This is a genomic window from Streptomyces sp. NPDC002403 (assembly GCF_053593015.1).
Genome location: NZ_JBSFBQ010000009.1, coordinates 112950 through 170620 on the forward strand (window position 1 = coordinate 112950; position 57671 = coordinate 170620).

Annotated in this window: 50 protein-coding genes and 1 riboswitch (2 of these 51 cut by a window edge); of the genes, 26 read left to right on the forward strand and 24 right to left on the reverse strand. The window is 71.1% G+C overall.

What is annotated here, in order from left to right; genetic code table 11:
- The 8 genes from ACWCPY_RS13605 to ACWCPY_RS13640 all read left to right on the forward strand — a co-directional run.
- Positions 1–1010: the 3' portion of a mandelate racemase/muconate lactonizing enzyme family protein gene (locus tag ACWCPY_RS13605; protein WP_451264457.1), read on the forward strand. The gene continues 232 nt to the left of window position 1, outside the view; only the last 1010 of its 1242 coding nucleotides appear in the window; its start codon lies beyond the left edge, outside the window; its stop codon occupies positions 1008–1010.
- Positions 1011–1097: 87 nt separating this feature from the next.
- Entirely contained in the window at positions 1098–2168 is a 1071-nt protein-coding gene (locus tag ACWCPY_RS13610; RefSeq protein WP_451264458.1) for a LacI family DNA-binding transcriptional regulator, read from the forward strand.
- Positions 2169–2344: 176 nt separating this feature from the next.
- Positions 2345–3517 (forward strand): LacI family DNA-binding transcriptional regulator, encoded by a 1173-nt coding sequence (locus ACWCPY_RS13615; protein ID WP_451264459.1) that lies wholly within the window; start codon positions 2345–2347, stop codon positions 3515–3517.
- Positions 3518–3531: 14 nt separating this feature from the next.
- Positions 3532–5166, forward strand: a complete 1635-nt coding sequence (locus ACWCPY_RS13620) for an FAD-dependent oxidoreductase (RefSeq protein ID WP_451264460.1) — start codon at positions 3532–3534, stop codon at positions 5164–5166.
- Positions 5167–5272: 106 nt separating this feature from the next.
- On the forward strand, positions 5273–6376 hold the full coding sequence (locus tag ACWCPY_RS13625) for a Gfo/Idh/MocA family protein (RefSeq protein WP_451264461.1): 1104 nt from the start codon (positions 5273–5275) through the stop codon (positions 6374–6376).
- Positions 6373–7110 carry a polysaccharide deacetylase family protein gene (locus tag ACWCPY_RS13630; RefSeq protein ID WP_451264462.1) on the forward strand — a complete coding sequence of 246 codons (738 nt, stop codon included), beginning with the start codon at positions 6373–6375 and terminating at the stop codon, positions 7108–7110. Before ACWCPY_RS13625 ends, ACWCPY_RS13630 begins: the two co-directional genes overlap by 4 nt.
- 46 nt (positions 7111–7156) lie before the next feature.
- Positions 7157–10168, forward strand: a complete 3012-nt coding sequence (locus ACWCPY_RS13635; protein WP_451264463.1) for an alpha-mannosidase — start codon at positions 7157–7159, stop codon at positions 10166–10168.
- Positions 10169–10221: 53 nt separating this feature from the next.
- A complete protein-coding gene (locus ACWCPY_RS13640; RefSeq protein WP_451264464.1) occupies positions 10222–11928 on the forward strand; it encodes a protein kinase domain-containing protein in 1707 nt (568 codons plus the stop codon).
- 34 nt (positions 11929–11962) lie between these two features.
- On the opposite strand, the gene ACWCPY_RS13645 is transcribed toward ACWCPY_RS13640, so the two are convergent.
- The 7 genes from ACWCPY_RS13645 to ACWCPY_RS13675 form a co-directional block, all read right to left on the reverse strand.
- Complete coding sequence (locus tag ACWCPY_RS13645; RefSeq protein ID WP_451264465.1) at positions 11963–12604, reverse strand: hypothetical protein; 642 nt, start codon at positions 12602–12604, stop codon at positions 11963–11965.
- Positions 12601–13311: a hypothetical protein gene (locus ACWCPY_RS13650; RefSeq protein ID WP_451264466.1), complete on the reverse strand. Its 711-nt coding sequence runs from the start codon at positions 13309–13311 to the stop codon at positions 12601–12603. The genes ACWCPY_RS13645 and ACWCPY_RS13650 overlap by 4 nt, the downstream gene beginning before the upstream one ends.
- 115 nt (positions 13312–13426) lie before the next feature.
- A complete protein-coding gene (locus ACWCPY_RS13655) occupies positions 13427–14401 on the reverse strand; it encodes an acetylxylan esterase (RefSeq protein WP_451264467.1) in 975 nt (324 codons plus the stop codon).
- A 115-nt stretch (positions 14402–14516) separates the two neighbouring features.
- Positions 14517–17258 (reverse strand): hypothetical protein, encoded by a 2742-nt coding sequence (locus ACWCPY_RS13660; RefSeq protein ID WP_451264468.1) that lies wholly within the window; start codon positions 17256–17258, stop codon positions 14517–14519.
- 223 nt (positions 17259–17481) lie between these two features.
- Positions 17482–18408, reverse strand: coding sequence for a carbohydrate ABC transporter permease (locus tag ACWCPY_RS13665; protein WP_451264469.1), 927 nt, complete (start codon positions 18406–18408; stop codon positions 17482–17484).
- Positions 18408–19439, reverse strand: coding sequence for a carbohydrate ABC transporter permease (locus ACWCPY_RS13670; RefSeq protein ID WP_451264470.1), 1032 nt, complete (start codon positions 19437–19439; stop codon positions 18408–18410). Before ACWCPY_RS13670 ends, ACWCPY_RS13665 begins: the two co-directional genes overlap by 1 nt.
- 77 nt (positions 19440–19516) lie before the next feature.
- Positions 19517–20899, reverse strand: coding sequence for an extracellular solute-binding protein (locus ACWCPY_RS13675; protein ID WP_451264471.1), 1383 nt, complete (start codon positions 20897–20899; stop codon positions 19517–19519).
- Positions 20900–21128: 229 nt separating this feature from the next.
- On the opposite strand from ACWCPY_RS13675, the gene ACWCPY_RS13680 reads away from it, so the two are divergent.
- Positions 21129–22940 carry a hypothetical protein gene (locus ACWCPY_RS13680; RefSeq protein ID WP_451264472.1) on the forward strand — a complete coding sequence of 604 codons (1812 nt, stop codon included), beginning with the start codon at positions 21129–21131 and terminating at the stop codon, positions 22938–22940.
- 134 nt (positions 22941–23074) lie between these two features.
- A complete protein-coding gene (locus ACWCPY_RS13685; RefSeq protein WP_451264473.1) occupies positions 23075–24214 on the forward strand; it encodes a PP2C family protein-serine/threonine phosphatase in 1140 nt (379 codons plus the stop codon).
- Positions 24215–24258: 44 nt separating this feature from the next.
- Here the strand turns inward: ACWCPY_RS13685 and ACWCPY_RS13690 are convergent, their stop codons facing one another.
- From ACWCPY_RS13690 to ACWCPY_RS13710, 5 genes are all read right to left on the reverse strand, one after another.
- Complete coding sequence (locus tag ACWCPY_RS13690) at positions 24259–25464, reverse strand: FUSC family protein (protein ID WP_451264474.1); 1206 nt, start codon at positions 25462–25464, stop codon at positions 24259–24261.
- A 97-nt stretch (positions 25465–25561) separates the two neighbouring features.
- Entirely contained in the window at positions 25562–26707 is a 1146-nt protein-coding gene (locus tag ACWCPY_RS13695; RefSeq protein ID WP_451264475.1) for a glycosyltransferase, read from the reverse strand.
- Between the two features lie 131 nt (positions 26708–26838).
- Complete coding sequence (locus ACWCPY_RS13700) at positions 26839–28269, reverse strand: MFS transporter (protein WP_451264636.1); 1431 nt, start codon at positions 28267–28269, stop codon at positions 26839–26841.
- Between the two features lie 81 nt (positions 28270–28350).
- Positions 28351–29442, reverse strand: coding sequence for an ACR3 family arsenite efflux transporter (gene arsB, locus ACWCPY_RS13705; RefSeq protein ID WP_451264476.1), 1092 nt, complete (start codon positions 29440–29442; stop codon positions 28351–28353).
- A complete protein-coding gene (locus tag ACWCPY_RS13710; protein WP_451264477.1) occupies positions 29439–29747 on the reverse strand; it encodes an ArsR/SmtB family transcription factor in 309 nt (102 codons plus the stop codon). The genes arsB and ACWCPY_RS13710 overlap by 4 nt, the downstream gene beginning before the upstream one ends.
- Before the next feature lie 94 nt (positions 29748–29841).
- On the opposite strand from ACWCPY_RS13710, the gene ACWCPY_RS13715 reads away from it, so the two are divergent.
- Positions 29842–30264 carry an arsenate reductase ArsC gene (locus ACWCPY_RS13715; RefSeq protein ID WP_451264478.1) on the forward strand — a complete coding sequence of 141 codons (423 nt, stop codon included), beginning with the start codon at positions 29842–29844 and terminating at the stop codon, positions 30262–30264.
- Positions 30265–30549: 285 nt separating this feature from the next.
- Here the strand turns inward: ACWCPY_RS13715 and htpG are convergent, their stop codons facing one another.
- From htpG to ACWCPY_RS13740, 5 genes are read right to left on the reverse strand one after another with little or no spacing between them, the layout of a single operon-like run.
- A complete protein-coding gene (htpG, locus tag ACWCPY_RS13720; RefSeq protein WP_451264480.1) occupies positions 30550–32481 on the reverse strand; it encodes a molecular chaperone HtpG in 1932 nt (643 codons plus the stop codon).
- 55 nt (positions 32482–32536) lie between these two features.
- Positions 32537–33376, reverse strand: coding sequence for an SDR family NAD(P)-dependent oxidoreductase (locus ACWCPY_RS13725; RefSeq protein WP_451264482.1), 840 nt, complete (start codon positions 33374–33376; stop codon positions 32537–32539).
- Positions 33377–33434: 58 nt separating this feature from the next.
- The gene (locus ACWCPY_RS13730; protein WP_451264484.1) at positions 33435–34199 is read right to left on the reverse strand and encodes an SDR family NAD(P)-dependent oxidoreductase; all 765 of its coding nucleotides are present in this window, start codon (positions 34197–34199) and stop codon (positions 33435–33437) included.
- Positions 34174–34905, reverse strand: coding sequence for a GntR family transcriptional regulator (locus tag ACWCPY_RS13735; protein ID WP_451264486.1), 732 nt, complete (start codon positions 34903–34905; stop codon positions 34174–34176). Before ACWCPY_RS13735 ends, ACWCPY_RS13730 begins: the two co-directional genes overlap by 26 nt.
- 32 nt (positions 34906–34937) lie before the next feature.
- Positions 34938–35492, reverse strand: a complete 555-nt coding sequence (locus ACWCPY_RS13740) for a VOC family protein (protein WP_451264488.1) — start codon at positions 35490–35492, stop codon at positions 34938–34940.
- Positions 35493–35630: 138 nt separating this feature from the next.
- On the opposite strand from ACWCPY_RS13740, the gene ACWCPY_RS13745 reads away from it, so the two are divergent.
- From ACWCPY_RS13745 to ACWCPY_RS13770, 6 genes are all read left to right on the forward strand, one after another.
- On the forward strand, positions 35631–37841 hold the full coding sequence (locus ACWCPY_RS13745; RefSeq protein ID WP_451264490.1) for an alpha-ketoacid dehydrogenase subunit alpha/beta: 2211 nt from the start codon (positions 35631–35633) through the stop codon (positions 37839–37841).
- 37 nt (positions 37842–37878) lie between these two features.
- Entirely contained in the window at positions 37879–39150 is a 1272-nt protein-coding gene (locus ACWCPY_RS13750; RefSeq protein ID WP_451264492.1) for a 2-oxo acid dehydrogenase subunit E2, read from the forward strand.
- Between the two features lie 117 nt (positions 39151–39267).
- Positions 39268–40605, forward strand: a complete 1338-nt coding sequence (locus ACWCPY_RS13755; protein WP_451264494.1) for an MFS transporter — start codon at positions 39268–39270, stop codon at positions 40603–40605.
- A 149-nt stretch (positions 40606–40754) separates the two neighbouring features.
- Positions 40755–40970: riboswitch (cobalamin riboswitch) on the forward strand.
- Positions 40971–41133: 163 nt separating this feature from the next.
- Positions 41134–43446, forward strand: a complete 2313-nt coding sequence (gene metE / locus ACWCPY_RS13760; protein WP_451264496.1) for a 5-methyltetrahydropteroyltriglutamate--homocysteine S-methyltransferase — start codon at positions 41134–41136, stop codon at positions 43444–43446.
- A 172-nt stretch (positions 43447–43618) separates the two neighbouring features.
- Positions 43619–44266, forward strand: coding sequence for a TetR/AcrR family transcriptional regulator (locus ACWCPY_RS13765; protein ID WP_451264498.1), 648 nt, complete (start codon positions 43619–43621; stop codon positions 44264–44266).
- 53 nt (positions 44267–44319) lie between these two features.
- Positions 44320–44829, forward strand: a complete 510-nt coding sequence (locus ACWCPY_RS13770) for an NAD(P)-binding domain-containing protein (protein WP_451264500.1) — start codon at positions 44320–44322, stop codon at positions 44827–44829.
- Positions 44830–44880: 51 nt separating this feature from the next.
- On the opposite strand, the gene ACWCPY_RS13775 is transcribed toward ACWCPY_RS13770, so the two are convergent.
- Positions 44881–45663: an HAD hydrolase family protein gene (locus ACWCPY_RS13775; RefSeq protein WP_451264502.1), complete on the reverse strand. Its 783-nt coding sequence runs from the start codon at positions 45661–45663 to the stop codon at positions 44881–44883.
- Between the two features lie 110 nt (positions 45664–45773).
- Here ACWCPY_RS13775 and ACWCPY_RS13780 point away from each other — a divergent pair, with 110 nt between their 5' ends.
- On the forward strand, positions 45774–46169 hold the full coding sequence (locus ACWCPY_RS13780; RefSeq protein WP_451264504.1) for a TOBE domain-containing protein: 396 nt from the start codon (positions 45774–45776) through the stop codon (positions 46167–46169).
- Between the two features lie 26 nt (positions 46170–46195).
- On the opposite strand, the gene ACWCPY_RS13785 is transcribed toward ACWCPY_RS13780, so the two are convergent.
- Positions 46196–46885, reverse strand: a complete 690-nt coding sequence (locus ACWCPY_RS13785; RefSeq protein WP_451264506.1) for a M24 family metallopeptidase — start codon at positions 46883–46885, stop codon at positions 46196–46198.
- A 111-nt stretch (positions 46886–46996) separates the two neighbouring features.
- Positions 46997–47467 carry a molybdopterin-dependent oxidoreductase gene (locus ACWCPY_RS13790; protein ID WP_451264508.1) on the reverse strand — a complete coding sequence of 157 codons (471 nt, stop codon included), beginning with the start codon at positions 47465–47467 and terminating at the stop codon, positions 46997–46999.
- A gap of 138 nt (positions 47468–47605) precedes the next feature.
- Between ACWCPY_RS13790 and ACWCPY_RS13795 the strand changes: the two genes are divergently transcribed.
- The 7 genes from ACWCPY_RS13795 to ACWCPY_RS13825 all read left to right on the forward strand — a co-directional run bounded on the left by ACWCPY_RS13795 (position 47606) and on the right by ACWCPY_RS13825 (position 52948).
- Positions 47606–47998 carry a TOBE domain-containing protein gene (locus ACWCPY_RS13795; RefSeq protein ID WP_451264510.1) on the forward strand — a complete coding sequence of 131 codons (393 nt, stop codon included), beginning with the start codon at positions 47606–47608 and terminating at the stop codon, positions 47996–47998.
- Positions 47999–48029: 31 nt separating this feature from the next.
- A complete protein-coding gene (gene modA / locus ACWCPY_RS13800; protein ID WP_451264512.1) occupies positions 48030–48860 on the forward strand; it encodes a molybdate ABC transporter substrate-binding protein in 831 nt (276 codons plus the stop codon).
- The gene (modB, locus tag ACWCPY_RS13805) at positions 48857–49717 is read left to right on the forward strand and encodes a molybdate ABC transporter permease subunit (RefSeq protein WP_451264514.1); all 861 of its coding nucleotides are present in this window, start codon (positions 48857–48859) and stop codon (positions 49715–49717) included. The genes modA and modB overlap by 4 nt, the downstream gene beginning before the upstream one ends.
- A gap of 31 nt (positions 49718–49748) precedes the next feature.
- Entirely contained in the window at positions 49749–50825 is a 1077-nt protein-coding gene (locus tag ACWCPY_RS13810) for an ABC transporter ATP-binding protein (RefSeq protein WP_451264516.1), read from the forward strand.
- A 60-nt stretch (positions 50826–50885) separates the two neighbouring features.
- Entirely contained in the window at positions 50886–51515 is a 630-nt protein-coding gene (locus ACWCPY_RS13815; RefSeq protein ID WP_451264518.1) for a hypothetical protein, read from the forward strand.
- A 25-nt stretch (positions 51516–51540) separates the two neighbouring features.
- A complete protein-coding gene (locus ACWCPY_RS13820; protein ID WP_451264637.1) occupies positions 51541–52428 on the forward strand; it encodes a hypothetical protein in 888 nt (295 codons plus the stop codon).
- Between the two features lie 109 nt (positions 52429–52537).
- Positions 52538–52948 carry a hypothetical protein gene (locus tag ACWCPY_RS13825; RefSeq protein WP_451264520.1) on the forward strand — a complete coding sequence of 137 codons (411 nt, stop codon included), beginning with the start codon at positions 52538–52540 and terminating at the stop codon, positions 52946–52948.
- Positions 52949–53253: 305 nt separating this feature from the next.
- Here ACWCPY_RS13825 and ACWCPY_RS13830 read toward each other — a convergent pair whose 3' ends face one another.
- Entirely contained in the window at positions 53254–53400 is a 147-nt protein-coding gene (locus ACWCPY_RS13830; RefSeq protein WP_451264522.1) for a hypothetical protein, read from the reverse strand.
- A 255-nt stretch (positions 53401–53655) separates the two neighbouring features.
- On the opposite strand from ACWCPY_RS13830, the gene ACWCPY_RS13835 reads away from it, so the two are divergent.
- Positions 53656–55041, forward strand: coding sequence for an MFS transporter (locus ACWCPY_RS13835; RefSeq protein ID WP_451264524.1), 1386 nt, complete (start codon positions 53656–53658; stop codon positions 55039–55041).
- Positions 55042–55093: 52 nt separating this feature from the next.
- Here ACWCPY_RS13835 and ACWCPY_RS13840 read toward each other — a convergent pair whose 3' ends face one another.
- From ACWCPY_RS13840 to ACWCPY_RS13850, 3 genes are all read right to left on the reverse strand, one after another.
- Positions 55094–55573: an NUDIX hydrolase gene (locus tag ACWCPY_RS13840; RefSeq protein ID WP_451264526.1), complete on the reverse strand. Its 480-nt coding sequence runs from the start codon at positions 55571–55573 to the stop codon at positions 55094–55096.
- Between the two features lie 30 nt (positions 55574–55603).
- Positions 55604–57190, reverse strand: coding sequence for an apolipoprotein N-acyltransferase (gene lnt / locus ACWCPY_RS13845; protein ID WP_451264528.1), 1587 nt, complete (start codon positions 57188–57190; stop codon positions 55604–55606).
- A 104-nt stretch (positions 57191–57294) separates the two neighbouring features.
- Positions 57295–57671, reverse strand: the 3' portion of a protein-coding gene (locus tag ACWCPY_RS13850; protein WP_451264530.1) for a hypothetical protein. Its footprint extends 187 nt past the window's final position; 377 of the gene's 564 nt are visible here — the last part of the coding sequence; its start codon lies beyond the right edge, outside the window; the stop codon is at positions 57295–57297.

The window sequence follows — 57671 nt, forward strand, 5'->3', positions numbered from 1 at the left end:
TGTCGACGGTCGATCTGATCGCTCCCTACCTGATCGGCCGTCCGGCCGGGGACCTGGCGGGGCGGTACCGGGACATGGTCCTCGTGACGGGCTACTGGAGTCTTCAGGGAGCTGCCCGCCATGTCGTCTCCGCCGTGGAGGCGGCCCTGGTCGACGCCCTCGGGAAGCGGGCGGGCGTGCCCGCGTACGAGGTGCTGGGCGGCCTGCGAACGGACCGGATCCGGCTTTACGCCAGCGGGGGCGACTCGACCTCCCCGTCGGCGATGAGCGCAGAGATCGCCGCCGTCGCGGCCCTGGGCATCGACACCTTCAAGATCAGGGCGCGGGGCCACGAGGCGGACAAGGCCGTGTGGACACTGGAGCACGCGGCAGCGCATGGCATCGGCGTCGCCGTGGACATGGCGCAGAATCTTGAGGACCCTGGCCAGTCGGTGGCGGACACGACGGCGTTCCTCGACGCGGTGAGGACCGGCACCCGGCGGCCGGTGCGCTTCCTGGAAGAGCCGCTCGGGCCTGCGCGGGCCGCCGCGTACCCCGTTCTGCGGCAGTCGGCCGGCTGTCCGGTGGCGGGCGGGGAGACCGTCACCACCGCGCAGGAGCTGCTGGCGCGCATGGCATCGGGGTACTACGACATGGTGCAGCCGGACGCCACGGTCGTCGGAGGCCTGCGCCAGACGCTGGCGGTCTTCGCGGGCGCTGCGGAGCACGGCGTCGAAGCGGTCGTGCACTGCTGGGGCAGCGCCGTGTGCCAGGCGGCCAACTACCACGCCGCCTTCTCCGGGGGCGGTCGGCTGGCCGAGTGGCCGATGCCCCGGTATCCGCTGCGTTCGGAGCTGCTGGTCGAGCCGTTCCGCCTGGAGGACGGTTGCCTGCTCGCTCCGCGGGCCCCGGGGCTCGGTGTCCGGCTCACTCCGGAGACCGAACGGCGGTACGCCTTCCGGGAGGATGCCGTCTACCGCTGTGCGACCACGGTGCCGCCGGCCGTGCCGGAGCGGTGGCGCACGGGCTGACCCCGCGGGCGGGAGGGCGGTCCCGCTGGCGGGTTTCCTATGGCGTGCGCAATGGGAAAACGCTTTCAGTGCGGCTATCGTAGCCCTATGCAGAGCCAGGTCAATCGACGTTCCGCCCGTCCCCGCCCGTCGTCCGCCGTGACGCTCCAGCAGGTCGCGCAGGACGCCGGGGTCTCTCTCGCCACGGCTTCGCGCGTCCTCAGCGACAGCGACCGCAACGTCACCCAGGAGCTGCAGGAGCGTGTCCTGGAGGCGGCCGCCCGGCTCCGCTATGTCTCCAACGCGCCGGCCCGCGCGCTCGTGCAGTCCACCACCTCGATCGTCGGCCTGGTCGTGCACGATGTGAACGACGCCTACTACTCCGCCATCGCGGCCGGTGTCATGGAGGTCGCCCGCGACCACAAGCTCCTGGTGATGCTGGCCGGCACCTTCCACGAACCCGGACTCCAGGCCGAGTACGTGGCCCGGCTGCGCGCGCAGCGGGCCCGCGCCGTGATCCTCGCCGGATCGGGCTTCACCGGTGGGAGTCCCGCGCTCACCCAGGAGCTGGAGGCCTTCGCGGCACAGGGCGGCCGGGTGACCGCGGTCGCGCACCAGGGTCTCGCGGTGGACACGATCGTGCCGGGCAACCGCGAGGGCGGCCGGGCCGTCGCCGAGCACCTCGCCGGACTGGGACACACCGAGATCGGCGTCATCTGCGGACCGCTGGGACTGGTCTCCGTGCAGGACCGCCTGAACGGCTTCCTGGAGCGCGCCGCCGAGCTGGGCGTCGTGGTGACGGAACACCACCGGGTCGAGGCCGACTTCACCCGGGACGGCGGGCGGGCCGCGGCGGTACGGCTGTTCCGCAGGTCGCCGGGGATCACCGCGCTGTTCGCGCTCAACGACGCCATGGCGCTGGGTGCGCTCGCGGCGCTCCGGGACGATCTCGGCAGGAGCGTCCCCTCCGATGTCTCCGTCGTCGGCTTCGACGATCTGCCGGTGGCCTGTGACGTCACACCCGCGCTGACCACCGTACGGCTGCCGCTGGAGGAGATCGGCCGCCGGGCACTGCTGCTGGCGCTCGGTGATGCCACGGCTTCGCCGCGCTCGCTCGATGTGCCGTCGCGTCTGGTGGTCCGGGCCAGCACCACACCGCCGCCCCGCGCGACCGGCTGAATCCCCGGGGTCCTTCGTCGGGAGCACCGAATTGACGCATCAAGGTGACACATCCGTTGCTTGACGCGCTAATTCGACGATCCTTTCCCTGCAACCCTCTTGAAATAATGCATTAACCCCCACCACACTGACATCAGCGTCGATTGACGCGTCAAATCCGAGGGGGTGATGGCTGGATGGGTACGTCGGGGCCCAAGTACCAGCGCATCAAGGACGAGTTGCGGGCCGAGGTCGCGCGCGACGAGTACGAGGCCGGTGCTCCGTTCATCACGCAGAACCAGTTGCGCGAGCGCTTCGGGGTCAGCTCGACCACCGCCGTCCGGGCGCTCAACGACCTCGTCACGGAAGGGCTGTTGGTGCGCCGCCGGGGCCGGGGCACCTTTGTCGCCGACCCCGGTGACCGGACCGCGGAGCCGGTCGCGGCCCACCGGTCCGGCGTGATCGCCTGCATCATCAGCGGGCAGGGGCCGTACCAGTCGGAGGTGCTGCGCGGGATCGAGTCCGGCTGTTCGGAGCGCGGGCTGCGGCTGTTCTTCTCGGACTCCGCCGTCCATATGACCGACACCGGGCACGCCGACCACGGTGCGTCGCTGGCCCGCCAGGACCAGGCGCTGCGCCAGGCCGTCGCCGACCGCGTCGACGGCATCATCCTGTACCCCGTCGAGGGCCCGCCGGACCCCGATGTCCTCGACGAGCTCAGGCGTCTGCGCATCCCGATGGTCCTGGTCGACCGGTATTTCCCGGATCACGCCATCGACTCGGTCACCGCCGACAACTACAACGTCGGCTACCGGCTCACCGAACATCTGCTGGCCGACGGGCACGAGCGGATAGCGACGCTCTGGGGCGAGACGCGGTGCACCAGCGTCCACGACCGGATGACCGGGCACAAGCAGGCGTTGCGCGCCCATGACCAGCCCCTGCTCCCCCAGTTGACCGCGCTGCGCTCGTACACCGCACTGCCCGAGGACGAGCGCAGGCAGCTGCTGACCGAGCTGCTCGGCTCGCCCGAGCCGCCGACCGCCCTGCTCTGCGCCCACGGCTTCGCGGTCGCCACCGCCGCCGCCGATCTGGCCTCGCTCGGCATCGCCGTGCCCGACGAGATCGTGCTGGCGGGCATGGACGACGCCGGCCCCTACGATCTGCTGCCGCTCACCAGCTTCGCCGCGCGGCTGCCCGCCAGGGAGATCGGCGGCCGGGCGGTCGAGCAGCTGGTCACCCGGATCGCCGAGCGCACGGCGGGCGAGGACCCGTACCGCAGCGCCGAGCAGATCGTGCTCCCCGTCCGGATCAGGACCCGCGAGTCCGTTCCGGTCCGGCTCCGTACCGTCGCCGCCCGCCGGCCCTGAGGGAGGAGACTCCTGTGTTCGCCGCCCCCACCCCCCGTACCCGCGAACTCGGGACCGATGTCCTGGTGGTCGGTGCCGGTCTCGGTGGCCTCGCCACCGCGCTGACCGCCGCCCGGTTCGGACACCGCGTCGTTCTCACCGAGGCGACCGACTGGCCCGGTGGCCTGTTCACCGCGCAGGCCGTGCCGCTCGCCGACGGCCACCGCATCGAACTGGACCCCGTCTCCCCCGGCTACCGCGATCTGCGTGAGCGGATACGCGACTTCTACCGGCGCAACTACCCGCTGTGCCCCGAGCCGTTCGCCGATCCGCTGCTCGACCCCGGCCTCAGTACCACCGGCCATCTCAGCCACGAGCCGCGCGCCGCGCTCGCGGTCGTCCAGGAGCTCCTCACGCCGCACCTCGCCTCCGGCCGGCTCACCCTGCTGCTCCGCCACCGCCCGGTCGCGGCCCTGACGGACGGGGACCGGGTCACCGCGGTCACCCTGGAGGCGGCGGACGGCGAACCGCTGACGGTCAGCGCCCCCTATGTCGTCGACGCGACGGATCTGGGCGAGCTGCTCGGCCTCGCGGGCGTCGAGCACGTCACCGGCGCCGAGTCCCGCGAGGAGACCGGTGAGCCGCACGCGCCCGCCGTCGCCGATCCGCTGGACCAGCAGCCGGTCTCCTGGGTCTTCGCCCTGGACCACCGCCCCGGCGAGGACCACACCGTCGACCGGCCGGCGGGTTACGACCGGTGGTCCGAGGCCTTCTCCTGGGACACCGCGGAACCGGGCGGCGGCCCGGCCCGCTCCGTGCCGCTGTTCCTGCACGAGCCGGACGACGTACCGTACTGGGCCGCACCGCCCAACGACCGCTGGCACCAGCTGCGGGCGCTCGCCCGGAGCCGGTATCTGCCCGGTACGTTCGACAGCGACATCACCCTGGTCGACTGGGAGCAGACCGCCTACGCGCGGCTGCCGCTCGTCGGTTCCGGCGAGGAGGTACGGGCGGAGGCCGAGCGGGAGGCGCGCGAGCAGGCCCTGTCGTTCCTGTACTGGATGCAGACGAACGCGCCACGGCACGACGGCGGTCAGGGCTATCCCGAGCTGCGGCTGCGGCCCGATGCCACGGGAACCGACGACGGCTTCGCCAAAGCCGTGCACGTACGCGAATCCCGGCGCATCCGGGCAGAGTTCACCGTGCTGGAGCACCATCTGACCGTCGCGGCACGGGCCGGTGCGCCGGGTGCCGAGGCCTTCACCGACAGTGTGGGCACGCTGCGCTCCCGGATCACCCTGCACCCGGGGACGGGGGGCGGTGCCGGGCTGGATCTGGAGTGCCTGCCGTTCCAGCTGCCGCTGGGCTCGCTGCTGCCCGTGCGGGTGGAGAATCTGCTCCCGGCCGGGCGGAACATCGGCGCCACACATCTCAGCGCACCCGCGCTCGGCGGGCACGCGGGCCAGTGGAGCATCGGTGAGGCCGTCGGCGCACTGGTCTCCTACTGCCTGGAGCACCGGCTGCCGCCGCGTGCGGTCCGCGGGAGCGAGCAGCGGCTCGCCTCCTTCCAGGACCGGCTCAGCACCTCGCTCGGCCTCGCCCTCGACTGGCCGGACCGGCTCCGCACCGGGCCCGTGACCAGTGCCGGGGCGCTCTACGCCACCCTCTGACCCGACCCACCGCCCTTCCTTCGGGAAGGGCACCTTCCCGACGTGCTGGAAAACGCTTACCAATCCCGGCGGCTCACGCCCTCAGCCTGGACGGCCCCCTGTGACTGTGACTCCCTATCGTGTACTGCTCGTCGGCGCGGGCAACATCGCCCGCGCCGTCCACATGCCGGCGTTCCTCGAACTCCCCGCGGACTTCGTGGTGGTGGGCGCCGTCGACGCCGATCCCGCGGCCGCCCGCTCCTTCGCCGCCGACTTCGCGCTCCCCCACCACTCCACCGATCTCGCCGCCTCGCTGGGCGGGATCCGTCCCGATCTCGTCGTCATCGCCTCGCCGCCCGTCGCCCACCGGGAACAGGTCGTCGCGGCGCTGACGGCCGGGGCCTGGGTGTGGTGCGAGAAGCCGCCCGCGCTCAGTCTGGCGGAGTACGACGCCATGACCGCCGCCGAGGGCGAGCACGGTCCGTACGCGCCGATCGTCTTCCAGCACCGGTTCGGCTCGGGGGCCGAGCACGCCAAGGCACTCATCGCCTCCGGGGAGCTGGGGGCGCCCCTGGTCGCCCACTGCCAGACCACCTGGTACCGCGACGACGCCTACTACGCGGTTCCCTGGCGCGGGAAGTGGGCGACCGAGGGCGCGGGCCCCGCCATGGGGCTCGGCATCCACCAGATCGACCTGCTGCTCGAACTGCTCGGCGACTGGGCGGAGGTCCGGGCCATGGCGGGCCGGCTGGCCCGTGACGTCGAGACCGACGATGTCACCACCGCCACCGTGCGCTTCGCCTCGGGGGCGCTGGCCACCGTGGTCAACAGCGCACTCTCGCCGCGCCAGCTGAGCCATCTGCGGATCGATCTGCGGGACGCCACCATCGAGCTGAACCATCTCTACGGCTACGGGAACGGCGACTGGACCTACACTCCGGCCCCCGGCGTCGACCCCGGCCGGGCGGAGGCCTGGAACCCCCCGGCCGAGGACGTCCCGAGCTCGCACAGCGCCCAGCTCCGCTCCCTGCTGGCCGACATGCGGGCGGGTCGGAGGCCCAGGGCGAGCGCCGGGGACGGCCGCCGCTCGCTGGAGCTGATCACCGCGATGTACAAGGCGGCGCTCACCGGTCATCCGGTGTCGGCCGGCGGGATCGTCCCGGGCGACCCCTTCTATTCGGCACTGCACGGCTCCGTCCCCGGCTGGGCGCCGCAGGGGTCCGGGCGATGAACGACCGTCCCGGGGCCCGTCCGGACGGTGGTGCCGACCGTGCTCTGCTGCTCACCTTCGACGACCGGCACGTACGCGAGTGGGCGGCGGCCGCGCCGCTGTTCACCTCGTACGGCGCGCGTGTCACCTTCTTCGTCTGCGAGCCGGACCGGCTCGACCGGGACGAGGTGCGGCTGCTGCGCGGGCTCGCGGACGACGGCCACACCATCGGCTGCCACGGCCTGCGGCACGAGCGCGCACCCGGGTTCGTCGCCGCGCACGGCGCGGGCGCCTATCTCGACCGGGAGGTGGTGCCCGCCCTCGACGGACTGCGCAGCCTCGGCTTCCCGTCGCGCAGCTTCGCCTACCCGTGCAGCGCCCGCGACGAGCACACCGACCGGCTGCTCCTCACGCTCTTCGAGCGGCTGCGCGGCGGAGTGCCCGTCGCCCGTCGCGCCGATCCCTCCCTCGCGGCCGAACTGCACGTCCCGGCCGGGGACATCCCGGCCCGGCGGGTCCTGCTGGGCTGCTCGGTGGATTCCGGGCGCGGGCCCGTCGCGTACGGGGACGACCTGACCGGCGTCGAGGCGGCACTGCGCCGGACCGCCGAGCACGGCGGTGCGACCACGCTCTACGCCCACGCGGTCGCCGACTCCCACGAGGCCAACCATGTGACCCCGGCCCGGCTGGAGAAGCTGCTGGCCCTGGCCGACGGGATGTCGCTGCCCTGCGTGGGCTTCGACGAACTCCCGTGAACCACTTCCGCTTCGCACACAATTCGTTCAGAGGGGCCCTTCACCCATGCATGACGACCGCACACTGACCGAGGAACGCCTCGACCGCGCCCTGCGCGAGCGCATCCGCCCCGCCGTCCATCCCCGTTCGGTACCCCTGGAGTTCGAGGTCTGGCACGCCCCCGGCGAACCGGTGCCCTTCGCCGAGGCGGTGGCCGCCCCCTTCGGGCCCGGTGCCGTCGGCGACGACTGGGGGCCGGCCTGGGGCACCAGCTGGTTCCGGGTGACCGGCCGGGTCCCGGACCAGTGGGCCGGTGAGACCGTCGAAGCGGTCATCGACCTCGGCTTCGCCAAGGACCGGCCCGGGTTCTCCGCGGAGGCGCTGGCGCACCGGCCGGACGGCAGCGTCGTCAAGGCGCTCAATCCACGCAACACCTGGCTGCGGGTGGGCGAACCGGTCGCGGGCGGCGAGGAGTTCACGTACCTCCTGGAAGCCGCCGCCAATCCGGAGATCCTGGACGGCGTCAGCGCGCTGGGCGACCGGGGGACGGCGGGCGGCGAGCCGCTGTACCGGGTCGAGCGGATGGACCTCGCGGTCTTCGACCGGCAGGTGTGGGAGCTGGTCCAGGACCTGGAGGTGCTCGACCAGCTGATGCGGCAGCTGCCGCTCGGCTCGGCGCGCCGCTGGGAGATCCTGCGCGCGGTGGAACGCTGTCTGGACGCCCTGGACCTGGACGCGGTGGGGGCGAGCGCGCCAGCCGCCCGGGAGCAGCTGCGCGCCGTGCTCTCCTCCCCCGCGCACGCCTCCGCCCACCGGCTGTCGGCGGTGGGTCACGCGCACATCGACTCGGCGTGGCTGTGGCCGCTGCGGGAGACGGTGCGCAAGGTCGCCCGCACCACCTCCAACGTGGTGGCGCTGATGGACGACTGCCCGGAGTTCGTCTTCGCGATGTCGCAGGCGCAGCAGCTGGACTGGCTGCGGGAGCACCAGCCCGCGCTGTACGCCCGGGTCAAGGAGAAGGCCGCCGCCGGGCAGTTCGTGCCGGTGGGCGGGATGTGGGTGGAGTCGGACACCAACATGCCCGGATCGGAGGCGCTGGCCCGGCAGTTCGTGTACGGCAAGCGGTTCTTCCTGGAGGAGTTCGGGGTGGAGACCGAGGAGGTGTGGCTGCCCGACTCGTTCGGCTACTCGGCGGCGCTGCCGCAGCTGGTGAAGCTCTCCGGTTCGCGCTGGTTCCTCACCCAGAAGATCTCGTGGAACACGACGAACCCGTTCCCGCACCATTCGTTCCTGTGGGAGGGGCTGGACGGCACCCGGGTGTTCACGCACTTCCCGCCGGTGGACACCTATGTGGCCGAGCTGTCCGGCGAGGAACTCGCGCACGCCGAGGCGAACTTCCGGGAGAAGGGCCGTGCCACGCGCTCGCTGGTGCCGTTCGGCTGGGGCGACGGCGGTGGCGGCCCCACCCGCGAGATGCTGGCACGCGCCGAGCGGCTCGCGGATCTGGAGGGTTCGCCCCGGGTGACGATCGAGCGGCCCTCGGAGTTCTTCGCCGCCGCCGAGGCGGAGTACGACCGGCCGCCGGTGTGGCTGGGCGAGCTGTATCTGGAGCTGCACCGCGGTACGTACACCTCGCAGGCACGGACCAAGCAGGGCAACCGGCGCAGCGAGCATCTGCTGCGGGAGGCGGAGCTGTGGGCGGCGACCGCCGCCGTGCGGACCGGGTTCCCTTATCCGCACGAGGAGTTGGACCGGATCTGGAAGAGTGTGCTGCTGCACCAGTTCCACGACATCCTGCCGGGTTCGTCGATCGCCTGGGTGCACCGGGAGGCCGAGGCCACGTACACCCGGATCGCCGCGGAGCTCGAAGCGGTGATCGGGGCGGCGCAGCGGGCCCTGGCCGGCGCTCCGGAGGGTGGCTCCGCGGTGGTGTTCAACGCCGCTCCGCACGAGCGGGCCGGTGTCGCGGCGGGCGGCTCCGCGCTCGCGCCGCAGGACCCTGAGCCTGTGGTGGAGGTCGAGGAGCTCGGCTCCGGCTTCCGGCTGGACAACGGACTGCTGCGGGTGACCGTGGACGAGCGGGGGCTCGTGGTCTCGGTCCTCGACCTGGTGGCGGGGCGCGAGACGGTCGCCCCGGACTGCGCTGCGAATCTGCTCCAGGTCCACCCGGATCTGCCCAACCGCTGGGACGCGTGGGACGTCGATGCCTTCTACCGCAACACGGTGACCGATCTGACCGGGGCGGACGTGGTGCGCCGCAAGGGTGACGGCGTCGAGGTGGTGCGCACCTTCGGCTCGTCCCGCGTCACCCAGCTGCTGACGCTGCGGCCCGGTGCCCGGCGCCTGGACATCGACACCGAGGTCGACTGGCACGAGCAGGAGAAGTTCCTCAAGGCGGCGTTCCCGATCGATGTGCGCGCCGATCACTCCACGGCGGAGACGCAGTTCGGGCACGTCCGGCGGCCGACGCACACCAACACCAGCTGGGAGGCGGCCAAGTTCGAGATCTGCGCCCACCGCTTCCTGCATGTCGGCGAGCCGGGCTGGGGCGCGGCGCTGATCAATGATTCGACGTACGGGCACGACGTGACCCGTACGGTCCGCGAGGACGGTTCCACCACGACCACGGTGCGGCTGTCGCTGCTGCGGGCGCCCCGCTATCCCGACCCCGCGACCGACCAGGGGGTGCACCGGCTCCGGTACGCGCTGCTGCCGGGGGCGACGATCGGTGACGCGGTGCGCGAGGGCTGGCGCTTCAGCCTTCCCGAGCGCCGGGTGCCGGGCAGCGCCGAGGTGGCGCCGCTGGTCACGGTGGACGACGACGCGGTGGTGGTGACCGCCGTGAAGCTCGCCGACGACGGCAGTGGGGATGTGGTGGTCCGGCTCCACGAGGCGCACGGCGGGCGGGCCTCGGCCCGTCTGACCGCGGGCTTCGCGCTGGCCGGGGCGAGCGTGACCGATCTGCTGGAGCGTCCGCTCGCCGACGAGACCGCCGAGGTGGAGGGCGACGCGGTGCGGCTGGTGCTGCGGCCCTTCCAGATCGTGACGCTCAGGCTCACACCGAACGACGAGGTGTGAGCCGGACGGGGTGGGTGCGCGTCGTCGCGGACCTGCCCCGTACTCTTTTTGCCATGACCGCTGGGGGGCCTGTGCGCCGTGTGATCGACGACCGCTTCGAGCTGGTGAGCAGGCTCGGCAGTGGCGGTATGGGCATGGTGTGGCGGGCCCACGACCTGGCCCTGCACCGCGATGTGGCGCTCAAGGAGGTGCGGCCCCCGGACCCGGCGCTCGCCGAGAACGACCCGGAGTCGGCCAGGCTGCTGCGCGAGCGGGTGCTGCGCGAGGCCCGTGCGCTGGCCCGGCTCGACCACCCCGGTGTCGTCACGGTCCATCACATCGTGGACGGCGGCGACGGTACGTACCCGTGGATCGTGATGGAGCTGGTGCCCGGCGCCTCGCTCGCGGAGCGTCTGGCCGAGGGGACGCTCACCCCGGCCGAGGCCGCCGGGCTGGGCCGCGGGGTGCTGTCCGCGCTGCGCGCCGCCCATGCCGCCGGAATCCTGCACCGCGACGTCAAGCCCGCCAACGTACTGCTGCGGGCCGACGGGAGCCCGGTGCTCACCGACTTCGGTATCGCGGCGATCCGCGAGTCCACCAGTCTGACGGCGACCGGCTCCCTCATCGGTTCCCCCGACTACATGGCGCCCGAGCGCATCCGCGGCGCGGAGGGCGACCCCTCGTCGGACCTGTGGTCGCTCGGCATGATGCTGTACGTCGCCGTGGAGGGCCGGCATCCGCTGCGCAAGGCCACCACGCTGGCGACGCTGGCGGCCGTGCTGGACGAGGAGATCCCGCCACCCCGGCAGGCGGGTCCGCTGACTCCGGTGCTGGAAGCGCTGCTGACCCGGGACACGGCCGCGCGGCCCGGTCCCGAGGAGCTCGACCGGATGCTGGCGTCGGTGGGCGATCCCGCACCGTCGCCCGGACCGGGCCGTGCGGCGCCGCAGGACGCCGTGCCGCCCCGCCAGGACCCGCCCACCCGGCAGGACGCGGTGCCGCCCGGCTACGGCCAGGCCGGCCCGACCACCGTCCTGCCCACCGCCCCCGTGCGGCGTCCGCCCGTCACCGCTCCCCCGCGCCCCCGGCCCGCGACGCTGGGCACCCGGGAGATCCGTCGCCGGGTCCGGCGGGGCCGCGCCGTCGCGGTCACCACCGCGCTCGCCGGAACCGCCCTGACCGGCGTCCTGGTGTGGTCTCTGATACCCGACTCGGACACGAAGGCAGCCAACAACACCCCGTCCGCCTCGGACCGGGCCCCGGACCGGGCCTCGGGCGGGCCCTCACCCGCCGAGGAGAAGGCCGGACGGCAGGAGGCCACCGCGCCGGCCAAGAACCTGCTGACGCCCTCCGCCGCACGGTCCGTCATCGCGGAGCTCGCACCGGTGATGGGCGGCACCAGGGTCACGTCGTTCACGCTGTACGACGAGCACGCGAGCGCCGAGGCCCCGGTCGCGAAGAACAAGGCCCTGTACGACGTCTTCTCCTACCGGGACGGCAAGGCCACCCGGGATCGCGCGGGCGGCACCCTCATGGCCGGCGCCAAGTCCGTGGACCTGGAGAAGTTCAACTGGGACGCCCTGCCGGGGCTGATCCGCCGGGCGGACAAGGAACTCGGTGTCGCCGAGCCCACCACCCATTACGTGGACATCGACCCGGCCTCCCCGTTCGACGACTACCAGCCGACGCTCAGCGTCTACGTCTCGGACGAGTACGGCGGCGCCTATCTGCGGGCCGACATCAACGGAAAGGTCCTCAAGAAGTACCCGCGCAACGGCTGAGCCCGTGGCGGCCGGGAGGCCGGCCGACGGCCTCTCAGCCCAGTACCCGTACCAGCACCAGCAGTACGGCCGCGATCACCACGCCCGACACCAGCGCGCGGAACCCGGCGGGAACGCCGCCGGCCCGGCGCTTCACCTCGCCCGCGGGCGGGACGAGGCTCTCCGCGCGGGCCAGCCACTCGCGCGGCGGGTTGTTGGGGACGACGACCCGCCAGGGCTGCTCGGGGTCGTACTCGACGACCGCCCTGGACCTGTGCAGAAGCCCCTGCAGGTCGAGGGGGTGACGGACCTCGATCCGGTACGGGGGCAGTTCGTCGCTCACCACGGTCAGGTCGAAGGCGAACACGGACTTCAGGGACTGCCCGTCGACGGCCGTCCGGCCGTTCTCCTTGTTCACCGCCTTCACACCGTTGACCACGGCGGGCGCGAAGGCGCGCGGGCCGCCGGAGCGCAGCCCGGGGGCGGCGACGCCGGACTTCATGTCCTCGGCCGCCTTCCCGTACGCCGCCAGCGCCAGGGCCGTCACGGGGAGCGCGAGGATCAGCAGCCAGCGGGGACCGTCCACGGCGCCCTGGACGAGCGCGGCCAGCGCGAGACCGGTGCCGATCGCGGACACCACGGTGAACAGCCTCAGGAATCCTCGCAGGGGGGACGCGGTGGGGTTCGAGGTGGTCATGAGAGGCGCAGCACCTTCCGGCGGGGGATGACGACCCTGGTGTGTGCCGGGTCGTCGGGACGGTCGACGTCGTAGAGGGCGAGGACGTCCCGTCTGAGGGCGACGCGTTCCACGACGGCCGGGACCTCGTGGCGCACCCCGGCCGTGTCGTCGAACACCACGGTGACCTCGCCGTATCTGCGGCCCACCGACCGCCAGCCCTCTATCACCGCGTCGGCCGTGGTGTACCGGCGGGTGAACCTGCGCAGCCCCCCGGCGCGCCGCAGGCTCACCGCCGCGCCCCACCAGGCGGCGAGGCAGCCCACGCCTGCGAGGGACCACAGGAAGGTGAGCCACTGGGAGACGGAGAAGTCGCCGAGCGGAAGGAAGATGTGGAAGCTGGTGACGGTGTTCCGCTCGACCTGGCCCTCCGCCAGCGCGTCGTACCAGCCTGCCGCGGCCGCGACGGCGGAGAGTGCGATCATCGCGCCCGGTGCCGCCCGGTGCAGGTACCGGGCGCAGAGCAGGCCGAGGACGACGGCGAAGGCGATTCCGAGCATCGGGGACATCGACGCGAGCTGGTCACTGGCGCAGCCCCCGGCCAGGTCACAGGACCACTTCACTCCCACCGCCTCGTGGCTGGAGATGTACCACATCATCCAGACCTGCCACACCATCAGCGCGCACGCGATGACGCGCATCGCCTGCGCATAGGCCTTCTGCCGCACTGTTCGCCCTTGTCCTCGGCACGTCACGGGGCGTTGACGTGCCCCGATGGACCATATACACGCTGTCCACGGCCTGTCCGTGATCCACAACACGCCGGCTGCGGCACGGCGGGGTTCAGACCGCCCTGTTCAGCGCCTCGGGTACCCAGCGGAGCTGGGCGGCCTCCTGGAACATGGCACCGCCCTCGTGCCCGTTGAACGGGTAGACCTCGATCTCCTTCTCGCCCGGGTACGCGTTGTGGGCGGCGAAGACCGTGGACGGCGGGCAGACCTGGTCCATCAGCGCGACGGAGAAGAGCGCGGGGGCGCTGCCCCGGGCGGCGAAGGACACCCCGTCGAAGTACGAGAGGGTGCGCAGAACGGTCTCCTCCTTGCCGCGGTGCATCTTGAGGTAGCGGGCTATCTCCGCGTACGGGTTGGAGTCGGTGAGCGTGACGGCCCGTCCGAAGTGGCAGAGGAACGGGACGTCGGCGGCGACGGCCGCCAGGTCGGGGACGAGTGCGCCGACCGCGAGGGTGATGCCGCCGCCCTGGCTGCCGCCGAGGGCGACGGTGCGGGCGGGGTCGGCGAGCGGATGGGACCGGGCGGCCTCGACGGCGCGTACGGCGTCGGCGAAGACCCGGCGGTAATAGTAGCTCTCCGGGTCCTCGATGCCCCGGGTCATGAAGCCCGCGTGGGAGGGGCCGGAGCCGACCGGGTCGGGGGTGTCGCCGACGTTGCCGCCGGTGCCCTGGCCGCGTACGTCCATGATGAAGTGGGCGAATCCGGCCAGCGGCCACATGCCCCAGCAGTGCGGGAGGCTGCGGCCGCCGTTGTAGCCGTGGAACTGGACGACGAGCGGGAGCGGGCCCTCGGCGTTCGCGGGGGCGCTGAACCAGCCCTTGATCGGGTGGCCGCCGAAGCCGGCGAAGGTGACGTCCCAGGTGCGCAGCCCGGTCAGTCCGGTCTCGACGGGTTCGAAGGAGACCGCGGGGTCGTGGGCGCGCGTCTCGGCGAGGGTCTTCGCCCAGAAGGCGTCGAAGTCGTCCGGCTCGTCGATCTGCGGCCGATAGGCGCGGAGTTCGGGCAGCGGCATGTCGAACAGGGCCATGGGGCTTGTCTCCTCACGGTGGGATTCCGGACAAGTCTGCCGTGCGGTGGTACGGCATGGAGCGGCGGGGCCGGGTGCTGTCAGGTGCACCCGGCCCCGCCCGTCATGGGGTGGTTCAGTCGGTCAGCTGGACGGCCCGCAGGCCGGCGGCGCTCTTGGAGTTGTTGGCGATGGAACCGCCCCACTCCGACCAGCCGCGCGCCCGGCCGTCGCCGTCGCTGTCGTTCACCACGAAACCGAGCCCGATGGACGCGGTGGGCTTGCCGGCGAGGCCGAGCGATGCCCACGGCACCGTCACCGTGTAGCGGGTGGTGGTGCCGTCACGGGTGATCTGTGCGGTGGCGCCGGGGGTCGGACCCGCGGACTGGCCGGACGGTGCCCGCCAGGTGTAGACCTGCGGCTCTCCGCCCACGAGCGAGGCGCCGAACTCGACGTACTGCTTGCTGCGTCCCGGCACCTGGGGGGTGACGGCGAACTGGATGCTGTCGCCCTGCCACATGTTCTCGGCGGTGGTGGCGGGCTGGGCCAGGACGTTGTCCGTGATCGCGCCCTTGAGGACGAGTCCGGCGTCGGTGTACTGGGGCCGGACGGTGCCGGACAGGTCGGCCGCGCCGTTGTACCCGCCCTGGTAGCTCACGGAGCCGTCGGCGATGACGTCGATGGGGGTGGTGGTGTCGGTGCCGGCCGGCTGGACGGAACCCCAGCCGTTCCAGGCGCCCACGGCGGTCCTGGCTCCGTCGGGGGTGTTGATGTAGGCGGCCGTCCAGTAGCGCTTCCACTGCTTGATGTTGCGCGCGTCCACGGTGTACGAGGTGCTGGACCCGGCGCCGACCTCGATCGGACCGTCGATGGTGCCCCGGTCCAGGTAGGAGGTTCCCTCGTTCACCTGCCAGTCCAGCTCGATGAGTTCGAGCGGGCTGTGGGAGCGGTTGTTGGTGACGGTGACCTTGAGGGCGGCGGCGAACGGGGCCGCCTGCTTCACCACCGGGTCGAAGGTGACCTGGGTCGGCGGCACCACCTCGGTGTCGGAGGTGAGGCGGGCGAGGTTCACCGGCCCGAGCCCGACCGTGCCGCTGACCGTGCGCGGGCCGGTGAGGGCCGAGGTGGGCAGCTGGATGTTCCGGCGGACGACCTTGCCGGGCTCGGCGGTCACCCGGTACTTCTCCCCTGCGATCCGGAAGTCGTAGCGCAGCGGGAGCGTCCGGCCCTTGGTGCCGTCCACCTGGAGCACCGCGTCGACGGTCTCCTCGGTGTTGGAGTGCTGGGGCAGCCGGAGGGAGAACACGGGGCCGCTCGCGGCCTTGACCGCGCTGACCGCCCCCTTGACGTACAGCACCTTGCCGTCGATGCCGAGCTGCACCTTGCCGCCGACCGGGAGGTATGTCTTCCCGTGGCCCAGCTGGTCGGTGACGGTGACCGGGCCCGTGGCCGAGAGCTCCGCCGTTTCCGGTGTCGCGGCCGTGGTGTAGAGGGCCCGGACCGTGTCGGTCCCGGTGCCGAAGCGGTACGAGCGGACATCGGCGGAACCGGCGTCGTCACGGCCCGCGTAGGCGCGGCCCGCGAGCTGCCGGATCAGCACGCCCTCGGTCACCACGGACTGCTTGGGCTGCCATGCCTTGACCTCGGCGGTGGGACGCTTGAAGGCACCGAAGTTGTGTTCCTTGTTGGTGGCGTCGGTGCCGTCGTTGGTGAGGTCGTACCAGTAGTAGCGGTCGACGCCCGAGGCGAACGAGAAGATCTGGGCGCGCGGCACGTACGCCGCCTGCTGAGCGGGGGTGACGCCGTCGGTGTGGGTCGGGTAGCCGTTCTCGGTCATCCAGAGCGGGAAGTCCTTGCCGCCCGCCGCGTCCAGGTCGGCGCGCACCTGCGGCAGCTTGTCCAGCGCGGTCTCGGGCGGGCTCGGGTAGCCGTACTGGTGAACGCTGAGCGCGTCCATGTACTTCAGGCCGCCGACCGCGTACAGCCGCTTGAGCCAGTCGGTCTGGAGCCCGGCCAGACCGCCGCCGACGACGGTGGCGTCCGGGACCTTGGCGTGCACCTTGCCGTAACTCGCCTGGAGCAGCTTGAGGTAGCAGTCGGCGGTGATGCCGCAGGTGCCGTTGTTGAAGCCGGTCGAGTTGTACTCGTTGTAGATCTCGATTTCCTTCGAGGACTGCTGGTACTTCTCCACGGCGGCGGCCGTGAACTTTCCGTAGGCGTCCAGCGCCGCGTCGGAGGCCGGTGTCCGGTTGGCGTCGTAATTGGGGTTCCGGTAGCCGGAGATGGGCAGGGCGGTCAGCCCCTGCGACTTGGCGTACGGGATGTGCTGGTCGGTCGGGTAGGTGCTCCAGGAGTACGCGCCGGGCGTCTTCTCGATGGCGCCCCAGTTGATGTCGGAGCGGATGCCGTGCATGCCCATCAGCTTGACCGAGCGCAGCAGCTTCTGGTCGTCGCCGTCGTTCCACCCGTAGTGGATGCCGGTGCCGAAGCGGGTGTCCTGCTGTTCCTTGCCGGTGAGCGCGGTCAGTACGCCGAAGTTGACGGTACGGGTGGTGGCGCCGGCGGTCGCCGTGAGCGTGTAGTAGCCGCTGCCGAGTTCGGTGACGTCGACGGTGGCCGTGCCGCCCGAGACCGGGGCGGTACCCGATGCGACGGTCAGGCCCTGGTCGTCGACGGCCTTCCAGGCCACCGAGGTCTCGTCGGAGGCCAGGGTGATCTTCGCCTGGCCCTTGACGAAGAGCAGATCGGGCGAGGTGACGGTCAGGGTGCCGGCCGCGTGGGCGGCCGGGGCAGTGCCGGGCAGCGGTGCCGCCACCAGCAGGCAGCCGAGCAGGGCGGCGGCGCCGCCCCATGCGGCGGACCGTCTCGGGCGACCCATTACTCTGGCTGGAACCAGAGGACCTGGCCGGATCGTACCGTTCTGTTCCATCGAGGCTTCCTCTCGATCGGATCGGCGCGGTGCGTTTCGGTGGTTCCCGGGTGGAGGTGTGCTCCGTCGGCTGTACCCCGGCGGAGCACACCGGCCCGTGTGCCGTCGGCGCGCACCGCTGCCGCCGTCGGCCGGCGCGGACGGGAAGTCCGCACCGGTGCCCGGGTGGTGCTCATCCCTTGAGGCCGGTGAAGCCTCCCCCGCCACGGACGATCTGCCGCTGGAAGATCAGGAACAGCACGACCGGGGGCAGGATGGCGAGCAGCATCCCGGCGATGAGCAGCGACTGTTCCGCCGTTTCCGCGAGGCGCGGCAGTGCGGCGGAGATGGGCTGCTTCTCGGTGTCCGGGATGACGATCAGCGGCCAGAGGAAGTCCTTCCAGGAGTTCATGACCGTCAGCAGGGTCACCACCGCGAGGATCGGCCGCGACATGGGCAGCACGATCCTGCGGAAGATGACGAACGGACCCGCGCCGTCGACCTTGGCGGCCTCGAAGAGTTCGCGCGGGATGCCGTCGAAGAACTTCATCACGATCAGTACGGTGAAGGCGCTGGCCGCGTGCGGCAGCCAGACGCCCCACGGGCTGTTGGCGAGCGAGATGCCGAGGCCCGGCAGGTCGAGCACGGTGAGGTAGAGCGCCACCAGGGAGATGGAACCGGGGATGAAGAGGGTGGCGAGCACCATCCACCGCAAGGGCGCCGCCCACTTGGGGCGCAGCACGGACAGGACGTAGCCGCCGGTGGTGGCGACCACGAGGTGGGCGACGACCGAGCCGGTGACCAGGACCACGGTGTTCCAGAGGTACTGGCCGACCTGGAGTTCGTCCCAGGCGCGGGAGAGGTTGTCCCACTGCGCGTGGCCGGGCCAGAGCGCCAACGGGTCGCGCAGCAGCTCCTGGGTCGGTGAGACGGCGCCCTTGAACGTCCAGTAGAGGGGCGCCGCCCCGAAGGCGAGCAGCAGCAGGAGCGAGAGGGTCTGCACGGAGCGGAGCGAGAGGCGTACGGAGGTGCGTCGCCGGTCGGCGCCGGATATGAGCCCGCGTCCGCTCTCCTCGGGGCGGTTCCTGCGGCGGGTGCGAAGGGGAATCTGTACGGCCATCAGTTGCTCCAGCTCCTCGTCGCCCGCAGATAGATCGCCGAGAGCACGCCGAGCACGAGGGCCAGCATGACGCTGAGGGCGGTCGCGGCTCCGAAGTCGCCGTTCTGGAAGGCGTAGTTGTAGATCAGCATCAGGACGGTGAGTGTGGAGTCCTCAGGGCCGCCGTCGGTCATCACGAAGGGTTCGGTGAAGATCTGCAGGGTGCCGATGATCTGGAGCAGCAGCATGATCAGGATGACCCCGCGCAGCGACGGCAGGGTGATGTGCCAGACCCGGCGCCAGATGCCCGCCCCGTCGATCTCGGCGGCCTCGTACAGCTCGCCGGGTACGGAGCCGAGCGCCGCCAGGTAGATGATCACCGTGGAGCCGAAGCCCGCCCAGGTGGCTTCCAGGACGATCGACAGCATCGCGGTGTCGGTCGACTGCAGCCAGGGGTAGGGACCGAGGCCCACATGGGCCAGCAGCTGGTTGAACAGGCCGGCGTCCGGGTCGTAGAACACCTTCCACAACAGGACGGATACGACCGGCGGGATCGCCACCGGAAGGTAGGCGAGGATGCGGAACAGCGTGCCGCCGCGCCGCAGTTCGGCGATGAGCACCGCGAGGAAGAGCGGCACCGGGAAGCCGATCACCAGGGCGAGCACCGCGAACAGCGCGGTGTTCTTGACGGCCTTCCACAGCAGCGGGTCGTCCAGCACATGGCGGAAGTTGTCCAGCCCCACCCAGGTGGCGGGGTCGACCAGATTGGTCTGCTGGAAGCTGAGCTGCACGCTCTGGACGATCGGCCACCACGAGAAGTAGGCGAAACACAGCACCATCGGCAGGCCGAACAGGATGGTGGTGACGCCTCCTTGCCCGGCCCAGCGGACGAGGCGTCGAACCGGGCCGCCGCGGTGCGGGGAGGCGGTGCGCGGCGGCCTGTCGGGGGTCCGGGGCCGGGCCGCGGACGGGTCGGCGGTACGCCGTTTCCTCGTCCGGTCCTTCCGGGTGCGGTTCCCGGCGGGCGCCGCAGGCGCTTGTGACCTGCTCATTGACGTCTCCTCGCCTCTCCTCGTGCTGTGCTCACTGCCTGATGCTCCGGACGCCCTCCGGCTGCCGGGAGGTGGTCCTAGTTCTGCGCCCGCTCCACCTGGGACTTGACCTGCGCCGCGGCCTTCTTCAGCTGCTCCGCCGGGTCGGCGTCCTGGCGGGTCAGCACGGCCTGCACGGCACTGTCGAGGGCCTTGTAGACGTTCTGGGCCTCGACGGACGGCTCGATGCGCAGTTCGTAGTCGCCGAGCGCCTCGGTGTACGGGGCGAAGTGCTCGACCGGCACGTTGGCCTGCTTGTTGACGGCGGCGTCGACCGGGTCGGCGATGGCCGGCTCGTAGAACGGGACGGAAGGCACGCCGACGACGGCTCCGTCCTTCTTCTTGGCCACCGCGTCCTTCTCGGCGAGTGCGACGTCGTACTTGGTGGAGAGGTAGTAGAAGTCGATGAACTTCGTCGCGGCCTCGCGCTGCCGCGCGGTGGCCCTGGGGCTGATCACCGCGATGGTCCCGCCGGCCAGGGTCCGCTTGTTGCCGCCGTCGACGGGCATGGCGCCGAGACCGATGGTCTTCGGGTCGCCCTTGTACTGCGCGATGTAGTGACCGACCAAGCTCGGTCCGGCGATCGTCATGCCGATCTTCCCGGCGGAGAAGTCCTTCTCCATGTCGGTGATGTTGCGCAGTTGGTTCCTGCCCATCGAGTCGTCCGTCCAGCGCATGTCCTTCAGCGCCTTCAGTGACTTCTCCGCGCCGCTGCCGGCACGGTCGAAGGTGTTGACCCACTTGCCTCCGGACTCCTCCTGCATGCTGTCGCCGAAGGAGTACGCCATCGCGGTCAGCATCCAGCCGCCCGTGTTCTCCTTGGTCATCTGCGCGTATCCGGTGGCGTCGGTCTTCTCGGAGATCGCCTTGGCCGCCGTACGGACCTCGGACCAGGTGGCCGGCGGCTTGTCCGGGTCGAGTCCGGCCTTCTCGAACAGATCGCGGTTGTAGACCAGGCCGAGGGCGTACTCCTCGGTGGGGATGCCGTAGAGCTTGCCGTCCACGCCCTTCGCGGCCCCGAGCGCGACATCGTTGAAGTCCTCGCTGTGCTTCAGCCCCTTGAAGTCCGCGGTGAGATCGGCGATCTGCCTGCGCTTGATCAGGCCCGACATCTCGGTGAGCGGTACCCGCACGATCGTCTCCAGGCTGCCGCCGCCCACCTTGGTCTGGAAGCTCTGCTGGTCGTACTGGTACTCGTTCGTCCTGATCTTGATCTTGGGGTTCGCCTTCTCGAACTCCGCCACCCGCGCGTCGAACGTCTTGAGCGCGGCCGCGTTGGTGGCGGGCGGACGCCCGGAGACGGTGATCGTCACCGTGCCGTCGGCGGCCGTGCCGCCGCCGGAACCGGAACACGAGGCAAGCACGCAGACGAGCGCACCCGCGGTGACGCCCGTCAGGGCGATGCGCAGGGAGGGTCTCATCGGGACTCCATTCAAGGGCAGACCGGAAACCGGCTGGAAAGCGTTTTCCAGCCGGGGTCACCTTGCACCGCCCGATATCTCCGCGTCAATGGGTTGGGGACGGGCTTCTGAGCGGGAGTTCACCGTATGCCCCTTGCCGGAGCGTTGGCGTCGGCTTAGCCTCTGGAAAACGTTTCCCAAGCGTTGACGGAGATCGTCGGTCCGACGATCGCGAGCTGGAGGACATCCCGTGCACCCTGCCTGGTCGGCCGCCGCGTACGACCGAACCCTGCTGCGAGCGGCCCTCGCCGAGGGCGATCGCTGCTGGGACGCCGAGGCGAACCTGCTGCAGGTCGAAGCCCCGTACAACCCCATCCACACCAACATCAAGGGCGGCCACGCTCACCCCACCCGCAACTCCCTGCACTACGCGCTGCTGTTGCTGGAACGGGGCGGCGAGGGCGACGCCGAGCGCGCCCACTCCGTGATCCTGCGGATCGCCGGGCTGCAGGACCGGTCGCCGGAGAACGCCACCTACGGAATCTGGGGCTACTACGCCGAGGAACCGGCGGCGGAGATGGTCCCTGCCGACTGGAACTGGGCGGACTTCCTCGGCATCGCGCTGCTGCTGGTGCACGCCCGTCACGGCGACGCCCTGCCGGCCGGGGTGCGGCACGAACTGCGCGAGTCGCTGCGGCACGCGGCCGCGTCCATCGTCCGCAGGAATGTGCACCTGACGTACACGAACGTCGCCGTCATGGGTACGTTCGTGACGCTCGCCGCGGGGAAGGTCCTCGACGACGAGGAGCTGTTCGCGTACGGCAGGGACCGCATGGTGCGGCTCTCGCAGGCCATCGACGGCACCGGCAGCTTCACCGAGTTCAACAGCCCCTCGTACTGGGGTGTCGTGCTCCAGACCCTGACCCTGATCAGGGAGCACGTCACCGACGAGGAGGTGCTGGAGCTCAACGACCGGCTGCACGATCGTCTCTGGCTGCACTTCCTGGCCCGCTGGCACCCGCCGACCCGCCAGCTCTCCGGCCCGATGGCCCGCTGCTACAGCAACGACCTGGGTGTGCCGCCGTTCCTGGCGAAGGCGGTCGGGGGGCTGCTCGGCGCGCCGGAGCCCCGCCCGGTCCGGGGCGAGATGTCGACCGGCCTGGACTCCTGCGTGGACTACCGGATGCCCGACTGGGTCCGGCCCCGGCTGCTGGAGCTGGAGAGCGCGCACGAGCACCGGGAACTGTTCACCGGCAGCCCGGCCCCGGAGACCGGCACCACCTGGCTGGATCCGGTCACCACCCTGGGCAGCGTGAATCACCAGGACACCTGGCTCCAGCGACGGCCGCTGTTCGGCCACTGGGTGCGCCCGGACGGGACCTCCGGACATCTGCACGTCCATCTCATGAAGGATGACGGCGCGGAGGACTTCGACTTCGCCTCGGGTGTGCTCTCCACCGTGCAGAGCGGCCCGCACGTGGCCTGGCTCGCGGGGTTCGCCTGCCCTGCGGGCGACCGGCACCACCACCTCGACATGATCGAGCCGGGCGACCGGTTCCGGGCACGGTCGCTGCGTCTGGTGGTGGACCTGATCGGTGCGCCGCCCGTGGCGGCCAAATCCCCGGTCGACGGCGGCGTCGAAGTCGACCTGGGGACGGCGCGGCTGGACTTCCGGCTCGCCGGGGGCGCCTTCGGCGGCCGTACGCCCGCGGCCCGGCTGGTCCCGCACGCCGACGGGGTGCGGATCGAAGTGGTCCTCTTCGAGAGCACGACCCCGGCCGAGCTTGACTGGGCGGAGCTCGGCGACACCTTCGCCGCGGGGACGCTGTCCCTCGTGCCGTCCGGATCGGAGGCGGATGCGCGGCCCGTTCCGGGTCCCGAGCTGGACGTGGCCGGTGACCGCGCCGAGGTGCGGTGGACGACCCCGCGGGGGAACCGGCTCACGGTCCGCGGCGGCCGGTCGGTCGTCTCCCGCGAGGAGCACGCCGCCCTGCACTCCGCGACGCTGGACGGCGCGGCGCCGCCGTCGCCCCGCCTGTCGGACTCCCCGCTGGTTCCGTAGGCACCCGGGCCCCTGGACCTGCGCATCGGGCGCGGCCGGCCGCACGGGAGAACCCGAGGCCGGCTGCGCCGGTGCCGGCCCGCCCGGGAGCCGTACGAGGGGCGGAGACGGACCGGGTGAGGTATCCCGGAAACATGGCTTCCCAGTGGTCCCTGCAGTCGATCCATGAGTCCCGGCGGCGCAGGAACGCGCTCGTGGCCATGCCGTTCGTGCTGATCGCCGTCGTCACTGTGGTCGATGTCCTGGCACCGCCGGATGTCCATCTCGGGCCGTTCCTGGTGGCGGCGCCCGCGGTGGCCGCCTCGTTCTCCGGGCCGCGGATGACCGCCTTCGTCGGTGCGGTCGCCGTGCTGGCGCAGGCGCTGGTGGCCGTCGCAAGCAGCAGCATCAACGACCTCAACCACACCTACCAGATCATCGCGCTCGTACTCATCTCCGTCTTCGTCACCTTCTTCGCCCACCTGAGAGTCCGCGACGAGCGGGCCGTGACCCAGCTGCGTTCGGTGGCCGAGGCGGCGCAGCGCGTGGTGCTTCGGCCGCTGCCCGGACGGAGCGGCCCGCTGCGCATCTCCTCGGTCTATCTGGCGGCGGAGGCCGAGGCACAGATCGGCGGCGATCTGTACGCCGCCGCCCGCACCATGGGAGGCACCCGTCTGATCATCGGTGATGTGCGCGGCAAGGGGCTCGCCGCGATCGGTGAGGCGGCCACCGTCCTGGGCGCGTTCCACGCCCTTTCCCGCCAGCGTTGGCTCCTGCCCGAACTGGTGGCCCATCTGGAGACGAGCATCGCCCCGGACCCGGAGGATCCCTCGCACGACGGCGGGGACGAGGACGCCGAGTACGATCCGGACCTCGCGGAGTCCTTCGTCACCGCGGCCGTGCTCGACATCCCCGACGACGCCGCCGAACTCCATCTGGTCAGCTGCGGCCATCCGCCGCCGCTGCTGCTGCGTGCGGGCGAGGTGATCCCGCTCGCGGTGCGGGCACCGGCCCCGCCGCTCGGTCTGGCGCGTCTGGTGATCACGGAACACACCGCGGAGACGTTCGGCTTCGAGGCCGGTGACACCCTGCTCCTGTACACCGACGGTGTCATCGAGTCCCGGGACCGGTCGGGGAACTTCTACCCGCTGCGGGAGCGGGCCGCCTCGCGGTGCGGCGCCAGTCCCGACGCCCTGCTGGAGTCGCTCTGCGCCGACCTGTTGCGCCATGCGGGCGGTCGCCTGGGCGACGATGCCGCGCTGGTCGCCGTCGAGCGCATGCCTGCCTCCGGGTGACTTCCGTACCGGCACCGCCCGGGGCTGCGCCGCATGCTCCGGCGTCAGTTCTGCCCGGCGCCCAGCCGTCGTGACACGGCGCGCAGCCAGGGATGGCGTTCGTGGAGCTGCGCGGAGCGCCGGTCCAGCTCCTTGCCGAGGCGTTCCGTGCGCTTGTCGATGTCGAGCTCGTCCAGGATCCGGTCGACCTCGGCGAGCAGCGCGCCGTGCAGCTGCCACTGCCTGGGGTGTTCCTGGACGTCTTCGAGGAGCAGATCGGCCACCCGGTCCCTGGTCGCCCGGCTGACGGCGAGTGCGTGTGCCAGCCGGTCCTCCGCATCCTCGGCGTTCTCCGCGAGCGGAGTGGTGATCAGCTCCGAGAAGCTCTCGACGGCACCGGCCATCCGGCCGAACAGTTCCGTCAGCGACGCGGCCACATCGGCGGGAAACAGTGTCTCGTCGGTACGGGCCTTGGCCAGGTCGGTGAGGGTACGCGAGAGCACCCTCAGTACCACGGCGCAGATCTCCAGGGTGTCCAGACCGGTGCGCAGCACGACCCGGTACAGCAGTCCCTGCCGGACGCGCGGATTGAGTGTGAGGCTGTCCTCGGCCTGCCGCAGCGAGGCGTCGACCTCCACGATGTCGTGGTCGAGTCGGCGGGCGGCGTGGAGCCGGTCGGCCGCCCGCTCGACGGTGACGTGACCGCTCACGTCCTGGCCCATCGCGCGCAGCATCCGTCCCATCTCGCGGGCCAGGCCGTCGATGGAGGCGCCGGCGGGCTGCACCCACACGGGAGGTGCGAGGAGCAGGTTGAACAGCAACCCCACTCCGGCGCCGATCAGGGTCTCCAGCACCCGGTCCCAGGCGGTGGAGGCGACCTGCGAGACGCCCAGCACGAGCATCGCGCTGATCGCCACCTCGGGTACGAACTCGCCGACGCGCACCAGTCGCCCGATGATCAGCGAGGCGAAGATCGTCAGCCCGAGGCTCCACCAGTTCAGGCCCACCAGCGCGCTGAGCGCGGTGGCGATGAGCACCCCGACCACGACCGAGTTCACCCGGCGGATGCCGGTGGTGAGCGTCGCGTAGAGGGTGACCTGCACGACGAGGAGCGCGGTGAGCGGGGCCGTGAGCGGTGCGGGGTGCGGCAGGGTCCACACCGCCACGACGTAGGCGATGACCGCGGCCGCCGTGGAACGCAGGGTCTGCGCCCCGACGGGCTCGGTCGTACGCCGGACGAGCTCGATCACGGGTGCGGATACTCGGGCCATCTCCTTCCCATGCCCGCCCGTGCGCCGCGGAAGCACCTGGGCACGGCGACACCCACCGTACGGGTGTGCGGGTCGGCGGCCCGGTCATGGCCCGGGATCACGGTTCGAGGGCGGCGAGCAGTTCCGCTGCGGTGGCGGTGGTCCGCACCTCGTCGGCCAGGGACCGGGCGCGCGCACGGTATGCGGGTTCCCCCAGCACGCGTTCGACGGCCGTACGGATGCTCCGTACGTCGTCGGGGCCCAGCACCGGCGGCTCGTCCGCCGGGCCGCCGGTCGGGGTGACGGCCGCCCCCGCCCGTGCCTCGGTCACCAGTCGGGCGTTCTCCGGCTGGTCCGCGAAGAGGGGGACGCAGACCACGGGGACGCCGGCCGCGAGTGCGCCGTAGACCGTCCCCGAGCCGCCGTGGCAGACCACGAGCGAGGCGCTGCGCAGCACGTCCGCCTGCGGCACCCACGGCTCCACGTGGACGTGGGACGGCAGCGGTCCGATGTCCGCCGCGCCGATGCGGTGCCCGGTCGTGAGCAGTACGCGCACCGGCAGTGCGCTCACCGCCTCCACCACCGCGCGGTACAGGCCGGCCGCGGTCGGCAGGGCGCCCGCCTCGGTGCCGAGGGTGACATGAACCAGCGGCCCCTCCGCCCCGTTCCACCAGTCCGGCAGCGTCTCCTGCCGGAGGTCTTCGTGGTAGCGGCGGGTCGCGGCGTACGGCGAGGGGTCCAGGGAAGCGGGCAGGCGGGTCAGGTACGGCGCCGCGAGGAGCCGCTCGGCGATGCCGGGGCCGTACGGGTCGAGCACGGAGCCCAGCAGATGGTCGGTGGACCCGGTGAACCTCGCGGCGGAGACCGCGACCCGGGCGTGCGGGATCCCATGGCGTTCGGCGGCGACCACCGAGGCGAACTCGAACGTCTCGTGCAGGACCAGGTCGGGGCGCCAGTCGCGGCAGGCCTCCTCCAGCGCGGGAAGCATCGCGGCGGTGCCGAGCCGGCCGAACACCTCCCCGACCATCATGGCGACGCCGTCCTCCGGTGACAGTGTCAGTCCCCGCTCCATCACCCGCTCGAGTTCCTCCTGGGGTGGCTCCCCGCCGATGCGGTACGGCTGTTTCCGGGACGCCAGTAACGCTTCCAGTGCCGGTGGGGCGACGACGAGGACGTCGTCGCCCCGTGCCGTGCACGCGTCGATGAGGGGAACGAGTGGGTGGAAGTGGCCCGAGCCGCGGGTCGAGGCGAAAAGTACACGCATAGGGCCGAGCCTAGAGATGTCCGCACTCTGCCCACAGGATCACTTTCCGCCTGATTAAGGCGTGTTTCCGGCGTTTGTGCGCCGCGCGGCCGTCAAACCCGGCCGGCAGCCGGTCGCGCCGGACCCGCACCTCACGCGCTTCGGGCCCGGCCGGCGAGCAGGGCGGCCAGGACGCCCGGCACGAGCAGCAGCCCGAAGGCGGCGACGTAGCCGACGTGGTCGTTCGAACCGGCGCCCAGGAAGGCGTTGAAGACGGCGGAGGCGACGCCCAGGACGAGGATCTGACCCAGATTCTGGTTGGTCTGCATCGCACTGCTGGCATGGCCCTGGCGGCCGGCCGGGGCGTGGGAGAGCGACAGCACGGTGAGGGACGGGGCGAGCAGGCCCATGCCGACCGCTGCGACGACCATCGACGACGCGGCGGTGACCGGCGGCATCCCGGGCAGCGACCCGACGGCGGCGATCACGACCGCCACCACCTGCACCAGCGCACCGATCACGACCAGGCGGTGGCGGGGAGTCCGTTCCGGCAGGCGGCCCTGCACCCAGGAGGAGGCCGCCCAGGCCACGGCAGCGCCGGTGAAGGCCAGGCCCGTCACGACGGGGGCCACGTCCCGGCCGGTGACGAGCATCAGAGGCACCAGGGCCTCCAGGGTGAAGAAGACTCCCGAACTCAGCCCGCGCAGCAGCACCGTGGCCGGCAGACCGCGCCCGGCGCGCCAGGTGCCGGCCGGCAGCAGCCGTGAGGCGAACAGCACCAGCAGGGCGAGTCCCGCCGCCGCGAACAGCAGATGGCGGGTGTCCCAGCCCGAGGCGCCGTACTGCCCCAGCGCCGCGCCCACACTGACCGCCACCGCGACCATCAGGGCGGGGCGCGGGGCCCGGTCCTCCGACGGCTCGGGCACGACGGGCCAGGAACGGCCGCGCAGCACGGCCACGACCGCCAGCGCCGGAAGCGCCGTCAGAACCGCGAGGCCGTAGAACACCGAACGCCAGGACCAGGCCTCGGCCACCAGCCCCGCCAACGGGGGGCCGACCAGGGACGGAATGATCCAGCAGGCGCTCATCAGCGCCAGGGCACGCGGCCGCAGACGGTCGGGGTACGCCTGGCCGATCGCGGCGTTGATCGACACCGCGACCATTCCGCCCGCCACTCCGTCCACGAAGCGTCCGGCGGCCAGTTGCCAGATCGAGGTGCTGGCGGCCGAGACGAGCAGGGTGACCACCGCCAGCGCCATGCCCGCGGCCAGCGGGCGGTGCGCCCCGTCGCGGTCCGCCCAGTGGCCGCCCAGCACTCCGCCCAGCAGGCTCGCGGCCACGAAACAGCCCGCCACCAGTGGGAAGAGGGACACCCCGTCCAGATCCTGTGCGGCCGTCGGCAGGGTGGGGACCACGGCCAGGGCGGCGAGCCCGGTCAGGAACATCACCGCGGCGAAGGTGGCGGTGGCTGCCGCGTACGTTCCGGAGAACAGCCCCTCGGCGGCCTCGGTCCGCAAGGGCGGGAGGCCGGCCGCGGTCGTCCGTTCGCCGTGTTCCGCCGTGGCCGGTTCCGCGGACGTCATGGGCGCGTCGTGCGATGTGCTCTTCGGGGCATCAGTCACGGGCGCCCAAGCTATGCGGAGCGCGCGTCCGTGGGCCACCGGTTATTCCGGCGTCGTGAACTTCCTGCGCCAGGCCAGCGACACGTACACGAGCCCGATCAGGACCGGGACTTCGATGAGCGGGCCGACTACTCCGGACAGGGCCTGGCCGGAGGTGACGCCGAAGGTCGCGATGGCGACGGCGATGGCGAGTTCGAAGTTGTTGCCCGCCGCGGTGAACGCCAGGGTCGCCGTGCGGTCGTAGGCGAGACCGAGGGTCTTGCCGAGCAGGAAGGTGCCGAAGAACATGACCGCGAAGTAGGCGAGCAGCGGCAGTGCGATCCGGACCACGTCCAGGGGCTGCGAGGTGATCGTCTTCCCCTGGAGGGCGAACAGGATGACGATGGTGAAGAGCAGCCCGTACAGCGCCCACGGGCCGATCCTCGGCAGGAACCCCTGCTCGTAGCGTTCGCGGCCCATCTTCCGCTCGCCGATGCGGCGGGTGAGGAATCCGGCCAGCAGCGGGACGCCGAGGAAGACGATGACGTTGAGGGCGATGTGCCAGACGGAGACGTCCAGGCCCTGGCCGTCGCCGAGGTTCAGCCACCGGGGCAGCAGGTCGAGGTAGAACCAGCCGAGCAGGCCGAACGCGATGACCTGGAAGACGGAGTTGAGGGCGACGAGTACGGCGGCCGCTTCTCGGTCGCCGCAGGCGAGGTCGTTCCAGATGATGACCATGGCGATGCAGCGGGCGAGGCCGACGATGATCAATCCGGTGCGGTACTCGGGCAGGTCCGGCAGGAAGATCCACGCCAGCGCGAACATGACCGCCGGGCCGACGATCCAGTTGATGACCAGCGAGGACACCATCAGCTTGCGGTCGCCGGTCACGGTGTCGAGCCTGTCGTAGCGGACCTTGGCGAGGACCGGGTACATCATGACGAGCAGGCCGAGCGCGATCGGCAGCGAGATCCCGCCGACCTCGATCTTCGCCAGCGCGTCGTTCATGCCCGGGACCATCCGCCCCAGGCACAGGCCGACGGCCATGGCGAGCAGGATCCACACCGCGAGAAAACGGTCGAGGGTGGAGAGCTTCCTGACGACCGAGTCGTCACCGGCCGCCGGGGCCGTGGTGGTGGGTTCGGTGGAGGTCACGGGCAGGCCCGCTTCTTCCCGGCGGCACCACGTGCGGACTCGGCCAGTGCGGCGAACTGCTCGGAGAGACCGGCCAGGACCTCGGGGCACAGCTTGTAGTAGGTGAAGCGGCCGCACGGCTCGGTGTCCACCACCCCGGCCTCGCGCAGCACCTTCAGGTGGTTGGAGAGGTTGGTCTGCTTCGCTCCGGTCTCCTCGACCAGGTGCGTCGTGCAGAGCGTCTCGCGGGCCAGCAGGGTCACGATCCGGAGGCGGAGCGGATCGCCCAGCACCCGGATCAGATCAGGATCGACTGAAGTCAGCATGCACTGATACTTTCACATCACTGCCTGCTGATATCAGCGGGAGCTGAATTCTTTGGCGGCCGGTACCGCCGTGCGACGAAAGAGAACGATCAATATGGCCGAAACCTCCGGCAAGCCGTCCGTCCTGTTCGTCTGCGTCCACAACGCGGGCCGCTCCCAGATGGCCGCCGCCTGGCTGACCCACCTGGCCGGAGACCGCGTAGAAGTCCGCTCCGCAGGCTCCGACCCCGGCGACGCCGTCAACCCCGCCGCCGTCGAAGCCATGGCCGAGGCCGACATCGACATCTCCGCCGAGACCCCGAAGATCCTCACCATCGACGCCGTCCGCGAGTCCGATGTGTGCATCACCATGGGCTGCGGCGACAGCTGCCCCGTGTTCCCCGGCAAGCGCTATCTGGACTGGAAGCTCGACGACCCGGCCGGCCAGGGTGTCGAAGCGGTCCGAACCGTCCGCGACGAGATCAAAACCCTTGTCGAGGGCCTGATCGCCGAAATCGCACCGCGTACGGGGCACTGAGCGAAAGAGGCGCGAGGGCGGGAGGCGCGCCGGCGGCCGGGAAGCGGACCGGAGCGCCGGGGAAGGGGGCCGACTCCCGGGGAGTCGGGGCGCAGCCGGGCCACTGCCCGTACCTCGATCCTCGCTCCGGACCGCGCGGTGCGCATCCGGATCACCCCATCGCCACCGGCGGAACGGTCCCGGCGGCTCACGCGGCGCCCGGCCGCCGCCGGTGCCGTCGCACCGACAGCGGCCGGGGCCGTCAGTTCCTGTGCACCGCTCCCGGGCGTGCGGGAGCGGTCGTGTTCACAGGGTACGTTCGAGGCGGTCGGCCATCAGCCTAACGAAGCGCGAGGGGTCGCCCAGTTCGCCGCCCTCGGCCAGCAGTGCCAGATCGTGGAGGAGCTCGGCCGTCTCCTGGAGACCGGTGCCGTCCTCCTCACCTCGTTCGGCGTGCGCCCGGTTGAGGCCGCTGACCAGCGGGTGCTCCGGGTTGAGTTCGAGGATGCGCTTGACCTGGGGAACGTCCTGGCCCATGGCGCGGTACATGTTCTCCAGGGCGGGCGTCACGTCGTGCGTGTCGGAGACGATGCAGGCGGGCGAGACGGTGAGGCGCGAGGAGAGCCGTACCTCCTTGACGGTGCCGCCCAGCCGGTCGGTCATCCAGCCGAGCAGATCCGCGTACTCCTGCTGCCGGCCCTCGCGCTCGGTCGCGGCCTCCTTCTTCTCCTCCTCGGTGCCGAGGTCGACCTCGCCCTTGGCGACGGACCTCAGCTGCTTGCCGTCGAAGGCGGGCTCCGCCTGGACCCATACCTCGTCGACGGGGTCGGTGAGCAGCAGCACCTCGACGCCCTTGGCGCGGAACGCCTCCATGTGCGGGGAGTTCTCGATGGCCTGCCGGGACTCGCCCGTCAGGTAGAAGATGTGCTCCTGGCCGTCCTTCATCCGCTCCACGTACTGCCGCAGCGTGGTCGGCTCGTCCTTGTCGTGGGTCGTGGCGAAGGACGAGACACCGAGGATCGTCTCGCGGTTCTCGAAGTCGCTCAGCAGCCCTTCCTTGAGCACCCGGCCGAACTCCCGCCAGAACGTGGCGTACCGCTCCGGTTCGGCGGACATCATGTCCTTGACGGTCGACAGCACCTTCTTCGCCAGCCGCCGGTGCATCAGCTGGATCTGGCGGTCCTGCTGAAGGATCTCGCGCGACACGTTGAGCGACAGGTCCTGCGCGTCGACGACGCCCTTGACGAAGCGCAGGTACGGCGGCATCAGCGCTTCGCAGTCGTCCATGATGAAGACGCGCTTCACATAGAGCTGGATGCCGCGCTGGTACCCCTGCATGAACAGGTCCTGGGGTGCGTGCGACGGGATGAAGAGCAGTGCCTGGTACTCGAAGGTGCCTTCCGCCTGGAGGCGGATGGTCTCCAGCGGGGCGCTCCAGTCGTGGCTGATGTGCTTGTACAGCTCGTGGTACTCGTCGTCGGTGACCTCGTCGCGCGAGCGTGCCCACAGGGCCTTCATCGAGTTGAGCGTCTCGGGCTCGCGCGGGGTGTCGTCGGCCCCCTCCGCACCGTCGGCACCGTCGGCCGCCTCGGGGGCCATTGTGACGGGCCAGGTGATGAAGTCCGAGTAACGCTTGACGATCTCCCTGATCTTCCACGGGGAGACGTAGTCGTGGAGCTGGTCGTCGGTGTCCTCCGGCTTGAGCCGGAGCGTGACGGCGGTCCCCTGGGGGGCGCTGTCGACGGTCTCGATCGTGTAGGTGCCCTCGCCGGTCGACGTCCACCGGGTGCCCTGGCTCTCGCCCGCGCGCCGCGTCAGCAGCGTGACCTCGTCGGCCACCATGAAGCTGGAGTAGAACCCGACGCCGAACTGACCGATCAGCCCCTCGGCCGCGGCGGTCGACTCGGCCTCCTTGAGGTCGCGCAGGAACTTCGCGGTGCCCGAGTTCGCGATGGTCCCGATGAGCTGGACCACTTCGTCGTGAGACATTCCGATGCCGTTGTCCCGCACGGTCAGTGTGCGGGCCTGCCGGTCGGTCTCGATGGCGATGTGGAGGTCGGACACGTCCGCGTCGAGCGAGTCGTCACGCAGTGCTTCGAGCCGCAGCTTGTCGAGCGCGTCGGAGGCGTTGGAGACGAGTTCGCGCAGGAACACGTCCTTGTTCGAGTAGATCGAGTGGATCATCATCTGCAGAAGCTGTCGCGCTTCCACCTGAAACTCGAACGTCTCAGTGGGCATAATCCGTAGTTCCTTCTCAGGTCCGCGGTCCGGGAATTGGCCTGAGCACTTTAGATCAGCCGGCCCCGTCGGCGCGGCGCCCTTCCTCAGGTCGGCTCGATGCCACCGCGTATCCGTCGGCGGTCCAGCCGCCGTCGCTGACCATCACCTGGCCGGTGATGTTCGCGGACACCGCGGAGGACAGGAAGAGAGCGAGATGCGCGATGTCCTGCGGGGTACCCAGTCGGCCGCGAGGGGTGCGGCGGCGCAGCGCCTGTGTGTCGAGCCGTCCGGCGTCGGAGAGCCGGGTCAGCAGGTCGGTCTCGACGTACCCGGGCGCGAGCGCGTTGACCCGGATGCCGAACGGCGCCCACTCGACGGCCAGGACCTTGGTGAGGGCGGCGACGGCGGCCTTGGTCGCGCAGTACGCGGCGCGTTCGGGTCCGGCGGTCACCCCGTACATCGACGAGGTGGTGAGGACGACACCCCCGTCGCCCTCGCGCATGATGCGGGCGGCGGCGCGTGCGCAGACGAAGACTCCGGTGAGATTGACGTCCAGCGCGGTGTTCCAGCGGTCCAGTTCGAGATCGAGGGAGGGCGCGTTGGCGGACACACCGGCGTTGGCGACCATGACGGACAGCTCGCCCGTCCGGTCGGTGAACGAGGTGAGTGCCGCCGTCACCGCCTCCTGGTCGCTCACCGGGGCGGTGGCCGTCGCGATCACCTGGCCGGGGCGGCCGTCGGCCAGGGCGGGCCGTATCCGGTCCAGTTCGTCACCGTCGATGTCGAGCAGCAGCACATGGCAGCCGGCGTGTACGTACGCGCCGGCCATCGCCAGGCCCAGGCCGCGCGCGGCCCCCGTAACGCATACGGACCTGCCGCTGAGGTCGGGGTAGATCGCCGCTTCCGTCGTCATGTTCCGTTCCGTTCCCGCTCGCACTGCCGCTCTTCCCACCCGCTGGTCCCGGTCCTGCTCAGATCATGTGCATTCCGCCGTTCACATGGATGACCTCGCCCTGTACGAAGCTTGCCGCGGGCGAGCACAGGAAGGTGACGACGGAGGCCACTTCCTCCGGCCTGCCCAGGCGGCCGAGGGGGGTGGTGGCGAGAGCGGTGTCGCCGCGGGCGGCGACGTAGTCGCGGGTCATGGAGGTCTCGATGATGCCGGGCGAGACCATGTTGATGCGTGCCCTGGAGCCGAGTTCCCAGGCGAGGCTGCGGGAGAAGGCGAGCAGCGCGCCCTTGGTGGCCGCGTAGTGCGCGTGCCGGACGCTGCCGCGGTGCCCGGCCATGGAGGTCAGGTTGACGATGCTGCCGCCCTCGTTGAGGTGGGGCAGCACGGCGCGGGTGAGGTAGAAGACGCCGTTGAGGTTGACCGAGATGACGGTGTTCCACTGCTCGTCGGTCATGTCGGCGACGGCCTGCTCCGGATAGACCCCGGCGGCCGGCACGAGGAAGTCGACGGAGCCGAACGTCTCGACCGCGGCGGCGACGAAGGCGTTGTTGCTCTCGGGCGAGGCGGCGTCCAGGGTGCGGGTGGTGACGGTCGCACCCGTGGGGTCGAGCGTCGCGGCGAACTCCTCCAGTACCCCGGCGTTCAGGTCGCCGAGCACCAGGTTGGCGCCGGCCGCATGGAACTGGCGGGCCACCTCGCGGGCGATGCCGCCGCCCGCACCGGACAGGAGGAGGGTCCGGCCCTCGAAGGGGCGTGCGTCAGTCTGCTGCGTGGTCGCTGTCATGGTCGTCCTCTGTGAACAGTTCGGGATGCTGGGCCAGTTCCAGCCGTGTACGGCGGATGTGGCCGGTGAGAAAGCGTTCGGCGTCGACGGTGTCGCCCCGCTTGACCGCCTCGATGATCAGGCGGTGTTCGGCGTGGATCAGCTCCCAGCCGCTGTCGCCCGCGAGCCGGGCGAAGGCACGGCGGTAGTGCTGGGTGGTGTTCCAGAACCGGTCGACCATGGTGGTGATCTGGGCGACGCGGCAGCCGGCGTAGGTGAGCAGGTGCAGACGGCGGTCCAGGGCGAGGAAGCGGTCCACGTCGGTGGTGAGCTCGATCTGCCGGGCGATCGTCTCCAGTTCGGCGACCTGCTCGGGGGTCAGGTTCGGAACGCTCTCGCTGAGGGCGAGCGGCTCCAGGCGTTCGCGGATCTTGTAGACGCCCTCGCACTCCGCCATGTCCATCCTGGAGACCCAGGCGCCGCTGTTGGACTTCACGACGGTCAGTCCCTCGGCCGCCAGTATCCGCAGGGCCTCGCGTACCGGCAGTCGGCTGGCGCCGAGCTGGGCGGCGACCTGCTCCTGCATGATCCGTGCGCCGGGGCGCAGCTCACCGCTCAGGATGGCGGCACGCAGATGGTCCGCGACGCGCTGGCTGGCGACGGCGGCACTGGACCCGGACGTACCGGATCCGGACGGTTCGGATCCGGTGGTCGGCTTGCGTGACATGGCTCTCCCTGGTGCGGTGCGCGGCAGCGTGTTCAGACGGAAGGCTGCCACAGCCGTACCGGTGAGTCGGCTTCGTACTGCTTGCCTCCCGGGTAGGAGACCAGCTCCAGCTGCATCCCCCAGGGCGTGAGGAAGTAGACCCAGCGCTGCCCCGCACTCGGGCCCGAGCTGGCCGTGGGTTCGCCCAGGATCCTTACGCCGTGCTGCCGCAGGTGTGCCACGGCGGCGTCGAGGTCGGTGACGTAGAAGGCGAGGTGGTGGCCGCCGACGTCACTGTTGCGCGGCGGTCGCGTCTCCTGCCCCGGGGCCTCGTACTCGAAGATCTCGAAGTTCGGACCGCCGGCGCAGCGGAAGAAGCGCAGCTCGCGCATCACGGCGCGCGGGTGGACGCCGAGGTGGTCGCTCATCCAGGTGCCGTCGGAGCGGAACGGACCGAGCGAGTAGACGTGCTCGCAGCCGATCACCTCCACGAAGAAGCGGGTCGCCTCTTCGAGGTCGGGAACGGTGAAACCGATGTGCTCGACACCGGTCAGCCCGGGGAGCCCCTGACCTCGATCACTTGCTGAATGGATCCATCTCTCCGCCATGTGTCTCACATTGCGCCGCCATAGGTGCCACAGTCAATGGACATACCCGAAATCTGAACGTAACGTTCCGGTAACGAGGTATTGGCTATGGATCCATTGACTGCGACAGTGCTCTCCGAATCACACAGGAGAGTGCTCATGCCCACACACCGGAAACTGGCCCCCGCCTCACCCTGGACCGAGGTGACGGCGACCAAGAAGGACTGGCAGGGCGCGGACCCGCGGCTGCTGACCTCGATGTTCACCCAGACCCTGCTGATCAGGACCTTCGAGGAGTACGTCCTCGACCTGGCGGGTCAGGGCCTGGTCCATGGGCCGGCGCACTCCAGCATCGGCCAGGAGGGCGGCGCCGTCGGCTCCGTACTGCCTCTGACCGGTGCCGACTTCGTCGGCGGCTCGCACCGGGGGCACCACCAGTTCCTGGCCAAGGCACTGGGGTACGTCGCGCCCGGCGGCATCGACCTCCGCCGCCCCGTCGACGACGGTGTGCGCACCGTCCTGCAACGCAGCCTGGCCGAGATCTGCGGTCTGGCCAGGGGCTTCTGCCGGGGCCGGGGCGGATCCATGCATCTGCAGTGGCGCGAGGCCGGGGCCATGGGCACCAACGCGATCGTCGGCGGCGGCGTGCCGCAGGCCGCGGGGTTCGCCTGGTCGGCACGGCAGGCCGGCACCGATGCCGTCTCGGTGAGTTACTTCGGGGACGGCGCGGTCAACATCGGCTCCGTGCTGGAGACGATGAACCTCGCCGCCGCCTGGAAGCTGCCGGTCTGCTTCTTCATCGAGAACAACAAGTACGCCGTCTCCACCCACGTGGACGAGGCGACGGCCGAGCCCCGGCTGTCGGCGCGCGGTCTGGGCTTCAACATCCCCAGCTGGCGCGTGGACGGCATGGATCCGCTCTCCGTGTACCTCGCCATGAGCGAGGCCGTGGACCACATGCGCGCGGGCCACGGCCCGACCATCGTCGAGGCCGAGGTCTACCGCTACTTCCACCAGAACGGCCCGTTCCCCGGCAGTGCGTTCGGCTACCGCACCAAGGACGAGGAGAAGGAGTGGCGGGCCCGCGACCCGCTGGCCCTCGTCACGCGTCAGCTCGTCGAGAACGGCGTCCTGAGCGCCGACGAGATCGAGGAGTGCACCGCACGGGCCAAGGCGGTCATGGCCGCCATCGGCGACGAACTGCTGGAGCCCGACCCCGACGGCAAGCCGGGCACCCGTCGCATCAGGCCCTCCGAATGGCCCGACCCGTCCTTCCGCGACGTCGGCGTACGGGGCGACCTCAGCGAATTCGAGGGCGTGCGCCTCGCCGACACCGACACCGACACCGGCACCGGCGCTGACGGCTTCCAAGGGCGCCTGGAGCAGCGGAAGTTCATCGACGTCGTGGCGGAGGTGATGAGCCGGCGCATGGCCGAGGACTCGTCGGTCGTCGTCATGGGCGAGGACGTGCACCGGCTCAAGGGCGGCACCAACGGCGCGACCAAGGGGCTGGCCGAGGCCCACCCGGACCGTGTCCTGGGCACACCGATCAGCGAGAACGCCTTCGCCGGGCTCGCCGGCGGCATTGCGCTCGACGGCCGGTACAAGCCGGTGGTGGAGTTCATGTACGCCGACTTCATGTGGGTCGCGGCCGACCAGATCTTCAACCAGATCGGCAAGGCCCGGCACATGTTCGGCGGCGACGGACAGGGCACCGGCGTCCCGCTCGTCCTGCGCAGCAAGGTCGCGATGGGCACCGGCTACGGCTCCCAGCACTCCATGGACCCGGCCGGAATCCTCGCCACGGCCCCCGGCTGGCGGATCGTCGCCCCGTCCACACCCTTCGACTACGTCGGCCTGATGAACGCCGCGCTGACGTGCAAGGACCCGGTCGTCGTACTGGAGCACACCGACCTGTACGGCTCGGTCGGTCCGGGCCCGGTGGACGACTTCGACTACTGCCTGCCCGTGGGCAGGGCGGCCGTGCGCCGCACCGGATCGCGGATCACCGTCGTGACCTACCTCGCGATGACCAACCACGTGCTGGACGCCGTCGAGCAGCTGGGCCTGGACGCCGAGGTCATCGACCTGCGCTGGCTGGACCGCGCCAGTCTCGACTGGGACACCCTCGGCGAGAGCATCCGCAAGACCAACAACGTGCTCATCGCCGAGCAGGGCCCCATCGGCACCTCCTACGGCGGCTGGCTGTCCGACGAGATCCAGCGCCGCTACTTCGACTGGCTCGACCAGCCGGTGGAGCGCGTCCAGGCCGGCGAATCCTCACCCAGCATCAGCAAGGTGCTGGAGCGGGCGGCCATCGCACGGACCGAAGAGGTCGTGGCCGCGCTCCAGCGGGTCACCGGGAACTGACCCTCCCCGTACGAGAGAACACCCAGGAGGGTTGATCATGGCAGAACTGTTCCGAATGCCCGCCGTGGCCGCCGATGCCGCAACGGCCGTGCTGTCCGCCTGGCAGGTGGCGGAGGGCGCGTCGTTCACCAAGGACGACGCGCTCGTCTCCATCGAGACCGACAAGGCCGAGGTGGACGTCGCCGCCGAGCAGGACGGCGTCCTGCTCAAGGCGTTGTACGAGGCGGGCGTCGAGATCGAGGTCGGCGACCCGATCGCCGTGCTCGGCGCCGTCGGCGAGCAGCCGGGTGACCTCGACGCGCTGCTGGCCGGGCTCGGCGTCAGCACGTCCGGCGCGGCCCCGAAGGCGGTGCGCCGGGACGTACCGGAGGAGCCGGTGGCACCGCCCGCGGCCGCCCCGGCTTCCGGTGCGCCGGGTCGCGGCGGGCGCGTCTTCAGCAGTCCGCTGGCCCGCAGGCTGGCCCGGGAGGCGGGCCTCGACATCGGCGCCCTCACCGGCACCGGGCCCGGCGGCCGCGTCGTCAGGCGTGACGTCGATGCCGCGGTCGCGGCCCGGCACACACCGGCGAAGGACTCCACCCCGGCCCCGTCCGTGTCTCCGGCTCCCCGGGCGACCCCCGCCGGTACCGGCGACCACGAGGACGTCCCGCACACCCGCATGCGCCGGGCCATCGCCAGGCGCCTGACGGAGAGCAAGCAGCACACCCCGCACTTCTATCTGCGGGCGACCTGCGCCGTGGACGAACTGCTCGCCCTGCGGCAGCGGATCAACGCCGTCAGCCCGGTCAAGGTCTCGGTCAACGACCTGCTGATCAAGGCCGTCGCCACGGCGCACACCCAGGTGCCGGAGATGAACGCGGTGTGGCAGCCGGAGGCCGTCCGCCGGTTCCGTACCGTCGACGTCTCGGTCGCCATCGCCACCGAGACCGGCCTGGTGACCCCGGTGCTGCGCGGGATCGAGAACCTTTCGGTTTCGGCGATCGCCACGCGGACCCGCGCGTACGCGGAGCAGGCACGCTCCGGTGCGCTGCACCCCGCCGACCTCGAAGGCGGCTCGATCACCGTCTCGAACCTCGGCATGTACGGGGTCGAGGAGTTCACCGCCATCATCAACCCGCCGCAGGCCGCGATCCTGGCCATCGGCGCCGCACGCGACGAGGCGGTGGTCCGCGACGGTGCGGTCACCACGACCAAGGTGCTCGGCGTGGTCCTGTCCGTGGACCACCGTCCGGTCGACGGCGCCGTGGCGGCGCGCTGGCTCGCGGCCTTCACCGAGGCCGTGGAGAACCCGGTCCGGCTCGTCGTCTGACCCCACCCCGGCGGGCCGGGCGGACCGCGGCGTCACCGCCGCGGACCGCCCGCCACCGCCCACCCCCGGGCCGCAGTCCGCGTCAGGCGGCTGCCAGAGCACTCCAAGAGGACACCGATGTCTTTGATCCGCGCTTCCCGCACACCTGGTGCGGCCACAACGAACGAATCCCCGCGCGATGCGCTCGGCGAGCTGGACCAGCGCAATCTCCGGCGGCTGATGCCGCTGCTGCTGGCCGCCTACATCATGTCGTTCCTGGACCGGACCAACATCGGCCTGGCCAAGGAACGCCTGGAGGTCGACCTCGGCATCTCCGCAGCGGCCTACGGCCTGGGCGCGGGGCTGTTCTTCCTCACCTACGCGATCTCCGAAGTGCCCAGCAACCTGATCATGTACCGCGTGGGCGCCCGCTGGTGGATCACCCGGATCATGCTGACCTGGGGCGTCATCTCCGCGTGCATGGCCTTCGTCCAGGGCGAGAAGTCCTTCTACGCCATGCGACTGCTGCTCGGTGCCGCCGAGGCCGGGCTGCTGCCGGGCATCCTGCTCTACTTCACGTACTGGTTCCGCTCCGAGACCCGCGGCAGGGCCATCGGCCTGCTCCTGCTCGGCGCCTCCATCGCCAGCGTCGTCGGAAACCCGCTCGGCGGGCTGCTCATGGAGATGGACGGGCTCGGCGGCTGGCACGGCTGGCAGTGGATGTTCGTCATCGAGGGGATCCCCTGCCTCTTCCTGGCGATCGCCATCTACCGCTTCCTGCCCGACGGCCCGGCCAAGGCCCCCTGGCTGACGGCGGAGGAGGCCCGGTTGGTCCAGGACGCGGTCACCCGCGAACAGACCGAGGGCTCCCAGGCGGCGGGCAACGGCTCCGGGTCCGGGTCCCTGCTGACAGTGCTGCGCGACAAGCAGATGCTGCTGGCCATCTTCGCCAACTGGACCCACCAGGTCGCCCTGTACTCGGTCGTCTACTTCCTGCCCGGCATCATCGGCGGCTGGGGCGATCTCTCGCCGTTCACCATCGGCCTGCTCACCGGACTGCCCTGGCTCACCGCGGCCGTCGGTGCCGTACTGGTGCCACCGCGCGCGACCACTCCCCGGCGCTCCCGCAACTTCGTGGTGGTCGGCCTGCTGATGATGTTCACCGGCCTCATCGTCGCCGCTGTCGCGGGTCCGGTGATCGCTCTGCTCGGCTTCTGCTTCACCGGCCTGGCCTTCTTCGTCGTCCAGCCCCTGCTGTTCAACTTCCCCGCCACCCGGCTCTCGGGCAAGACTCTCGCCGGCGGCCTGGCACTGCTCAACACCATCGGCATCACCGGCGGCTTCGTCGGCCCGTACATCATGGGCTACGCCGAGGACGCCACCGGCAACCACCTCTCCGGCCTGTGGGTCTCCATCGTCCTGCTGGCCCTCGGCGCGCTGGCGGCCACGCGACTGCGCTTCTCCCCCAAGTCCTGAACCGCGCCCCGGGGCGGAGGCGGCCCGGGACGTCCCCAGCGGCGGGGGCGGTCCCGCGGGCGCCCCCGCCCCGGGGCAGCCCCGAAGTCCGCCCGGGTGTCACGTTCCGGGATGTGAACAGCGGTGCCCCCGGGACCGGTTCACCCTCTAGTCTGGCCTGTGCAGCTGGTTCGCCCTGTCCGCCAGACAGGCGCGTCGTAAGAGGGAACCCGGTGGGAATCCGGGACTGCCCCGCAGCGGTGAGCGGGAACGACCGCCGTCATACGCACTGGATCCGGTCGGATCCGGGAAGCGACGGCCAGTAGGAATCTGCCCCGGCAGATGTGCCCGCGAGTCCGAAGACCTGCCTGTTGCCCGCACGCGACCCCTCGTGTGCGGATATCCCGGTGACCTCGTGGGCGGGTCGGCGTGCATATCGGTCGGAGGACCGCGCACATGGCGTGCGGGGGATCCGTCCGGTTCGTCATTCCTTCGCGTCCGTGTCCCCTCACCGGGATCTCAAGGAGTCATCTCGCGAAGGAGATTTCCGTGACAGCAGAACCCGCGACCGCACGCGCCACCGTGTACGGCTACCCCCGTCAGGGCCCGGACCGGGAACTGAAGAAGGCCGTCGAGGGCTACTGGAAGGGCCGGGTCACCGCCGACGCCCTCCGGGAGACGGCAGCCGGCCTGCGCCGGTCCAACTGGCGGCGATTGACGGACGCCGGTGTCCACGAGGTGCCCACCGGCGACTTCTCGTACTACGACCACGTCCTGGACACCAGTGTCATGGTCGGCGCCGTCCCCCGGCGGCATCGGGCGGCCGTCGCCGCCGACGCGCTCGACGGGTACTTCGCGATGGCCCGCGGCACCCAGGACGTGGCGCCGCTGGAGATGACCAAGTGGTTCGACACCAACTACCACTACCTCGTCCCCGAACTCGGCCCGGACACCGTCTTCACCACCGACTCCACCAAGCAGGTCACCGAGCTGAAGGAGGCCCTCGCACTCGGGCACACCGCCCGCCCCGTGCTGGTCGGCCCCGTCACGTACCTCCTGCTCGCCAAGCCCGCCCCCGGGGTGGCGGCCGGCTTCGAACCGCTCACCCTGCTGGACCGGCTGCTGCCGGTCTACGCGGAGGTGCTCGCCGATCTGCGTGCCGCCGGGGCGGAGTGGGTCCAGCTCGACGAGCCCGCACTGGTCCAGGACCGGACGCGGGCCGAACTGAACGTCGCCGCCCGCGCCTATCGTGAACTCGGCGGCCTGACCGACCGGCCCAAGCTGCTCGTCGCCACCTACTTCGACCGGCTCGGCGAGGCGCTCCCCGTCCTGGCGAAGACCCCGGTCGACGGCCTGGCGCTGGACTTCACCGATGGTGCCGCGGGCAACCTCGCAGACCTCGCCGCCGTCGGCGGGCTGCCCGGCAAGCGGCTCGTCGCGGGCGTCGTCAACGGCCGCAACATCTGGATCAACGACTACGAGAAGTCGCTGGCCACCCTCGCCACACTCCTCGGTCTCGCGGGCCGGGTCGACGTGGCCGCCTCCTGCTCCCTGCTGCACGTCCCCCTCGACACGGCGCCGGAGAGGGACATCGACCCGCGGATCCTTCGCTGGCTCGCCTTCGCCGAGCAGAAGGCCACCGAGGTCGTCACCCTGGCGAAGGGCCTGGCTCGCGGCACCGGCGCGATCAGCGCCGAGATCACCGCCAACCGCGCCGACCTCGCCTCACGCGCGCACTCCCCCCTCACCCACGACCCCGCCGTACGGGCCAGGGCCGCCGCCGTCACCGCCGCCGACGGCCGCCGCTCCCAGCCGTACACCGAGCGCGCCGCCGCCCAACGTGCCCACCTCAGGCTGCCGTTGCTGCCCACGACCACCATCGGGTCCTTCCCGCAGACCGACGAGCTGCGCGCGGCCCGTGCCGGTCTGCGCGCGGGCCGGATCGACACGGCCGGATACGAGGAGCGGATCAGGGCCGAGATCGGCGAGGTCGTCGCCTTCCAGGAGAAGGCCGGCATCGACGTCCTGGTGCACGGCGAGCCCGAACGCAACGACATGGTCCAGTACTTCGCCGAACAGCTCACCGGCTACCTCGCCACCCGGCACGGCTGGGTCCAGTCCTACGGCACCCGCTATGTCCGCCCGCCGATCCTGGCCGGCGACATCTCCCGCCCCGCACCGATGACGGTGCGCTGGACCTCGTACGCCCAGTCGCTCACCGACCGTCCGGTCAAGGGCATGCTGACCGGGCCCGTCACCATGCTGGCCTGGTCCTTCATCCGCGACGACCAGCCGCTCGGCGACACCGCCCGGCAGGTCGCCCTCGCCCTGCGCGACGAGGTCGGGGACCTGGAGGCCAGTGGCACATCGGTCATCCAGGTCGACGAACCCGCCCTGCGCGAGACCCTTCCGCTGCGCGCATCGGACCGCGCCGCATACCTGGAATGGGCCACCGGCTCGTTCCGTCTCACCACCAGCGGAGTACGTCCGGACACCCAGATCCACACCCACATGTGCTACGCCGAGTTCGGCGACATCGTCCAGGCCATCGACGACCTCGATGCCGATGTCATCAGCCTGGAGGCCGCCCGCTCCCACATGCAGGTCGCCCGCGAACTCGCCGCGCACGGCTACCCGCGCGAAGCCGGACCCGGTGTATACGACATCCACTCCCCGCGCGTGCCCGGTGCGGACGAGGCCGCCGCCCTTCTCCGCAAGGGCCTGAAGGCCATTCCCGCCGAACGGCTGTGGGTCAACCCCGACTGCGGTCTGAAGACCCGCGGCTGGCCCGAGACCAGGGCATCCCTGGAGAACCTGGTCTCCGCTGCCCGTACGGTACGGGCGGAGCTGTCCGTGTCCTGACGGCGGATGCCCGACGGCCGGGGCGCCCGTGAGCGCCCCGGCCCCGGTCGGACCGGCGTGCCATGACGGTCCCCTCCTCGTTCCCCTCCACCGCGGGTTCCCCCTCACACCACGCAATCTACGGTGTAGGTTCAGCAAAGGACGGGACGTACGAAGGGGCAGGGAGCAGGACGTGGCCAGACGAACACAGGGCACCGCGGCGGGGCTCAGCCGCGAACGCATCGCCGGCGCCGCCGTCGCGCTCGTCGACCGCGACGGCCTGGAGCGCTTCGGGGTACGGCGCCTCGCGGAGGAGCTCGGGGTCGACCCGATGTCGATCTACCACCACATCAAGGGCAAGGCGGCGCTGCTGGACGCGGTCTCCGAGGCCGTGCTCGCCGAGGTGGCCGCCGCGACGGACGACACGTCGCGCGACTGGGAGGAGATCGCCCGCCGAACGGCGCACGGCTACCGGGAGATGGCCCACCGGCACCCCCGGGTGTTCCCGCTGCTGGCGACGCGCGCCCAGACCTCGCCGGTGGCCCTCAGCGCGCTGGAGCGGCTGGTCACCGCGATGCGTGAGGCCGGCCTGCCCGAACAGGTGGTCGCGGACGCGCCGATGACGCTGTTCGGCTTCCTCAACGGATACCTGCTGGCGGTCCTCAGCGGCGAGAGCGGCGAGGACACCGGCGTCCCCGCGATCGACGCCGACACGTACCCGACCATGGCCGCCCTCGCGCCCCTCCAGGCCGGCTACGGGTCCGCGGCGGAGTTCGACCGGATCCTCGGTACCGTGCTCGGCGGCATCCGGGACCTGGCGGCCCGGGGCGCAACCCGGTGAGCGGTCACGGACCGCGCCGACACCTCTGACGAACGCGACGACAGGGAGGAACCATGGACGGCATCGGGATCATCGGCGTGGGCGAGATCGGCCGGGCCGTCGTGGACGGCCTGTGCGACGGCGTCGGCGATCCGCCGCGGATCCACCTGTCTCCGCGAGGGGCCCGTACGGCCGCCGAACTGTCCCAGCGGTATCCGACCGTCCGGGTCTGCGCCGACAACCAGGACGTGGCGAACCACTCCGAGGTGGTCGTCCTCGCCGTCCGCCCCCAGGACCGCGCCGAGGCTCTCGCAGGGCTCCGGGTCGGCGACGACGGGGTCGTGATCAGCCTGATGGCCGGTGTCGGCATCGGCGAACTGCGCGAAACACTCGGCACCGGCGCCCCCGTGGTGCGCGCGATTCCGCTGCCCACCGTGCGCGAGTGCCGGTCCGTCACGAGGCGGGCCGTGTGCCGCCGTCCCTCGTGCGCGGCGACTGGTCGGCGGAGTCGGGCTTCCGGGCCGGCCCGATCCAAGCGAAAGACCCTGGTGGTGCGGGACAGCACGGCGCCCGGCCCCGGCTGACGCCCGTGCTCCCGACGGGCGTCGCTCGGCTCGGTGACCGGTGGTCGTCCCTCACACCGCCCGGACGACGGCCCGGGCCGCCTCCGCCAACAGTGAGATCTCGCCCGCGACTGCCTCCGGGTCGGCGGCGACGGTGACCTGGGCGACGTCGTCCAGGCCCGGGTGCGAGCCGACGCGCACCGCCCGCTCCGCGTTGCGCAGGAGATCGAAGTCGTTGATGTCGTTCCCGAACGCGACGTACTCGCCGATCCCCATCGAACTCAGGGCTTCCCACTTCGTCGTGGAGCCCGGCGCGAAGTCGACGATCGCCTCGTCGAGATGGTGGTTGACCGTCAGCCCCAGCCGGCGGCCGGCATCGGCGAGTGCCGCCATGTCCGACGCACCGACGACAAGGAACTTCACGACCTCGGAAAGCTCGGCGATGTCCACCATCTTCGCCAGGTTGCCCTGGTCCACGCGGCCCCGGATCGGATGGTCCGCGGGTCCGGTGTACGCGTAGTCCCAGAGTCCGTCGGCGAGGTACGTCGCTTCGTACTTCCCGACCGTGTCCATGAGTGCGCCGAGTCCGGCCGGATCGAACGCGGCCCGGGCCCGGACCCGGCCGTCGGCCGAGACGAGGCTCCCGTTCCCGCCGATCAGTGTGGCGGCCGGGAAGGCACCGTCCAGGACGGGCAGCAGGTCTCGGACAGGACGGGCGGAGGCGAAGACCACATGATGGCCGGCGCGCTCGCACTCACCGATCGCGGCGAGAATCCGGTCATCGATCGTTCGTCCGTCGAAGCAGAGCGTGCCGTCGATGTCAAAAACCAGTGTGCGGGCGCGAAGTGTGAACATCATCGGATTCTATCCGGCCGACCGACGGCGGTGAGCTGATGCCCGTGGTGCCGGTGGTGCCGGTGGTGCGGTGGGCCCGGACATCCATGGAGGGGCCTATCTTGGCCTGTATGCAGTTCTACACAATCGGCCAGGCCGCCCGGCTCCTCGGTGTGAGCCCCGACACCGCACGTCGCTGGGCCGACGCCGGCCGGGTGGCCACCCATCGGGACGAGGGCGGACGGCGGCTCATCGAGGGCAGGGATCTCGCCGAGTTCTCCGTGGAGCTGGCCAAGGGCGGTGGCGGCGAGGAGGACGTCTCGTACACCTCGGTCCGCAATGCCTTCCCCGGGATCGTCACCGCGGTGAAGCTCGGCGACGTCGCCGCCCAGGTGGAGATCCAGGCCGGCCCGCACCGGCTGGTGTCACTGCTGACGCGGGAGGCCGTGGAGGAGCTGGGGCTGGAGGTCGGGATGGAGGCCACGGCCCGGGTCAAGTCGACGAATGTGCACATCGACCGGGTCTGACCGCTGCGCGGGCCGGCGCCGTCGGGTCAGAGCGTGAGCAGTTCCTCGTAGAAGCCGCCGAACTCCCGCTCCCGGTCGACGAGATGGATCTCCAGGATCCAGTGGCAGCGGCGTCCCGCCTTGTCGGTGCGGCGCATCGGGGTGTCGTTGGCGGGCGCGATGTACGACTCCGTGTCCGCGCCGTCGATCCGCTCGTGCGGGAACTCCCCGACCAGATGGCCTGCATGCCAGCCGCCCAGCTCCCAGCCGGCCTGCGCCGCCAGCCGCTCGACCTCGGCGTACAGCCGTGCGCCCGTGATCTCCGGGTCGGCCTCGAAGAAGCGGCGGCCCGCCGCGAACACCTTCGGCAGGTCCTGCTGCAGCCGGTGCTTGACGCGGTCGTCGCCGAGGACGAAGGTCCGCCCGAAGTCGGCCTCGTACTCCTCGAAGATCGGCCCGAAGTCGGCGAACACGATGTCGTCCGCGCCGATCACCCGGTCCGGTGGGTTCTCCCGGTACGGCATCAGTGTGTTCGGCCCGGAGCGCACGATGCGCTTGTGCCAGTGCCGGGTCGTGCCGAACAGTTCGTTCGCCAGGTCCCGGATCCGATCGCTGACCTCGCGTTCTCCCCCGCCCGGTGCGACCAGCCCGCGCTCCTCGATCTCCGCGAAGAGTCGCGCGGCCTTCGCCTGGGCGTCCAACAGCCGGGCAGCGCGCGTGGATTCGTCATCCGCCATGAGGCCGACCGTAGCCATCCCCATCGCCTCCGGCAACGGGATTCCCGCGCGGGCAGGGTCCGGACATATGAAGGGGACGGCGCGGAGCCGACGCCGGCGGGCGCGGGGGCGTCACGCCCAGGAGGCGTAGCGGCCGTCCACGCGAATCTCGTTGATGCCGCTGATGTGCCGGGCCCCGCAACGGTCCTGGGGCAGGACGAGCTGCGCGCCGGCGCGGTCGAGCGGCGTGCCGTCGACGGTGGCGGCGAGCAGTACGGGCGCGCGGCCGAAGTCGGGATCGATCTCCGCCCAGGACAGCAGGGCGTGGTGGCCGTCCGCGCCGGACACCGCGATCAGGAATCGCAGACGGTCCTTGCGGCGGGTGGGATCGAAGGCGGGACCGGCTGCCGCAAGCACGTCGTGCAGGAGCGGTCCGGTGAAGCGGTGGTGCTGGATGCCGCTGGTGGCGCACTCGAAGCTGACGTCGGCCTCGTGCTGCGGCCAGGCGAGCAGGTCGGGCACGGTCAGACGGAGCGGACGGGACAGATCGCCGGCGAGGGAGAGTTCCGCCACCTCGTCCGCCGTTTCGGGGGACCGACTCATGGGCCACCACCTCCCCGAGGTCCCTACCCGGACACCCGTCCTGTACAAACGCACATGCAACCCACGAAGATCGATGATCCGGCTCATGCGAAGCAACAGATGACTTTCCCCTCGCATCTGCGGCAGTATCATCAGCGCATGCACACCTACCGGATCGGGGACGCGGCCGCCTTGCTCGGCGTCAGCACCGACACCGTGAGGCGTCTGGTCGACGGCGGGAAAATCACCGCCGTACGCGACGAGGCCGGCCGCCGGATCATCCCCGGGCCGGCCCTCGCGGCCTACGCCCGGCAGGTGCACCGCACGGAACGGGAGTCCACCGGATCCTCGGCCCGCAACCGCCTCTCCGGCATCGTCACCGACGTGATCCTCGGAGATGTGTCGGCGCAGGTCGAGATCCAGGCCGGGCCGTTCCGGGTGGTGGCGATGGTCAGCCGCGAGTCGGCTGAGGAACTGGAGCTGGAGCCAGGTGTTCCGGCGGTTGCCGTGGTCAAGTCGACCAATGTGGTCGTCGACAGACCGAAGATGTGATGTGTCCGTCAGGACCAGAGGGAGTGGACCCGTGACAACCCGTACCGCGCGCCGGACCCGCAGGACCCTGCAGGTGGCCGGTGCAGGCACCGCCGCGCTGCTGGCCCTGAGCGCCTGCTCCTCCTCCGACGACTCCTCGTCGGTGAAGCCGGGCTCCTCCGCCCCGGCCTCCTCGTCGGACAAGTTGTCCGGCACGGTGACCGTGTTCGCCGCGGCCTCGCTGAAGGAGAGCTTCACGACCCTGGGCAAGGAGTTCGAGAAGCAGCACCCGGGTACGAAGGTGACCTTCAGCTTCGGCGGCAGCGACTCCCTCGCCGCGAGCATCACCGGCGGCGCACCGGCCGATGTGTTCGCCGCGGCCAGCCCCAAGACGATGAAGATCGTCACCGATGCCGGCGATGCCTCCGGCACGCCCGCCACCTTCGTTCGCAACCAGCTGGAGATCGCCACGCTGCCGGGCAACCCCGACAAGATCTCCTCCCTCAAGGACCTCACCGGTTCGGGCCTGAAGGTCGTGCTCTGCGACAAGGAGGTGCCGTGCGGGGCCGCTGCCCAGAAGGCCCTGGACGCCAGCGGTCTCAAGCTCACCCCGGTCTCGTACGAGCAGGACGTCAAGAGCGCCCTGACCAAGGTCGAGCTGAAGGAGGCCGACGCGGCGGTCGTGTACAAGACCGATGTGAAGGCGGCCGGTGACAAGGTGGAGGGCGTGGAGTTCCCCGAATCGGCCGATGCCGTCAACGACTACCCGATCGCCCTGCTCAAGGACGCCCCCAACGCGGACGCCTCCAAGGCGTTCATCGCACTGGTGCAGTCCACCGAGGGCCAGAAGGTCCTGACCGGGGCCGGGTTCCTGAAGCCGTGACCTCGTCCGAGAAGTCCGACGCCGTGACCCGCACCCTCCGGGGCGGGCCGCGGCGTCGGCGGGTCCGGGCGGGTGGTGGCCGCGGCGCACCGCTGCCTCTGCTCGTGCCCGCGCTGATCGGCCTGGCGTTCCTGGTGGTGCCGCTGGTCGCCCTGCTCGTACGGGCCCCGTGGCGCAGCATGCCCGAGCAGCTGACCAGCGCCGAGGTGTGGCAGGCGCTCCGGCTGTCCCTGATCTGCGCCACCGCCGCCACCGCCGTGAGTCTGGTCATCGGGGTGCCGCTGGCCTGGCTGCTGGCCCGGGTCGAGTTCCGCGGTCGCGGCCTCGTGCGCGCTCTCGTCACGCTCCCGCTGGTCCTGCCGCCGGTCGTGGGCGGTGTGGCGCTGCTGACGTCGCTCGGCCGCAACGGCATCGTCGGGAAGTGGCTGGACTCCTGGTTCGGCGTCACCCTGCCGTTCACCACGGCGGGGGTCGTGGTCGCGGAGGCCTTCGTGGCGATGCCGTTCCTCGTCATCAGCGTCGAGGGCACTCTGCGGGCCGCCGACCCGCGGTACGAGGAGGCGGCGACCACCCTGGGCGCCTCCCGCTTCACCGCGTTCCGCCGGGTCACGCTCCCGCTGATCGCGCCGGGCATCGCGGCCGGTGCGGTGCTGGCGTGGGCCCGCGCGCTCGGCGAGTTCGGCGCGACCATCACCTTCGCCGGCAACTTCCCCGGGCGTACGCAGACCATGCCCCTCGCCGTCTACCTCGCTCTGCAGAGCGACCCGGAGGCGGCGATCGCCCTCAGCCTGGTGCTGCTGGCCGTGTCCGTCGCGGTGCTGGCCGGGCTGCGCGACCGTTGGATGACCGCCGGATGACCGGGACCCACGACCGTTGGACGATCGCCGCATGACCGAGACCCAGGACCTCCGTGCCGGCACCGGCCCCGAAGGGCTCGACGCCCAACTCGTGGTGGACCGGGGCGCCTTCCGCCTCGACGTGGCACTGACCGTCGCGCCCGGCGAGGTCGTCGCCCTGCTCGGTCCGAACGGCGCCGGCAAGACCACCGCCCTGCGCGCACTGGCCGGACTGACCCCGCTCACCGGCGGCCACCTGCGGTTGGACGGCGCGACACTGGAACGTACGCCGCCGGAGTCCCGCCCGGTCGGCGTCGTCTTCCAGGACTATCTCCTCTTCCCCCACCTGACCGCCCTGGACAATGTGGCGTTCGGGCCGCGCTGCCAGGGGGCGTCCAAGGCGGAGGCGCGGGCGCGGGCCGCCCAGTGGCTCGACCGCCTGGGTCTCGCGGATCACTGCGGCGCCAAGCCCCGGCGGCTCTCCGGCGGCCAGGCGCAGCGTGTCGCGCTCGCCCGCGCCCTCGCCACCCGCCCGCGGCTGCTGCTCCTCGACGAACCCCTGGCTGCGCTCGACGCCCGGACCCGCCTGGAGGTGCGCACCCAACTCCGCCGCCACCTGGCCGAGTTCGAGGCGGTCGCCGTGCTCGTCACGCACGACCCGCTCGACGCGATGGTTCTCGCCGACCGGCTGGTCGTCGTCGAGCACGGCGAGGTCGTCCAGGAGGGCAGCCCCTCCGACATCGCCCGTCACCCCCGTACGGACTACATCGCGCAGCTCGTCGGTCTCAATCTCCACCGGGGCCGGGCGGACGGCCACACGGTCCGTCTGGACTCCGGCCCCGTCCTCACCACCGCGGAGGTACTGTCCGGACCGGTCTTCGTGGCGTTCCCCCCGAGCGCCGTCACCCTCCACCGCGGCCGCCCCACCGGGTCCAGCGCCCGCAACGTCTGGCACTGCGAGGTCGCCGGCCTGGAGACCCACGGCGACCGGATCCGCGCCGCTCTCACCGGCGATCTCCCCCTCGCCGCGGATCTCACCACGGTCGCGGCCGCCGAACTGGACCTGCACCCGGGTGCGGAGGTCTGGGCCACGGTGAAGGCGACGCAGACCCACGCGTACCCCGTCTGAGCGGCTGCCCCGGGGCGGCCGTGCGGCAACGGGACCGGCTGCAAGGCGTCAGGCGGCGCGGTGTGGGGAAACAGGACGGACGGCGAGCCCGCCTCGGGCCCGGTAGCCGACGCACCGGACACGCCCGAGGACACCGGGGCGTCGTCCCCCGACCCGGCCCTGGCCGCGTCGCTCGCCGCCGCGGGTCCGGCCGCCGGATCCGTCGCGGTGGGCCCGACGTCCTACTGGGACCGCTACACCTTCGACGTGATCGGTAACCGCGTGGGGATGGCCGAGCACAGTCCGCTCGACCCCACGAAGGCTACGAAGCTCGCCTACGGCTACGGGACGACGGTCACCGGCAACGGCACCTCGCCGACGATCGGAACCCAGCCGCACACCCCCACCGACGTGACCTCCACACCGGCCGGCCGGGGCGCGCGCTACACCTACGACCTGGCCGGCAACACCAAGCTCCGTGACCTGGCGGACGTGACGCAGGACCTGGAGTGGACACCGGAGAACCGGCTCGAACAGATCACATCCGACGGTGTGACGACGACCTATGTCTATGACGCGGACGGCAACCGGATCCTGGAGTCCACGCCCTCGGGCAGCGTCCTGTATCTGGGAGAGACCGAGCTGAGGACCGCGGGCGGGAAGATTACGCGAGCCAAAGGGCACGGGCCTGACCCATCTGGGAGCCCGTGAGTACGACCAGTCGACGGAACGGTTCATCTCGGCGGACCCGGTCATGGACTCTGCCGACCCCCTGCAGATGAACGGCTATGCCTACAGCCGCAACAACCCCGTCACCCATAGCGATCCCACCGGTCTCTACGACCCGGACAGGCGGGCGTACGAGGCGCAGCAGGCACGCCGGGCACCCAATCCGGGGCTGAACAAGCCTCGGGCGAGCCCTCCGCACGTGCAGAATGCGAAGCTCCGGGGAATCCTGTCGAACCTCTATCTCCGGTATCTCCGGCCGCATGTGCTGAGCGGCCTCGGTGACGGCAAGACCGCGACGGCTCTGATCAACGAGTTCAACGACGGACAGCCGACCGTGAAGCTGTGGCACCTGGAGAAGGGATGGGCTGCCATGAGCGGACTGGCAGACGTGATGGGCAAGGACAGGGAGGCCCGGGTGAGGGCGAAGCAGGACAGGCCCAAGCCCAGTGATGTCATGCTCTCCGACGAGGACATGAAGGTGGCCAAGAGCGAAGCGGCCGAACTGTGGAAGGCCCTGAATGCCGAGGATCTCACCGGCGTCTACGGGAAGATGGTGGCGGAGAATCCGCTCCTGCACGCGACGTTGACGAAGAACCGTGCCAAGGTCCTCAACGAGCCCGAGATGGCTGATCTCACCGGCCGGAAGTTCGAGATCCGCGGCAAGAGCCCTTGGCCCGTTCCGAAGGGCGAAGCACCGCGTGTCAGGGGATTCGCCAAGGGATTCGGCATCGCCGGCGGAGCGCTGACCGTGGCCCAGGCACCGGCCCTGATCGAGGAGCACGGCTGGGGCGGCGGTCTGTGGGAGATGTTCGAGGGAATGATCGATCCGTGCCGGGTGTCGGACAGCAGCATGTCGTCCCCGTGTGACGACAATCCGAACGCCTGTATCGCCTGATCTCCCCGCCCCCGCCCCCAGCCGTCGAGGCGGGGGCGGGGAGGCCGGGCGCGTTGTAGCCTCACACTGCCAGTTCTATCGAGAAGGTGAATGAATGCCGGCGTCCGCCATGACGCGTTCGAACGTGCAGGAGATTCTCCTGGACACGGTGCCCGAGACGGCGGAGCCCATCCGGCTCCTGGCGGAAGAAGAGGCGGACGGGGAAGTGCTTCTCTTCCCGCTCCTGAGGGACGGTTTCGCCGACCCGCTGGTGATGCCCGCGCTGCGGAGTCCGTCCGCGCACGAGGATCTCCTGCGCCGCTGCTTCGCATGCGTCGATCTCGGCCTGCGCAGCACGGACACGACACTGAACGACGCGTTCTGGTTCCAGGTGCTGGAGCTTCTGCTCGACGACCTGGACGTGCTCGACGCGGCCTACCCCTTCATGACCGACGAGACCAGGAACTACGTCCTGGAGAAACTGACGGACTTCGGGGTCCCGCTCACGCCCCACTGGTCAGCATGGGCCGGGAGCAGCTGACGGGAGCGCTCCGGCCGCCGCGGAGCCGGGGGGCTCCGGGGCCGTCGGCCGCCTTCGGTGCCGTCCAACACGATCCGCGCCATGGACGCGAACGGCACTGTCACGTCGACTGGGTGGGGTGATCTTCTGCAGCCGGCCGGCCGGGAGCACAGCGCTGTGGGCAAAAGCGCAGGGCGTCGGGCCAAGAAGGCAGGGCCGGGTGCGGGACGGCCATCTCCGCGAGCAACGCTGACTCCACGGAACCTGCGCCCCGGAGCTGCAACTGCAACTGCGCAGGCAACGGCGTCCGCGATGGGGGTGGGTCCTCAGATGAGTTCGAGGATGCGGCGGCGGATGCCGGGCCGGCGCACGAGTTCCGCAAGGACGGGCGTGATGTCGTCGCGGGAGACGTCGGCGTGGTCGATGACCCGATGCGCTGCCGCTGCCCGGCTGGTGAACAGGGGTGCTGACATGCGGTCTCAGGTCAGCACCGAACCAGCACGGGAGTCAGCACCAGGGCAATGAACCATGCCTGACAGCGCAATCCTGACAGGCACCTGCCGGCCTTCGACACGGTCCTCGAAGCAGTCTCGACATGTCTGTCGTAGTGGCCCCGCGCACACCCGGCCCGAGAACTATGGTGTCCCACCACATACGCCCCTGACCTGCCCCTTCCTACGGTGTGGCGACACAGAACCGTCCCCGCCCACCCTCCGGAAGTGGTACCCATGGCCGCCCCAGCAACCTCCCCGCCGGCACCGTCGAACCTCAGGCGCATCGTCGCCGCAAGCCTCATCGGGACCACCATCGAGTGGTACGACTTCTTCCTGTACGGGTCAGCCGCCGCGCTGGTCTTCAACAAGTTGTTCTTCCCCGAGTCCGACCCGCTCGTCGGAACGCTCCTGTCCTTCCTCACGTACGCGGTCGGCTTCGCCGCACGGCCGCTCGGTGCCCTGGTGTTCGGGCACTACGGCGACCGGCTCGGCCGCAAGAAACTGCTGGTGCTCAGTCTGCTGATGATGGGCGGAGCGACGTTCGCCATCGGGCTGCTGCCGACGCATGCCACGGTCGGGTCCGCCGCCCCCGTACTGCTCACCGTCCTGCGGCTGGTGCAGGGCTTCGCGCTCGGAGGCGAGTGGGGCGGGGCCGTGCTGCTGGTGTCGGAGCACGGGGACGCACGGCGGCGCGGCTTCTGGGCCTCCTGGCCGCAGACGGGAGCGCCGGCCGGGCAGTTGCTCGCCACCGGGGTGCTGTCCGCGCTCACCGCGCTGATGTCGGAGTCCGCCTTCGGGGCGTGGGGCTGGCGAATCCCCTTCCTGCTCTCCGGTGTCCTGGTGATCGTCGGCCTGTGGATCCGTCTCTCCGTCGATGAATCACCGGTCTTCAAGGCCGCGCTCGCGCAGGCCGAGGAGCGCCGCTCCGCTGCCGGGGCGGCCGAGAAGACGCCGCTCGTCTCCGTGCTGCGGCACCACTGGCGCGATGTGCTGATCGCCATGGGCGCCAGGATGGCGGAGAACATCAGCTACTACGTCATCACGGCGTTCGTGCTCGTCTACGCGACCACGGCAGCGGATCTGAGCAAGCAGACGGCGCTCAACGCGGTGCTCATCGCCTCGGCCGTCCACTTCGCGGTCATTCCGATGTGGGGCGCCCTGTCGGACCGGGTCGGGCGCAAGCCGGTCTATCTGGCCGGTGCGATCGGTGTCGGCGTGTGGACGTTCCCGTTCTTCGCGCTGATCGACACGCGGAACTTCGGAAGCGTGCTGCTCGCCGTCACCGTCGGGCTCATCTTCCACGGGGCCATGTACGCGCCGCAGGCGGCCTTCTTCTCGGAGATGTTCGCGACCCGGATGCGGTACTCGGGTGCGTCGATCGGCGCGCAGTTCTCATCGGTCGCGGCCGGTGCCCCGGCGCCGCTCATCGCCACGGCGCTGCTCGCGGACTTCGACAGCTCGACGCCCATCTCGCTGTACGTCATCGCCGCGGCGCTGATCACCCTGCTGGCGGTCGCCTGCGCCAGGGAGACCAGGCACCGGGATCTCACGGACATCGAAGGGACCGCGGCCGCCCCGGACGCCTCCGAAGCCCTGCCGGCGGACGCCCGTACCGTCTGAGCACCGTCCGCCGGGCGGCCGGGAGGCCCGGCCGCCCGGCGGACAGCGGTGGTCACTGCTGGGCGGTGCGTTCGAACCAGGTGGGTTCGTCGGTCATGGACTGCTTGATCCTGAAGAGCGCGAACTCGTTCAGCGGGGGCAGCGCGTCCACCGGGAACCAGCCCACCTCCAGCGACTCGTCGTCGTTGACGCGTGCCTCGCCGCCGGTCGCCCGGCAGCGGAAGGTCACGTCGAGGTACTGGCAGCGGTCCCCGTTCGCGTACTGCACGGGCTCCAGAGCCTGCGTGAGCACCACCCGCTCCGCCACGCAGCGCACGGCGGTCTCCTCGAACACCTCGCGCTCCGCGGTCGTCGCCGGCTGCTCGCCGGGCTCGCAGATGCCGCCGATGACCGACCATTTGCCGGTGTCGGAGCGGCGCCCGAGGAGCACTCTGCCCTCGTCGTCGAAGACGATTGCGGTGACTCCCGGCAGCAGGAGCAGCTGTTGGCCGGCGGTGGCGCGGATCTCGCGGATGAAATCAGGAGTAGCCATGATCCAACCCTACGCGGCGCGGCCGGTGGGTCACCGGCTGCGCCGGACCCGCACCGAACGGACGACGACCAGGCCGAGCCCGGCCACGGCGATCAGCGCGAGAACCCCTTCGGGGAGCGTGCCCATCCTGGTCGCGGGCGTCAGCGAGGACCTCAGCGGCACCTCGTCCACCAGCGCGTCCGGGGTGAACAGCTTCGTCTGCTGGACGATCGTGCCGTCCGGGCGGATGACGGCACTGACCCCGCTGGTGACGGGGACCACGACGGAGCGGCTGTGCTCGACTGCCCGCACCCTGGACATGGCCAGCTGCTGGTAGGTCATCTCGCTGCGGCCGAAGGTGGCGTTGTTGCTCGGTACGGCGATCAGCTGGCCGCCGTGCGTGACGGTGTCCCGTACGGCGTCGTCGAACGCGGCCTCGTAGCAGGTCACGAGCCCGACGCTGGTCCCTGCCAGGTCGAAGACGCCGACCTTCTTCCCGGGGCCGAAGTCGCGCTGCACCCGGTCCACGTCCGAGCTGAAGATCCGTGCGACGGAACGCATCGGCATGTACTCGCCGAACGGCTGGATGTGGCGCTTGTCGTAGGTGTCGACCGGGCCCTTCTTCGGATCCCACTGGAGGAGGGTGTTGCGCAGCTTCCCGGTGTCGGGCTCGATCACCGCCCCGATCACGGTGGGCACGCCGATCGCCTTCACCGCGTCGTCGATCACGATCCGGGCGTCGGCGTTCCGGTACGGGTCGAGGTCGGAGGAGTTCTCGGGCCACAGGACGAAGTCGGGCTGCGGGACCTTGCCCTCCTCCACCTCCCGGGCGAGCTGTTCCGTGCGGCGCACATGGTTGTCCAGGACGGCACGGCGCTGGGAGTTGAAGTCGAGTCCGAGCCGCGGCACATTGCCCTGGATCGCGGCGACGGTCGCGGTGCCGTCCTCGGCCGAGTCGTCGACGAGGGGCAGCGCGGCGAGCGCTCCGGCGACGGGTACCAGGACGGTCGCGGCCGCGGCGGCGACGGCCGCCCGCGGCAGGGTGCCCGTACGGCGGTAGGCACGGAACTGGCGTACCGCTTCGCCGAGGCCGAAGCCGCAGAGCACCACCGCGAAGGAGAGCAGCGGGGTGCCCCCCACGGCCGCGAGCGGCAGGAACACGCTGTCCGCCTGTCCGAACGCGATCTTCCCCCACGGGAAGCCGCCGAACGGCACCCTGGCCCGGACCGCCTCGTCGAGTGCCCAGACCGCGGCGGCCCACACCGGCCACCAGGCGAGGCGGCTGACGGCGGCGATCCCGATGCAGCCGATCGCGATGAACAGCGCCTCGGCGGCGGCGAGCGCCAGCCACGGCACCGGGCCGACCTCCTCGCCGGTCCAGTGCAGCAGCGGCAGCATGAAGCCCAGTCCGGCGAGAAGGCCGAGTCCGAAGCCGGCCCGGAGCCGGCGCCGGTGCAGCACCCAGCCGAGCAGGGCGAACCCGGGCAGGACCAGCCACCACAGGGGGCGCGGCGGGAAGCTCAGATACAGCAGGACACCCGCGATCACGGCGGCGGCGGGCCGCAGGAGGCGTCGCCTCCGGGACACGGGGGATGAGGCCGGCTGCGCGGCTTCGACTTGGGTGATGGTGGCGCTCACCCGGCGGAGTCTACGGTGGCCGGCTGTGGGTGCGGCAGCCCCGCCCGTGTGGTGGAACCCTTCGTACCGGATCGTTCCGGCGCATTCCCGTCCGGATCCGGCCCTCAGGCTCCGGCGGTCGCGCCGGTGGCCGGGAGGTGCAGGCGCTCGCGGATGAACCGTACGCCCGCCTCGGCGTCGTCGACGGTGATGGTGAACGTCCTGCCGTCGCCGAGCCGGAGCACCAGGCCCTCACCCCTGCGGACCACCACGGCCGTGCCCTGCTCGGGGCGCCAGCGGTAGCCCCAGCCGCCCCACTGACGCGGGGTGACCTCGGGTGCGAACTCCGCGCCCACCACATGGGTGAGCAGGATCCGGCGGCGCGGCAGGCCCATGTGGCCGCAGCGCACCTCCAGGGCGTCCCCGTCGATCCTGACGGCCACGTTCACGAAGGCGAGGGTGCCGAACAGCATGAGCAGTCCGGCGGCGACACAGCCGATCA

Excerpts from the sequence above, each read along its gene's own strand:
- ACWCPY_RS13665 (WP_451264469.1), bottom strand. The coding sequence starts at position 18,408 with ATGGCCGTACAGATTCCCCTTCGCACCCGCCGCAGGAACCGCCCCGAG.
- ACWCPY_RS13840 (WP_451264526.1), bottom strand. The coding sequence starts at position 55,573 with ATGGCTACTCCTGATTTCATCCGCGAGATCCGCGCCACCGCCGGCCAA.
- ACWCPY_RS13770 (WP_451264500.1), top strand. The coding sequence starts at position 44,320 with ATGGACGGCATCGGGATCATCGGCGTGGGCGAGATCGGCCGGGCCGTC.
- ACWCPY_RS13730 (WP_451264484.1), bottom strand. The coding sequence starts at position 34,199 with ATGACAGCGACCACGCAGCAGACTGACGCACGCCCCTTCGAGGGCCGG.
- ACWCPY_RS13675 (WP_451264471.1), bottom strand. The coding sequence starts at position 20,899 with ATGAGACCCTCCCTGCGCATCGCCCTGACGGGCGTCACCGCGGGTGCG.
- ACWCPY_RS13690 (WP_451264474.1), bottom strand. The coding sequence starts at position 25,464 with ATGGCCCGAGTATCCGCACCCGTGATCGAGCTCGTCCGGCGTACGACC.
- ACWCPY_RS13835 (WP_451264524.1), top strand. The coding sequence starts at position 53,656 with ATGGCCGCCCCAGCAACCTCCCCGCCGGCACCGTCGAACCTCAGGCGC.
- ACWCPY_RS13670 (WP_451264470.1), bottom strand. The coding sequence starts at position 19,439 with ATGAGCAGGTCACAAGCGCCTGCGGCGCCCGCCGGGAACCGCACCCGG.
- ACWCPY_RS13610 (WP_451264458.1), top strand. The coding sequence starts at position 1,098 with ATGCAGAGCCAGGTCAATCGACGTTCCGCCCGTCCCCGCCCGTCGTCC.
- ACWCPY_RS13640 (WP_451264464.1), top strand. The coding sequence starts at position 10,222 with ATGACCGCTGGGGGGCCTGTGCGCCGTGTGATCGACGACCGCTTCGAG.
- ACWCPY_RS13655 (WP_451264467.1), bottom strand. The coding sequence starts at position 14,401 with ATGGCCCTGTTCGACATGCCGCTGCCCGAACTCCGCGCCTATCGGCCG.
- ACWCPY_RS13790 (WP_451264508.1), bottom strand. The coding sequence starts at position 47,467 with ATGAGTCGGTCCCCCGAAACGGCGGACGAGGTGGCGGAACTCTCCCTC.
- ACWCPY_RS13645 (WP_451264465.1), bottom strand. The coding sequence starts at position 12,604 with ATGACCACCTCGAACCCCACCGCGTCCCCCCTGCGAGGATTCCTGAGG.
- ACWCPY_RS13635 (WP_451264463.1), top strand. The coding sequence starts at position 7,157 with ATGCATGACGACCGCACACTGACCGAGGAACGCCTCGACCGCGCCCTG.
- htpG (WP_451264480.1), bottom strand. The coding sequence starts at position 32,481 with ATGCCCACTGAGACGTTCGAGTTTCAGGTGGAAGCGCGACAGCTTCTG.
- ACWCPY_RS13725 (WP_451264482.1), bottom strand. The coding sequence starts at position 33,376 with ATGACGACGGAAGCGGCGATCTACCCCGACCTCAGCGGCAGGTCCGTA.
- ACWCPY_RS13660 (WP_451264468.1), bottom strand. The coding sequence starts at position 17,258 with ATGGGTCGCCCGAGACGGTCCGCCGCATGGGGCGGCGCCGCCGCCCTG.
- ACWCPY_RS13745 (WP_451264490.1), top strand. The coding sequence starts at position 35,631 with ATGCCCACACACCGGAAACTGGCCCCCGCCTCACCCTGGACCGAGGTG.
- ACWCPY_RS13695 (WP_451264475.1), bottom strand. The coding sequence starts at position 26,707 with ATGCGTGTACTTTTCGCCTCGACCCGCGGCTCGGGCCACTTCCACCCA.
- ACWCPY_RS13715 (WP_451264478.1), top strand. The coding sequence starts at position 29,842 with ATGGCCGAAACCTCCGGCAAGCCGTCCGTCCTGTTCGTCTGCGTCCAC.
- ACWCPY_RS13755 (WP_451264494.1), top strand. The coding sequence starts at position 39,268 with ATGTCTTTGATCCGCGCTTCCCGCACACCTGGTGCGGCCACAACGAAC.
- ACWCPY_RS13750 (WP_451264492.1), top strand. The coding sequence starts at position 37,879 with ATGGCAGAACTGTTCCGAATGCCCGCCGTGGCCGCCGATGCCGCAACG.
- ACWCPY_RS13630 (WP_451264462.1), top strand. The coding sequence starts at position 6,373 with ATGAACGACCGTCCCGGGGCCCGTCCGGACGGTGGTGCCGACCGTGCT.
- ACWCPY_RS13685 (WP_451264473.1), top strand. The coding sequence starts at position 23,075 with ATGGCTTCCCAGTGGTCCCTGCAGTCGATCCATGAGTCCCGGCGGCGC.
- ACWCPY_RS13710 (WP_451264477.1), bottom strand. The coding sequence starts at position 29,747 with ATGCTGACTTCAGTCGATCCTGATCTGATCCGGGTGCTGGGCGATCCG.
- ACWCPY_RS13780 (WP_451264504.1), top strand. The coding sequence starts at position 45,774 with ATGCAGTTCTACACAATCGGCCAGGCCGCCCGGCTCCTCGGTGTGAGC.
- ACWCPY_RS13785 (WP_451264506.1), bottom strand. The coding sequence starts at position 46,885 with ATGGCGGATGACGAATCCACGCGCGCTGCCCGGCTGTTGGACGCCCAG.
- ACWCPY_RS13830 (WP_451264522.1), bottom strand. The coding sequence starts at position 53,400 with ATGTCAGCACCCCTGTTCACCAGCCGGGCAGCGGCAGCGCATCGGGTC.
- ACWCPY_RS13795 (WP_451264510.1), top strand. The coding sequence starts at position 47,606 with ATGCACACCTACCGGATCGGGGACGCGGCCGCCTTGCTCGGCGTCAGC.
- ACWCPY_RS13825 (WP_451264520.1), top strand. The coding sequence starts at position 52,538 with ATGACGCGTTCGAACGTGCAGGAGATTCTCCTGGACACGGTGCCCGAG.
- ACWCPY_RS13775 (WP_451264502.1), bottom strand. The coding sequence starts at position 45,663 with ATGTTCACACTTCGCGCCCGCACACTGGTTTTTGACATCGACGGCACG.
- ACWCPY_RS13700 (WP_451264636.1), bottom strand. The coding sequence starts at position 28,269 with ATGACGTCCGCGGAACCGGCCACGGCGGAACACGGCGAACGGACGACC.
- ACWCPY_RS13735 (WP_451264486.1), bottom strand. The coding sequence starts at position 34,905 with ATGTCACGCAAGCCGACCACCGGATCCGAACCGTCCGGATCCGGTACG.
- ACWCPY_RS13810 (WP_451264516.1), top strand. The coding sequence starts at position 49,749 with ATGACCGAGACCCAGGACCTCCGTGCCGGCACCGGCCCCGAAGGGCTC.
- ACWCPY_RS13740 (WP_451264488.1), bottom strand. The coding sequence starts at position 35,492 with ATGGCGGAGAGATGGATCCATTCAGCAAGTGATCGAGGTCAGGGGCTC.
- ACWCPY_RS13615 (WP_451264459.1), top strand. The coding sequence starts at position 2,345 with ATGGGTACGTCGGGGCCCAAGTACCAGCGCATCAAGGACGAGTTGCGG.